At 64.4% G+C, this 52,679-nt stretch carries 62 protein-coding genes, 2 pseudogenes and 1 riboswitch (2 of these 65 cut by a window edge); of the genes and pseudogenes, 32 read left to right on the top strand and 32 right to left on the bottom strand.

Annotated features, from left to right (window positions below):
* Nucleotides 1-105, bottom strand: partial view of a TetR/AcrR family transcriptional regulator gene (locus P6U29_RS16410; RefSeq protein WP_407118533.1) — the 5' portion only. Its footprint begins 489 nt before the window's first position; the window shows 105 of its 594 coding nt (coding positions 1-105); it begins with the start codon at nt 103-105; its stop codon lies off the left edge, out of view.
* Nucleotides 106-241: 136 nt separating this feature from the next.
* Between P6U29_RS16410 and P6U29_RS16405 the strand changes: the two genes are divergently transcribed.
* Complete coding sequence (locus P6U29_RS16405) at nt 242-640, top strand: RidA family protein (RefSeq protein WP_407118532.1); 399 nt, start codon at nt 242-244, stop codon at nt 638-640.
* A gap of 48 nt (nt 641-688) precedes the next feature.
* On the opposite strand, the gene P6U29_RS16400 is transcribed toward P6U29_RS16405, so the two are convergent.
* Together P6U29_RS16400 and purQ are read right to left on the bottom strand one after the other, a co-directional pair.
* Nucleotides 689-1,657: a tripartite tricarboxylate transporter substrate binding protein BugD gene (locus tag P6U29_RS16400; RefSeq protein ID WP_407118531.1), complete on the bottom strand. Its 969-nt coding sequence runs from the start codon at nt 1,655-1,657 to the stop codon at nt 689-691.
* On the bottom strand, nt 1,654-2,355 hold the full coding sequence (gene purQ / locus P6U29_RS16395; RefSeq protein WP_407118530.1) for a phosphoribosylformylglycinamidine synthase subunit PurQ: 702 nt from the start codon (nt 2,353-2,355) through the stop codon (nt 1,654-1,656). Before purQ ends, P6U29_RS16400 begins: the two co-directional genes overlap by 4 nt.
* Nucleotides 2,356-2,520: 165 nt before the next feature.
* On the opposite strand from purQ, the gene P6U29_RS16390 reads away from it, so the two are divergent.
* The gene (locus P6U29_RS16390) at nt 2,521-3,537 is read left to right on the top strand and encodes a magnesium and cobalt transport protein CorA (RefSeq protein WP_407118529.1); all 1,017 of its coding nucleotides are present in this window, start codon (nt 2,521-2,523) and stop codon (nt 3,535-3,537) included.
* A gap of 13 nt (nt 3,538-3,550) precedes the next feature.
* Here P6U29_RS16390 and purS read toward each other — a convergent pair whose 3' ends face one another.
* Both purS and purC read right to left on the bottom strand, forming a co-directional pair.
* Complete coding sequence (gene purS, locus P6U29_RS16385; protein ID WP_014494125.1) at nt 3,551-3,790, bottom strand: phosphoribosylformylglycinamidine synthase subunit PurS; 240 nt, start codon at nt 3,788-3,790, stop codon at nt 3,551-3,553.
* 14 nt (nt 3,791-3,804) lie between these two features.
* Nucleotides 3,805-4,572 (bottom strand): phosphoribosylaminoimidazolesuccinocarboxamide synthase, encoded by a 768-nt coding sequence (purC, locus tag P6U29_RS16380; RefSeq protein ID WP_008974302.1) that lies wholly within the window; start codon nt 4,570-4,572, stop codon nt 3,805-3,807.
* Nucleotides 4,573-4,905: 333 nt separating this feature from the next.
* Here purC and P6U29_RS16375 point away from each other — a divergent pair, with 333 nt between their 5' ends.
* Nucleotides 4,906-5,229, top strand: a complete 324-nt coding sequence (locus P6U29_RS16375; protein WP_024340887.1) for a DUF1476 domain-containing protein — start codon at nt 4,906-4,908, stop codon at nt 5,227-5,229.
* Between the two features lie 5 nt (nt 5,230-5,234).
* Here the strand turns inward: P6U29_RS16375 and P6U29_RS16370 are convergent, their stop codons facing one another.
* Nucleotides 5,235-6,203, bottom strand: coding sequence for a LysR family transcriptional regulator (locus tag P6U29_RS16370; RefSeq protein WP_407118528.1), 969 nt, complete (start codon nt 6,201-6,203; stop codon nt 5,235-5,237).
* A gap of 105 nt (nt 6,204-6,308) precedes the next feature.
* Here P6U29_RS16370 and P6U29_RS16365 point away from each other — a divergent pair, with 105 nt between their 5' ends.
* A complete protein-coding gene (locus P6U29_RS16365) occupies nt 6,309-7,136 on the top strand; it encodes an oxaloacetate decarboxylase (protein WP_407118527.1) in 828 nt (275 codons plus the stop codon).
* Here the strand turns inward: P6U29_RS16365 and cynS are convergent.
* The 4 genes from cynS to P6U29_RS16345 all read right to left on the bottom strand — a co-directional run bounded on the left by cynS (nt 7,123) and on the right by P6U29_RS16345 (nt 10,941).
* Nucleotides 7,123-7,611 carry a cyanase gene (cynS, locus tag P6U29_RS16360; protein WP_407118526.1) on the bottom strand — a complete coding sequence of 163 codons (489 nt, stop codon included), beginning with the start codon at nt 7,609-7,611 and terminating at the stop codon, nt 7,123-7,125. The two genes, P6U29_RS16365 and cynS, sit on opposite strands and share 14 nt — an antisense overlap.
* A 15-nt stretch (nt 7,612-7,626) precedes the next feature.
* Nucleotides 7,627-8,550, bottom strand: a complete 924-nt coding sequence (locus tag P6U29_RS16355; protein WP_407118525.1) for an ABC transporter ATP-binding protein — start codon at nt 8,548-8,550, stop codon at nt 7,627-7,629.
* A gap of 5 nt (nt 8,551-8,555) precedes the next feature.
* Nucleotides 8,556-9,395, bottom strand: coding sequence for a nitrate ABC transporter permease (ntrB, locus tag P6U29_RS16350; RefSeq protein ID WP_407118524.1), 840 nt, complete (start codon nt 9,393-9,395; stop codon nt 8,556-8,558).
* A gap of 166 nt (nt 9,396-9,561) precedes the next feature.
* Nucleotides 9,562-10,941, bottom strand: coding sequence for a CmpA/NrtA family ABC transporter substrate-binding protein (locus P6U29_RS16345; RefSeq protein ID WP_407118523.1), 1,380 nt, complete (start codon nt 10,939-10,941; stop codon nt 9,562-9,564).
* Between the two features lie 160 nt (nt 10,942-11,101).
* Here P6U29_RS16345 and P6U29_RS16340 point away from each other — a divergent pair, with 160 nt between their 5' ends.
* The gene (locus P6U29_RS16340; protein WP_407118522.1) at nt 11,102-13,036 is read left to right on the top strand and encodes a sigma 54-interacting transcriptional regulator; all 1,935 of its coding nucleotides are present in this window, start codon (nt 11,102-11,104) and stop codon (nt 13,034-13,036) included.
* A 90-nt stretch (nt 13,037-13,126) separates the two neighbouring features.
* Here the strand turns inward: P6U29_RS16340 and P6U29_RS16335 are convergent, their stop codons facing one another.
* The 3 genes from P6U29_RS16335 to P6U29_RS16325 are packed head-to-tail and all read right to left on the bottom strand — an operon-like array spanning nt 13,127 to nt 15,769.
* Nucleotides 13,127-14,005, bottom strand: a complete 879-nt coding sequence (locus tag P6U29_RS16335) for a sulfurtransferase (protein WP_407118521.1) — start codon at nt 14,003-14,005, stop codon at nt 13,127-13,129.
* Nucleotides 14,006-14,057: 52 nt separating this feature from the next.
* On the bottom strand, nt 14,058-15,191 hold the full coding sequence (locus P6U29_RS16330; protein WP_407118520.1) for an acyl-CoA dehydrogenase family protein: 1,134 nt from the start codon (nt 15,189-15,191) through the stop codon (nt 14,058-14,060).
* A gap of 35 nt (nt 15,192-15,226) precedes the next feature.
* Nucleotides 15,227-15,769 carry an OsmC family protein gene (locus P6U29_RS16325; protein ID WP_407118519.1) on the bottom strand — a complete coding sequence of 181 codons (543 nt, stop codon included), beginning with the start codon at nt 15,767-15,769 and terminating at the stop codon, nt 15,227-15,229.
* A gap of 247 nt (nt 15,770-16,016) precedes the next feature.
* Here P6U29_RS16325 and P6U29_RS16320 point away from each other — a divergent pair, with 247 nt between their 5' ends.
* On the top strand, nt 16,017-16,664 hold the full coding sequence (locus tag P6U29_RS16320) for a TetR/AcrR family transcriptional regulator (protein WP_407118518.1): 648 nt from the start codon (nt 16,017-16,019) through the stop codon (nt 16,662-16,664).
* Between the two features lie 179 nt (nt 16,665-16,843).
* On the opposite strand, the gene P6U29_RS16315 is transcribed toward P6U29_RS16320, so the two are convergent.
* Nucleotides 16,844-18,043: a TrmJ/YjtD family RNA methyltransferase gene (locus P6U29_RS16315; RefSeq protein ID WP_407118517.1), complete on the bottom strand. Its 1,200-nt coding sequence runs from the start codon at nt 18,041-18,043 to the stop codon at nt 16,844-16,846.
* 327 nt (nt 18,044-18,370) lie between these two features.
* Here P6U29_RS16315 and P6U29_RS16310 point away from each other — a divergent pair, with 327 nt between their 5' ends.
* The gene (locus tag P6U29_RS16310) at nt 18,371-19,585 is read left to right on the top strand and encodes an NADP-dependent isocitrate dehydrogenase (protein WP_407118516.1); all 1,215 of its coding nucleotides are present in this window, start codon (nt 18,371-18,373) and stop codon (nt 19,583-19,585) included.
* A 134-nt stretch (nt 19,586-19,719) separates the two neighbouring features.
* Here the strand turns inward: P6U29_RS16310 and alaS are convergent, their stop codons facing one another.
* Entirely contained in the window at nt 19,720-22,401 is a 2,682-nt protein-coding gene (alaS, locus tag P6U29_RS16305) for an alanine--tRNA ligase (RefSeq protein WP_407118515.1), read from the bottom strand.
* A gap of 219 nt (nt 22,402-22,620) precedes the next feature.
* Nucleotides 22,621-22,711, top strand: a riboswitch (glycine riboswitch).
* A 145-nt stretch (nt 22,712-22,856) separates the two neighbouring features.
* Here alaS and gcvT point away from each other — a divergent pair.
* The 3 genes from gcvT to gcvP are packed head-to-tail and all read left to right on the top strand — an operon-like array spanning nt 22,857 to nt 27,266.
* Nucleotides 22,857-24,002, top strand: a complete 1,146-nt coding sequence (gcvT, locus tag P6U29_RS16300; RefSeq protein WP_407118514.1) for a glycine cleavage system aminomethyltransferase GcvT — start codon at nt 22,857-22,859, stop codon at nt 24,000-24,002.
* A gap of 10 nt (nt 24,003-24,012) precedes the next feature.
* Nucleotides 24,013-24,381 carry a glycine cleavage system protein GcvH gene (gcvH, locus tag P6U29_RS16295; protein ID WP_407118513.1) on the top strand — a complete coding sequence of 123 codons (369 nt, stop codon included), beginning with the start codon at nt 24,013-24,015 and terminating at the stop codon, nt 24,379-24,381.
* Between the two features lie 17 nt (nt 24,382-24,398).
* Nucleotides 24,399-27,266, top strand: coding sequence for an aminomethyl-transferring glycine dehydrogenase (gene gcvP / locus P6U29_RS16290; RefSeq protein ID WP_407118512.1), 2,868 nt, complete (start codon nt 24,399-24,401; stop codon nt 27,264-27,266).
* Nucleotides 27,267-27,439: 173 nt separating this feature from the next.
* Here gcvP and P6U29_RS16285 read toward each other — a convergent pair whose 3' ends face one another.
* The 4 genes from P6U29_RS16285 to recA form a co-directional block, all read right to left on the bottom strand.
* Nucleotides 27,440-27,880: a hypothetical protein gene (locus tag P6U29_RS16285; RefSeq protein ID WP_407118511.1), complete on the bottom strand. Its 441-nt coding sequence runs from the start codon at nt 27,878-27,880 to the stop codon at nt 27,440-27,442.
* Between the two features lie 588 nt (nt 27,881-28,468).
* Nucleotides 28,469-29,467: a hypothetical protein gene (locus P6U29_RS16280; RefSeq protein WP_407118510.1), complete on the bottom strand. Its 999-nt coding sequence runs from the start codon at nt 29,465-29,467 to the stop codon at nt 28,469-28,471.
* Nucleotides 29,468-29,477: 10 nt separating this feature from the next.
* On the bottom strand, nt 29,478-30,461 hold the full coding sequence (locus P6U29_RS16275; protein ID WP_407118509.1) for a hypothetical protein: 984 nt from the start codon (nt 30,459-30,461) through the stop codon (nt 29,478-29,480).
* A 106-nt stretch (nt 30,462-30,567) separates the two neighbouring features.
* Nucleotides 30,568-31,656 (bottom strand): recombinase RecA, encoded by a 1,089-nt coding sequence (gene recA, locus P6U29_RS16270; RefSeq protein ID WP_100231221.1) that lies wholly within the window; start codon nt 31,654-31,656, stop codon nt 30,568-30,570.
* Between the two features lie 203 nt (nt 31,657-31,859).
* Between recA and P6U29_RS16265 the strand changes: the two genes are divergently transcribed.
* Both P6U29_RS16265 and P6U29_RS16260 read left to right on the top strand, forming a co-directional pair.
* Nucleotides 31,860-32,033: a hypothetical protein gene (locus P6U29_RS16265; RefSeq protein WP_407118508.1), complete on the top strand. Its 174-nt coding sequence runs from the start codon at nt 31,860-31,862 to the stop codon at nt 32,031-32,033.
* 266 nt (nt 32,034-32,299) lie between these two features.
* On the top strand, nt 32,300-32,470 hold the full coding sequence (locus P6U29_RS16260; RefSeq protein ID WP_407118507.1) for a hypothetical protein: 171 nt from the start codon (nt 32,300-32,302) through the stop codon (nt 32,468-32,470).
* 662 nt (nt 32,471-33,132) lie between these two features.
* On the opposite strand, the gene P6U29_RS16255 is transcribed toward P6U29_RS16260, so the two are convergent.
* Nucleotides 33,133-33,441 carry a DUF2798 domain-containing protein gene (locus P6U29_RS16255; protein ID WP_407119343.1) on the bottom strand — a complete coding sequence of 103 codons (309 nt, stop codon included), beginning with the start codon at nt 33,439-33,441 and terminating at the stop codon, nt 33,133-33,135.
* Between the two features lie 268 nt (nt 33,442-33,709).
* On the opposite strand from P6U29_RS16255, the gene P6U29_RS16250 reads away from it, so the two are divergent.
* Both P6U29_RS16250 and P6U29_RS16245 read left to right on the top strand, forming a co-directional pair.
* Nucleotides 33,710-33,898, top strand: a complete 189-nt coding sequence (locus tag P6U29_RS16250; RefSeq protein WP_407118506.1) for a hypothetical protein — start codon at nt 33,710-33,712, stop codon at nt 33,896-33,898.
* 174 nt (nt 33,899-34,072) lie between these two features.
* Nucleotides 34,073-34,306 carry a DUF6894 family protein gene (locus tag P6U29_RS16245; RefSeq protein WP_407118505.1) on the top strand — a complete coding sequence of 78 codons (234 nt, stop codon included), beginning with the start codon at nt 34,073-34,075 and terminating at the stop codon, nt 34,304-34,306.
* 25 nt (nt 34,307-34,331) lie between these two features.
* Here P6U29_RS16245 and P6U29_RS16240 read toward each other — a convergent pair whose 3' ends face one another.
* Both P6U29_RS16240 and P6U29_RS16235 read right to left on the bottom strand, forming a co-directional pair.
* Nucleotides 34,332-34,586 (bottom strand): hypothetical protein, encoded by a 255-nt coding sequence (locus tag P6U29_RS16240; RefSeq protein WP_407118504.1) that lies wholly within the window; start codon nt 34,584-34,586, stop codon nt 34,332-34,334.
* Nucleotides 34,587-34,693: 107 nt separating this feature from the next.
* Nucleotides 34,694-34,990 (bottom strand): hypothetical protein, encoded by a 297-nt coding sequence (locus P6U29_RS16235; RefSeq protein ID WP_407118503.1) that lies wholly within the window; start codon nt 34,988-34,990, stop codon nt 34,694-34,696.
* Between the two features lie 382 nt (nt 34,991-35,372).
* Between P6U29_RS16235 and P6U29_RS16230 the strand changes: the two genes are divergently transcribed.
* Nucleotides 35,373-35,837, top strand: coding sequence for a PaaI family thioesterase (locus tag P6U29_RS16230; protein ID WP_407118502.1), 465 nt, complete (start codon nt 35,373-35,375; stop codon nt 35,835-35,837).
* Nucleotides 35,838-35,964: 127 nt separating this feature from the next.
* On the opposite strand, the gene P6U29_RS16225 is transcribed toward P6U29_RS16230, so the two are convergent.
* Nucleotides 35,965-36,258 carry an HdeA family protein gene (locus P6U29_RS16225; RefSeq protein ID WP_176945666.1) on the bottom strand — a complete coding sequence of 98 codons (294 nt, stop codon included), beginning with the start codon at nt 36,256-36,258 and terminating at the stop codon, nt 35,965-35,967.
* A 181-nt stretch (nt 36,259-36,439) separates the two neighbouring features.
* On the opposite strand from P6U29_RS16225, the gene P6U29_RS16220 reads away from it, so the two are divergent.
* Nucleotides 36,440-36,682, top strand: a complete 243-nt coding sequence (locus P6U29_RS16220; protein ID WP_407118501.1) for a PilZ domain-containing protein — start codon at nt 36,440-36,442, stop codon at nt 36,680-36,682.
* Nucleotides 36,683-36,861: 179 nt separating this feature from the next.
* Here P6U29_RS16220 and P6U29_RS16215 read toward each other — a convergent pair whose 3' ends face one another.
* Nucleotides 36,862-37,086: a hypothetical protein gene (locus P6U29_RS16215; protein WP_407118500.1), complete on the bottom strand. Its 225-nt coding sequence runs from the start codon at nt 37,084-37,086 to the stop codon at nt 36,862-36,864.
* Between the two features lie 151 nt (nt 37,087-37,237).
* Between P6U29_RS16215 and P6U29_RS16210 the strand changes: the two genes are divergently transcribed.
* The 4 genes from P6U29_RS16210 to P6U29_RS16195 all read left to right on the top strand — a co-directional run bounded on the left by P6U29_RS16210 (nt 37,238) and on the right by P6U29_RS16195 (nt 39,257).
* Nucleotides 37,238-37,642 carry a hypothetical protein gene (locus P6U29_RS16210; protein ID WP_407118499.1) on the top strand — a complete coding sequence of 135 codons (405 nt, stop codon included), beginning with the start codon at nt 37,238-37,240 and terminating at the stop codon, nt 37,640-37,642.
* Nucleotides 37,643-37,739: 97 nt separating this feature from the next.
* Nucleotides 37,740-38,321 (top strand): bifunctional transcriptional activator/DNA repair enzyme AdaA, encoded by a 582-nt coding sequence (locus P6U29_RS16205; RefSeq protein ID WP_407118498.1) that lies wholly within the window; start codon nt 37,740-37,742, stop codon nt 38,319-38,321.
* Nucleotides 38,322-38,340: 19 nt separating this feature from the next.
* Nucleotides 38,341-38,811 carry a PaaI family thioesterase gene (locus P6U29_RS16200; protein ID WP_407118497.1) on the top strand — a complete coding sequence of 157 codons (471 nt, stop codon included), beginning with the start codon at nt 38,341-38,343 and terminating at the stop codon, nt 38,809-38,811.
* 113 nt (nt 38,812-38,924) lie between these two features.
* Nucleotides 38,925-39,257, top strand: coding sequence for a hypothetical protein (locus P6U29_RS16195; RefSeq protein WP_407118496.1), 333 nt, complete (start codon nt 38,925-38,927; stop codon nt 39,255-39,257).
* Nucleotides 39,258-39,331: 74 nt separating this feature from the next.
* Here the strand turns inward: P6U29_RS16195 and P6U29_RS16190 are convergent.
* From P6U29_RS16190 to P6U29_RS16180, 3 genes and pseudogenes are all read right to left on the bottom strand, one after another.
* Nucleotides 39,332-39,478 (bottom strand): annotated as a pseudogene (locus P6U29_RS16190) (carboxymuconolactone decarboxylase family protein); the annotation flags it as partial.
* Nucleotides 39,479-39,489: 11 nt separating this feature from the next.
* Nucleotides 39,490-39,956: pseudogene (locus P6U29_RS16185) on the bottom strand (DUF6691 family protein).
* Between the two features lie 5 nt (nt 39,957-39,961).
* Nucleotides 39,962-40,390: a YeeE/YedE family protein gene (locus P6U29_RS16180; RefSeq protein WP_407118495.1), complete on the bottom strand. Its 429-nt coding sequence runs from the start codon at nt 40,388-40,390 to the stop codon at nt 39,962-39,964.
* A gap of 191 nt (nt 40,391-40,581) precedes the next feature.
* On the opposite strand from P6U29_RS16180, the gene P6U29_RS16175 reads away from it, so the two are divergent.
* On the top strand, nt 40,582-41,751 hold the full coding sequence (locus P6U29_RS16175) for a GNAT family N-acetyltransferase (RefSeq protein WP_407119342.1): 1,170 nt from the start codon (nt 40,582-40,584) through the stop codon (nt 41,749-41,751).
* Between the two features lie 4 nt (nt 41,752-41,755).
* Here P6U29_RS16175 and P6U29_RS16170 read toward each other — a convergent pair whose 3' ends face one another.
* Nucleotides 41,756-42,421 (bottom strand): DsbA family oxidoreductase, encoded by a 666-nt coding sequence (locus P6U29_RS16170; RefSeq protein ID WP_407118494.1) that lies wholly within the window; start codon nt 42,419-42,421, stop codon nt 41,756-41,758.
* A gap of 168 nt (nt 42,422-42,589) precedes the next feature.
* Here P6U29_RS16170 and P6U29_RS16165 point away from each other — a divergent pair, with 168 nt between their 5' ends.
* Nucleotides 42,590-43,387 carry a thioesterase family protein gene (locus P6U29_RS16165; RefSeq protein ID WP_407118493.1) on the top strand — a complete coding sequence of 266 codons (798 nt, stop codon included), beginning with the start codon at nt 42,590-42,592 and terminating at the stop codon, nt 43,385-43,387.
* Here P6U29_RS16165 and P6U29_RS16160 read toward each other — a convergent pair.
* A complete protein-coding gene (locus P6U29_RS16160) occupies nt 43,375-44,199 on the bottom strand; it encodes a helix-turn-helix domain-containing protein (RefSeq protein WP_407118492.1) in 825 nt (274 codons plus the stop codon). The two genes, P6U29_RS16165 and P6U29_RS16160, sit on opposite strands and share 13 nt — an antisense overlap.
* Before the next feature lie 40 nt (nt 44,200-44,239).
* Nucleotides 44,240-45,061, bottom strand: coding sequence for a helix-turn-helix domain-containing protein (locus P6U29_RS16155; protein WP_407118491.1), 822 nt, complete (start codon nt 45,059-45,061; stop codon nt 44,240-44,242).
* Between the two features lie 100 nt (nt 45,062-45,161).
* Here P6U29_RS16155 and P6U29_RS16150 point away from each other — a divergent pair, with 100 nt between their 5' ends.
* Nucleotides 45,162-45,392, top strand: coding sequence for a hypothetical protein (locus tag P6U29_RS16150; protein WP_407118490.1), 231 nt, complete (start codon nt 45,162-45,164; stop codon nt 45,390-45,392).
* 31 nt (nt 45,393-45,423) lie between these two features.
* Nucleotides 45,424-45,822, top strand: a complete 399-nt coding sequence (locus tag P6U29_RS16145; protein ID WP_407118489.1) for a hypothetical protein — start codon at nt 45,424-45,426, stop codon at nt 45,820-45,822.
* 129 nt (nt 45,823-45,951) lie between these two features.
* Here P6U29_RS16145 and P6U29_RS16140 read toward each other — a convergent pair whose 3' ends face one another.
* On the bottom strand, nt 45,952-46,512 hold the full coding sequence (locus tag P6U29_RS16140; protein ID WP_407118488.1) for an SET domain-containing protein: 561 nt from the start codon (nt 46,510-46,512) through the stop codon (nt 45,952-45,954).
* A 163-nt stretch (nt 46,513-46,675) separates the two neighbouring features.
* Between P6U29_RS16140 and P6U29_RS16135 the strand changes: the two genes are divergently transcribed.
* Entirely contained in the window at nt 46,676-47,281 is a 606-nt protein-coding gene (locus P6U29_RS16135; RefSeq protein ID WP_407118487.1) for a hypothetical protein, read from the top strand.
* Nucleotides 47,282-47,299: 18 nt separating this feature from the next.
* On the opposite strand, the gene P6U29_RS16130 is transcribed toward P6U29_RS16135, so the two are convergent.
* The gene (locus tag P6U29_RS16130) at nt 47,300-48,019 is read right to left on the bottom strand and encodes a TetR/AcrR family transcriptional regulator (protein WP_407118486.1); all 720 of its coding nucleotides are present in this window, start codon (nt 48,017-48,019) and stop codon (nt 47,300-47,302) included.
* A 106-nt stretch (nt 48,020-48,125) separates the two neighbouring features.
* Between P6U29_RS16130 and P6U29_RS16125 the strand changes: the two genes are divergently transcribed.
* The 7 genes from P6U29_RS16125 to P6U29_RS16095 form a co-directional block, all read left to right on the top strand.
* Entirely contained in the window at nt 48,126-49,523 is a 1,398-nt protein-coding gene (locus tag P6U29_RS16125; protein ID WP_407118485.1) for a carotenoid oxygenase family protein, read from the top strand.
* Between the two features lie 39 nt (nt 49,524-49,562).
* A complete protein-coding gene (locus P6U29_RS16120; protein ID WP_407118484.1) occupies nt 49,563-49,847 on the top strand; it encodes a hypothetical protein in 285 nt (94 codons plus the stop codon).
* 76 nt (nt 49,848-49,923) lie between these two features.
* Nucleotides 49,924-50,499, top strand: coding sequence for a hypothetical protein (locus P6U29_RS16115; RefSeq protein ID WP_407118483.1), 576 nt, complete (start codon nt 49,924-49,926; stop codon nt 50,497-50,499).
* A 12-nt stretch (nt 50,500-50,511) separates the two neighbouring features.
* The gene (locus tag P6U29_RS16110) at nt 50,512-51,066 is read left to right on the top strand and encodes an inner membrane-spanning protein YciB (RefSeq protein ID WP_407118482.1); all 555 of its coding nucleotides are present in this window, start codon (nt 50,512-50,514) and stop codon (nt 51,064-51,066) included.
* 104 nt (nt 51,067-51,170) lie between these two features.
* On the top strand, nt 51,171-51,467 hold the full coding sequence (locus P6U29_RS16105; RefSeq protein ID WP_407118481.1) for a hypothetical protein: 297 nt from the start codon (nt 51,171-51,173) through the stop codon (nt 51,465-51,467).
* Nucleotides 51,468-51,481: 14 nt separating this feature from the next.
* On the top strand, nt 51,482-52,402 hold the full coding sequence (locus P6U29_RS16100; RefSeq protein ID WP_407118480.1) for an SH3 domain-containing protein: 921 nt from the start codon (nt 51,482-51,484) through the stop codon (nt 52,400-52,402).
* A protein-coding gene (locus P6U29_RS16095) for a DUF3616 domain-containing protein (protein WP_407118479.1) crosses the window boundary here: on the top strand, nt 52,341-52,679 show its 5' end (the start). 858 nt of this gene lie beyond the right edge of the window; only the first 339 of its 1,197 coding nucleotides appear in the window; it begins with the start codon at nt 52,341-52,343; its stop codon lies off the right edge, out of view. Before P6U29_RS16100 ends, P6U29_RS16095 begins: the two co-directional genes overlap by 62 nt.

The following is a 52,679-nucleotide window of genomic DNA, read 5'->3' as shown; positions in this document are numbered from 1 at the left end:
CATCGACGCGTCTACATAGCCCTGCGTGGCAAATGCCTTCCGCGCAGCGCGGATGAGCTTGGCCCGATTTTCCGCCATGGCCGCGGCGCGCTTCCCCTTTGCCATGCCTGATCCTCTTGACATACGCCTCGTATGTGAAGTAACTCTCACATACGAACCGTATCTGAAATTGGCTTGAAGCGCCATCCGTGGAACGCCCCACGTTCCGCCCACCCCATCGATCGATCGAAAGGCTCCTGCCATGCCCCAGCGAGAGGCAATCTTCCCCGCAAACCGCCACGCGCTCTATGAAGTGCATCGCTATTCCGCGGCGATCCGCTCCAGTGACTTGCTGTTCGTGTCGGGACAGGTCGGTAGCCGGGAGGATGGCTCACCCGAGCCAGTGTTCGAGGACCAGGTCCGGCGTGCGTTCGCCAATTTGCGCGCGGTGCTCGCAGCCGCCGGATGCACGTTGGACGATGTTATCGACGTCACCACATTCCACACCGATCCGGCGAGCCAGATCGAGACGGTGATGGCCGTTCGCGCTGAGGAGATCGGCGGGGCGCCCTATCCGAACTGGACGGCCGTTGGCGTGAACTGGCTTGCCGGCTTCGACTTCGAGATCAAGGTCATCGCCCGCATTCCTGTGCTCCAGTAAGCCTTATGGGCGGCCATACGCCGGCCGCCACCAGGCTATTTGGGCAGGCTACTTGTTGGCGTCGTCTGCCAGCATCTTCCGGTACTTTTCGACGTCGCGAGTCACGAGCTTTTGCAGCACTTCGGGCGTGTGCTCGTCGTCATCGGGTGCAACGGTCGACAGATCGGCAAAGCGCTTCTTCACCGCGTCGGTTTCCACAGCCGTGCGCGCCGCGGCGTTCAGCTTGGCGATCACGGCCGGCGGCGTGCCCTTGGGCGCGAACAGGCCGTTCCAGCCCTGCGCCTCGAATTCGGGCAGGCCTGCGTCAGCAGAGGTCGGCAGCTCCGGCAACGTGGCGAGGCGAACGGTCGAGCCGACCACGAGGCCCTTCACCAGCTTCTCGTTGATCGCCTGCGAGACGGCCGCATCGCAGACGCCATCGATCTGGCTGCCGACGGCATCGGTGAGTGCAGGCGCGGCGCCGCGATAGCCGACCAGCGTCGCGTCGATCCCGGCGGCGGTGACGAAGCTCTTGCAGATCAGATAGTTCGACGAGCCGACGCCGGCATGGCCGAGATTGATCTTACCCGGATTGGTCCTGGCGTAGGCGATGAACTCCTTCAAATCCTTCGCCGGAAAATCCTTGCGCAGCGCGATGATGCCGAAGGTCTTCGCCACCATGGCGATCGGGACGAAGGATTCCGGCGTGAACGGCAGCTTTGGATAAATGGTGTAGGTCGCGGCATTGGTGCCGGCATTGCCGATCGCGATGGTGTAACCGTCGGGCTCCGCGCGGGAGGCACGTGCCAGCGCGGTCGAGCCGCCGGCGCCGGCGACGTTCTCGATCACGATGGTCTGGCCGAGCGCAATGCCCATCTGCTCGGCGACCGCGCGCGCGATCACGTCCGAGGTGCCGCCGGCCGCGAACGGCACGATCATGGTGATCGGGCGCTTGGGATAGTCCTGGGCGGATGCGACCGTCGTGAACGCAACGACCGCGACGGCGGCCGACAGCCGCCTCAGCACGAACGAGATCACGCGGCTTTTTCCAGATGCTGGACGAGGCCGGCGAACAGGCCGCGGCCGTCGGTGCAGCCCATGATATCTTCGACGTGGTTTTCCGGATGCGGCATCATGCCGAGCACGTTACCCTCGTCGTTGACGATGCCGGCGATCGAATGCGCCGCGCCGTTGATGTTGTTGAAATCGTCGACTTCGCCGGCGGCGGAGCAATAGCGATAGAGCACTCGCCCCTCGCCTTCGAGCCGCTTGATGGTCTCCTCGTCCGCCTCGTAATTGCCCTCGCCATGCGCGACCGGCACGCGGATCACCTGTCCGGCATTGTAGCCGCGGGTGAACGGTGTGTCGGACCGCTCGACGCGCAGATGCACGTCGCGGCAGATGAATTTCAGTCGCGCATTTCGCATCAACACACCAGGCAGCAGGCCGGATTCGCAGAGGATCTGGAAACCATTGCAGACGCCGAGCACGAGTCCGCCCTTGGCCGCATAGTCGCGCACTGCATCCATCACCGGCGCCCGCGCGGCGATCGCGCCGCAGCGCAGATAGTCGCCGTAGGAGAAACCGCCGGGCACGACCACGAGATCCGTGCCCGCAGGCAATGAGGTCTCGGCGTGCCAGACCATCGCCGGCTCGCTGCCGGAGATCAGCCTCAATGCGCGCGCCATGTCGCGCTCGCGGTTGATTCCGGGAAAGACGAGGATGGCGGCTTTCATGGCAGGGTTCCGATGATGGTGGGAATCGGGCTGGCCAAAGGGCCAATTCGTGAAGAGACATAACCATTTGACGGGATTTTTACCAGTGCTAGCGTTGCGGAACGCCCTTGTACACAGGCCATAGCCAGTCGGATTTGGCCGCCCGAATTGCCCGGGATAGAAGCCATGAACATCCCGTCGCTGCCCGCATCCCGTTCCGAACCGGTATCCACCGAGGGCGTCGTCGCCGCCGGCGCCTATGTCGACGGCCGCCGCGTCGCCAACATCGCCATCAGCGAGGCCTCGAGCTGGCGGGCCAAGCCCGGCCACGTGGTCTGGATCGGCCTGCACGAGCCCGACATGGCGCTGCTCGGCGCGGTACAGAAGCAGTTCGACCTGCATGAGCTCGCCATCGAGGACGCCAACCACGCCCATCAGCGGCCGAAGATCGAGCAATATGGCGAGGCCCTGTTCATCGTCGCGCGCACGGCGCAATTGATCGAGGGCCGCATCGCCTTCGGCGAGACCCACATCTTCGTCGGCGACGGCTATCTGGTCTCGGTGCGCCACGGCGCTTCGGCGTCCTACGCCCCGGTGCGCGAACGCTGCGAGAGCTGCCCGCGCGCGCTCGCGCGCGGCGAGGACTACATCCTCTACGCCATCCTCGATTTCATCGTCGACAATTACTCGCCCGTGCTGGAAAGCATTCACGAAGAGATCGAGGAGATCGAGGACGACGTGCTCGCGCATGCGATCACCCAGACGCAGATCGAGCGGCTCTACATGCTGCGGCGGGACCTGTTGCGGCTCCGTAACGCAATCGGCCCGCTGGTGGAGGTCTGCCGCCGGCTGGAGCATGACGATCTGTCGATGGTGCGCGCGACGATGCAGCCCCTGTTCCGCGACGTCACCGACCACGTCCGCAACATCCAGGAGCGCATCGATTCCATGCGCGAGGTGCTGGCTTTCGCCTTCGAGGCGAGCCTGCTGGTCGGCCAGGCCCATGAGACCGCGGTGTCCAAGAAGCTCGCCTCCTGGCTCGCAATCATCGCGATCCCGACCGCGCTCGCCGGCATTTACGGCATGAACTTCAAGCACATGCCGGAGCTGGAATGGGAGTACGGCTATTACATGCTGCTCGGCGTGATGCTGACCGCGTGCGCCGCGCTGTACTGGCGTTTCCGACGTGCCGGGTGGCTGTGACGCGCCGCGCGAATTAGACGATCTCGACCCGGTAATTCTCGATCACGGTGTTCGCGAGCAGCTTGTCAGCGGCTTCCTTCAGCGCGGCTTCCGCCTTGGCCTTGTCGGCGCCGGCGAGCTCGATGTCGAACACCTTGCCCTGGCGGACGCTGGCGACGCCGTCGACGCCGAGCGACTTGAGCGCGCCTTCGATGGCCTTTCCTTGCGGATCGAGGATGCCCGTCTTCAGGGTAACGGTAACACGTGCCTTCACGTCAAAATCCTCTCTCAGCTCTTCACCAGCACCGGGCCGGAGCCCGCCGGACGCTCGTTCTCCATGAGGATGCCGAGGCGTTTTGCAACTTCGGTATAGGCCTCGAGCAGGCCGCCGAGATCCCTGCGGAAGCGGTCCTTGTCGAGCTTCTCGTTCGACTTGATGTCCCACAGACGGCAGCTATCCGGCGAGATCTCGTCGGCGACGATGATCCGCATCATCTCGTTCTCGAACAGGCGTCCGCACTCCATCTTGAAGTCGACGAGGCGGATGCCGATGCCGAGGAAGAGGCCGGTGAGGAAATCGTTGACGCGGATGGCGAGCGCCATGATGTCGTCGATCTCCTGCGGCGTCGCCCAGCCGAAGGCAGTGATGTGCTCTTCCGACACCATGGGGTCGTTGAGCTGGTCGTTCTTGTAGTAGAATTCGATGATCGAGCGCGGCAGCTGCGTGCCCTCCTCGATGCCGAGGCGCTGCGACAGCGAGCCGGCGGCAACGTTCCGCACCACCACCTCCAGCGGCACGATCTCGACCTCGCGAATCAACTGCTCGCGCATGTTGAGACGGCGGATGAAATGGGTCGGCACCCCGATGTCGTTAAGGTGCTGAAACAGGTACTCCGAGATCCGGTTGTTGAGGACACCCTTGCCCTCGATCACCTGATGCTTTTTTGCATTGAACGCGGTGGCGTCGTCCTTGAAGTGCTGGATCAGGGTACCGGGCTCCGGGCCTTCGTAAAGAACCTTTGCCTTGCCTTCATAAATGCGACGCCGACGGCTCATGGGGATGTACCGTGTTTTGTTGAAATCCATGAATTTGGTGTGCTCCGGTTGACTAGGATTACGACCCACAGCGGAGCTGCCGTGAACGGCTGGGAACCCATTCATAATCCAAGGAGACTTCCATGGAAACAGAACGGGAACCAAACCTTTAGGCAACCTATCCGATTGGCTGTCCCAGCACAATCGATCCGGCCGTCCGGCACCAACTTATACCGTCTTGCCTGCGGCTTAACGGCCCGTTGTTTTGCCGATTCTTGCTATCTATCTAGGCATGCAGCCGGGTCGCCGCAACGGAAGGCTCCCGCGCCATTCAGCAGGAGATTTGGAACAGGCATGAGCGAGTTCGACAAGCGCCAGGAAGGTTTCGAGAAGAAATTCGCCCTCGACGAGGAGCAGAAGTTCAAGGCAGAGGCCCGCCGCAACCGGCTGCTCGGTCTGTGGGCAGCCGAAAAGCTCGGCATCACCGGTGACGCCGCCACCGCCTATGCCAAGGAGGTGGTCGCGGCCGATTTCGAGGAGGCCGGCGATGCCGACGTCCTGCGCAAGATCACGGCCGATTTCGCCGCCAAGAATGTCGCCGTCACCGAGCAGGCGATTCGCGCCAAGATGAGCGAGCTGCTCGCGGTAGCAGCCGCCGAGGTGAAGGCGGGGAAATAATCGATTCAGCCGACACGCCGGCGCGCAATGTCCTTGCGCGCCGGCGATTTCTTTCTGGGCCTGGTCGAGACATCCAGCCCGGCATAGGTGCGGCGGATGGTTTCGAGCAGGCGCTCTGCGGCAGCGCTCAGAAAGCCGCCGCGACGTGTGACGAGGACGATGTCCTGGTCCGCGGCAAGGTCGCCCACGGCAATCGTCGCAATCGAGGCCGCACGCAGCTCCTCCGCCAAATGGCTTCGCGCCAATAGTGCAAGACCAAAGCCCGCCTCCACCAGCCGCTTCTGCGCGGTCAGGCTGTCCACGGCCGTCCATTCCACGTCGCCGAGCCCTTGCGTGAGAAACAGCGCGAACACGTGAGCCGCTGCGACCTCGCGACGCCCTCGCGTCTCCGGGAATGCGATCCAGCGTTCGCCGCGAAGCTCGGCGAGGCGTTTCACGCGGCGTCCGGCCAGGGGATGATCGGGCGCACAGACGACCTGCAACGCCTCACGCAACACCAACTCGCAGTCGAGGTCGCCGGAGCGGTCGGTGTTGTAGCGCAGGCCGATCGTGGCCTCGCCGCGCCGGATGAGATCGCTGACCTCGGCGCTGGTCGCAGTCCGCAAGCTCAGCATGACGGACGGGTTCTCCCTGGCAAACCGCTTCATGATGGTCGAGAGGCGGCCGTCGGCAAGCGTGCCGGTCACGGCCAGCGAAACCGGCCCCGAATTCTGCTTGGTCAGTGCGCGGACCGCCTGTTCGGCGTCCTGCGCGGCGGCAACCGCGCGCTCGGCATAGGGGATCAGCACGCGCCCGGCATCGCTGAGCCGGGTGCGGCCTGCCACCCGCTCGAACAGCGGCACGCCGAGCTCCTGCTCCAAGAGGGCGATACGGCGCGAAATCGCCGGCTGCGAGCGGTGCAGGAATTTTGCGGCATTCGAGATCCCGCCCCTGCGATGAATGGTCAGAAAGGTGTTGAGGGCGTCGCTGTCCATCCCGACCTCATGCAAAAAACTGATGATACCGGAAAGAAATAACAAATTTGGCGGATGGCGAGAATGCGCCTAAGGCTGCCTGGACCGACAGCACGGAGGTGAACCATGACGAGCCAATTGGACAAGGCGACCGCATTTCGCGCGCTACACGAGCGGCCCGGAGCTTTCATCATTCCCAATCCATGGGATGCCGGCACGGCCAAGCTGCTCGCGGCGATGGGCTTCGAGGCCTTGGCGACCACGAGCCTCGGGGTGGCCAACATGCTCGGCAGCAGCGGCGTCAGTCTCGACGTCATCCTCGCCAACGCGCGCGCGATCGTCGAAGCCACCGACCTGCCTGTCAGCGTGGACCTCGAGAATTGCGGCGCAGACGAGCCGATGCGCGCCGCCGAAGCGATACGGCGTGCCGCCGAGGCCGGCGCTGTCGGGGGCTCGATCGAGGATTTCAGCGGCGACCGCGATCGCCCGATCTACGACTTTTCCCATGCCGTCGAGCGCGTCCAGGCCGCCGTGGAAGTGGCGCGCGCGCTGCCAGTTCCGTTCACGCTGACGGCGCGGGCCGAGAACTTCCTGCATGGCCGCAGGGACATCGACGACACGATCCGCCGCCTGCAGGCGTTCGAGGCCGCGGGCGCCGACGTCCTGTATGCGCCCGGCCTTTACGATCTCGCCACGATCCGGACGGTCGTCTCCTCGCTCGGCAGGCCCTTCAACCACGTGATGGGCTTTGCCGATCCGACGCTGACGCTCGAGCAATTGTCCGCCGCCGGCGTCAAGCGCATCAGCGTCGGCGGCGCCATGTCGCGCTACGCGCTCGCCGCATTCCTGAACTGCGCGCGCGAGATGAAGGACAAGGGATCCTTCACCTATGTTCGCGAGATGGCACCGATCAAGGAGCTGCGCGACGCGTTCGCGTCGGTCAGCCCTCCTTGAAGCCGTACTCCGGCACGTTGCCGCTGGCACCGTAATATTTGTACGGCAGGAACTTGCCGCTCATGGTGATCTTGACGCGGTCGCCCTTCGGATTGGCGACACGTTCGAGCGCCATATCGAAATCGATCGCCGACATGATGCCGTCGCCGAACTCTTCCTCGATCAGCGCCTTCCAGGCCGGGCCGTTCACCATCACCATCTCGTAGAAGCGGTAGATCAGGGGATCGGTCGGCGGCATCGGCGTGCCAGTGCCGCGCATCGGCACCTCGTTGAGCATGGCCGTCTCGGCCTTCGAGAGGCCGAACAGCTCGCCGGCGTTCGCCGCCTGCGGCTTCGTCAATTTCATCTGGCCCATGATCGCGCCGACGATCAGCACTTCGGAATAGCCGCCGATCTTCTCGCAGATGTATTTCCAGCTCCAGCCCTTCTCGCGCTTGATGTCGAGCAGTTTTTCGGTGAGGTCTTCGCGCTTCATGTCAGGGTCTCCTTGCTAGGCGCTCAATCCGGGATTTGTCCCCGGCATCCAGGTCTGTCGTGACTCCTCGCCGGTTGACGCGATCGTCAGCCCGGGCTTGCCGATCTGCACCGTCGGCACATTGCGCGGATCGTGATCCGGCGTCTCGGCGGCAAAGGACTTGCTGCGCGTCACCAGAAAATCGATGATGTGGTTGCGCAAGGCATAGTAGAGCGGATGGCGGTGCAGGTCGGTGCGGCCGCGATCTCGTGGCAGCGGGTTCTCGACGACCTCGGCCAGCACCGCGCCGGGACCGTTGGTCATCAGGAAAATCTTGTCGGCGAGGTAGATCGCCTCGTCGACGTCATGGGTGATCATGAACGCGGTCTGCCCGGTCTCGAGGCAAATGCGCCGCACCTCGTCCTGCAGCGTACCGCGCGTCAGCGCATCCAGCGCCGAGAACGGCTCGTCCATCAGCATCATCTTCGGCGTGATCGACAGCGCGCGCGCGATGCCGACGCGCTGCTTCATTCCGCCCGAGAGCTCCGACGGATGCTTGTGCTCGGAGCCGGTGAGCCCGACGAGATCGATGAAGGTCTGCGCATGCGCCCTCACCTTGGCGCGATCCCAGCTCCGCCATTTCGAGCTCACGGCATAGGCGACATTGCCGAGCACGGTGCGCCAGGGCAGAAGCGCATGGCTCTGGAAGATCACCGCGCGGTCGAGGCTGGTGCCCGAGATCGCCTGCCCGTCGACGATGACGGCGCCTTCGCTCGGCGCGTCGAGCCCGGCGAGGATGTTGAGCACCGTAGTCTTGCCGCAGCCGGAATGGCCGATCACGCAACAAAACTCGCCGCGCGCCATCGACAGCCACAAGTTCTCGAACACTGTCGTCATCGCTCCACCAGCGCCGGAATAGCGCCTCGCGATGCCTTCGATGGAGATGAATTTGTCGGTCACAACCTTTACTCCGGAAACGTGACCATGCGCGTGAAGCGCGCCAGGATCTGGTCGAGCAGCATGCCGACGATCCCGATCAGCAGGATCGCGATGATGACGTTGGTGATCGAGAGGTTATTCCACTCGTTCCAGACGAAATAGCCGATGCCGGTGCCGCCGACGAGCATCTCGGCCGCGACGATCACGAGCCAGGCGATGCCGATCGAGATGCGCATGCCCGTCAGGATCGTCGGCGCCGCTGCGGGGAGGATCACGGTGAAGGCGCGCCTGATCGTGCCGACCTCCAGCGTCCGTGCCACGTTGACCCACTCCTTGCGCACGCTGGCAACGCCGAACACCGTGTTGAGCAGCATCGGCCAGATTGAGCAGATGAAGATGACGAAGATCGCCGAGATCGAGGAGTCCTTGATGGTGTAGAGCGCCAGCGGCATCCAGGCCAGCGGCGAGATCGGCTTCAGCACCTGGATGAAGGGATCGAGCGCCTTGCTGAGCAGCGGCGACATGCCGATCAGGAAGCCGAGCGGGATCGCGACGATCACCGCCAGCAGATAGCCGGTGCCGACGCGCCCAATGGAATAGGCAAGCTGGATGCCGAGGCCCTTGTCGTTCGGCCCGTTGTCATAGAACGGCCGCTTCAAATGCTCCCAGAGCTTGGCGCCGACGTCGAGCGGCCCGGGCATTGCCGATTTGCCCTGCGTCGCCGTCAGACCCATCAGCTTGGCGTATTCGGGGCTCATCGTTGTCGTTGTGCCGGTCGAGCGCGTGGCGAGATGCCATACACCGAGGAATGCGGCGAGCAGCGCGATGGAGACGAGGCCGGCGCGGAGGCGGAGGGAGGATGTCATCGCGTACCCTCTCGTGTCCCGGGCGCGGCGCAGTGCGCCCGGCGATGCGGAGCATCGTCCGGTGCGATGCGATGCAGAACCGGGACCCATGCGGCTCGACTGGGTCCCGGCTCAGCGAAGCAGCACTTCGTGCTGCATCGCGTCCGGGACATGGAAACGGAGATCCTCACGCCCCCCTCCTGATCTTGAAGCTCGCCAAATAATCCTCGGGCTTTGCCGGATCGAAATTCTTTCCCATCACCGCGAACGATTTGTAGCTGCTCGCCGGCGGCGTGAGCCCCATCTCCGTCATCAGCTTCTTCGTATCGGTGGCGAGATACACCTGCTCGGCAACCGTCTTGTAGTCGACATCGCCCTTGATCTGGCCCCAGCGCTTCATCTGCGTCAGCATCCACACAGCGAAGGACTGCCAGGGGAACGGATCGAAATCGACGCGCTTGGGATCGGTCTTCACGCCGCCGAGACCATCGGCATAAGTGCCGGTCAGGACCTGCTCCAGCACCGTGACCGGCGCGTTGATGTAGTTGGCGGGCGCGATGGCTTCGGCGATCTGCTTGCGGTTCTCCGCCTTCGAGGCATAGGCGGTGGCATCGACGATTGCCCGCGTCAGCGCGGCAAAGCTGTTCGGCGCCGTGGTGATGAACTCGCGGCTGGCGGCGAAGCTGCAGCAGGGATGGCCGTCCCAGATCTCCTTGGAGAGCAGATGCATGAAGCCGACGCCGTCATAGATCGCGCGCTGGCAGACATTGTCGGGCGCAAGGAAGCCGTCGATGTTGTCGGCGCGGAGGTTGGCGACCATCTCCGGCGGCGGCACCGAACGCAGCTGCACGTCGGTATCGGGGTCGAGGCCGGCTTCCGCGAGATAATAGCGCAGCAGATAGTTGTGCATGGAATAGTCGAAGGGGATCGCGAACTTCAGGCCTTTCCAGTCCTTCGGATCACGCTTGTCCTTGTGCTTGGTCGCCAGCACGATGCCCTGCCCGTTGATGTTCTCGATTGCAGGGACGGCGAACGGAATGGCATTGGCACCGAGGCCAAGCGAGATCGCGATCGGCATCGGCGCCAGCATGTGCGCGGCGTCGTATTCCTTGTTGATGGTCTTGTCGCGGATCACCGCCCAGCCGGCAGTCTTCACCACTTCGACATTGAGGCCGTGCTTGGAATAGAAGCCCAGCGGCGCCGCCATGATGATGGGCGTCGCGCAGGTGATCGGGATGAAGCCGACCTTGAGGTCCTTTTTCTCGGGCGTGCCGGCTTGCGCAAAGACTTCTGTCGCGGTCTTGAGCGGAAAGAATTGCGACAGCGCGGCGAGCGCGGTGGATGCACCGACCGACTTCAGGAACGCGCGTCGTGCCACATCCTGTGGGAACATCGCGCGCATTACCGCGGAGGCGACGACGCCCTCGTAGCGCTTCTCCTCGCTCTCGAACAGCTCGCAACGCAGCGCTGTCGCCTGCTCGTGCTCTTCCGCAGAACGATGCTGGCCGCAGGCACAGCCGGCTCGAAGCTTGCGATCGGGATCAAACGGATTGTCGAACGTGGACATCGGCCCTCCTGCGCGTCATTGCGAGGAGCAATTACGCAAGGAGCGTGCCACCGCCTCCCGAGCCGGCAGAGCCTTGATCACGCAGCACTTTCGCCCGCGCTTGGCCACTACGAAAACTCGTGATAAACGAATTTTCGTAGTTCAATGACGAGATTTCGTAATGGCAACGACGCCAATGCCCGCCCACGATGACGTGGCCTCCGCCATCGACCCGCGCATCGCAGCGTTCGAATCCTCCATCGAGGCGACGCTTCTGGTCGATCCCTATGGCGACCAGATCGTCGACGCCAATCCCGCCGCCTGCGCTCTGCTCGGCTACGACCGCGCGCTGTTGCGGCAGACCAGGGCCAGCACGCTCCACGCCGGCGAGCTGGCCACCCTCACCGTCTTCACCCAGGCCGTGCTGCACAAGGGCGCCTACTGGACCACGGCCCTTACCCCCCGCCATGCGACGGGGCAAAGTCTCCAGCTCGAATATGCCGGCTGCCTGCTGCCGCATGACGGCCGCACGCTGCTACTGCTCACGCTGACCGATCTCGAAGCGCGCCGCCGGCGCAATGTCGACGCGGCCGCCGAAGATCACATGCGCGGCGGCATTGCGACCTGGCAGCGGGTCGAGCGCGTGTTCCAGGACATCGAGCGCGAGAACCAGCTGATCCTGCGCGCCGCCGGCGAAGGCATCTATGGCGTCAATGCCGAAGGCAAGACCACCTTCGTTAATCCCGCGGCCGAACGCATGCTGGGCTGGACCGCCGAAGAGTTGGTCGGCAAGGAGATCCACCCGATCGTTCACCACACCCATCACGACGGCCGGCACTATCACAACCACGACTGCCCGATCTATGCGGCGTTCCGCGACGGCGCCGTGCACCAGGTCGACGGCGAGGTGTTTTGGCGCAAGGACGGTTCGCCGGCCTGGGTCGAATACACCTCCACTCCGATCCGCGACCGCGGCGTCGTGGTCGGCGCCGTCGTGGTGTTCCGCGACGTCAGCCAGCGCCGCGAAGCCGACGAGAAGCTGCACGCCGCGCTCGCCGAAGTCGACCGTCTGCGCGAGCGGCTGGAGCTGGAGAACGCCTATCTCCAGGAAGAAATCCGCATCGAGACCAATCCGCGCGGCATCATCGGCCAAAGCGAAGCCATCCAGAAGACGCTGCGCCAGGTCAAGCTGGTAGCGCCGACGACGGCGGCGGTGATGATCACCGGCGAATCCGGCACCGGCAAGGAGCTGATCGCGCGCGCCATCCACGAGGACTCCACCCGCAGCGACCGGCCGCTGATCCGCGTCAACTGCGCCGCGATCCCGCGCGAGTTGTTCGAGAGCGAGTTCTTCGGCCATGTCCGCGGCGCCTTCACCGGCGCAACCCGCGACCGCATCGGCCGCTTCGAGCTCGCCGACGGCGGCACGCTGTTCCTCGACGAGGTCGGCGAGATTCCGCTCGAACTGCAAGGCAAGCTGCTGCGCGTGTTGCAGGAGGGCCATTTCGAACGCGTCGGCGAGGCGCGCACCCGCGCCGTCGACGTCCGCGTCATTGCCGCGACCAATCGCGACCTCAAGCAGGAGGTGCAGCGCGGCCGTTTCCGCGAAGACCTCTATTTCCGCCTCAACGTATTCCCGATCGAGACGGTGCCCCTGCGCGAACGGCGCGAGGACATTCCCTTGCTCGCCCAGCATTTTCTGACACGCGAAAGCAAGGCTCTGAAATCGAATTTGCGTCTCTCCGAGGGTGATGCGCGGCGACTGACCCGTTACGATTGGCCTGGCAATGTCCGCGAATTGCAGAACGTGATCGAGCGCGCCGCGATCCTGTCGCAGAACGGCCGTCTACGCATCGACCTGCCCGACACCTCCGGCGCGCAAGCGCCTAGCGGCGCCGCCCGCCAGAAGGCCGACGCCCGCCCCGCCGTCTTGACATCATCCGAAATGCGCGACCACGAGCGCGCCAACATTCTCGCCGCGCTCGAGGCCTGCGCCGGAAAAGTCTTCGGCCCCGGCGGCGCGGCCGAGATGCTCGACATCAAGCCGACAACCCTGGCCTCGCGGATCAAGGCGCTGGGAATCGCGCCGCGTTCGGGGGCGATAGCGAAACGCTAGATCAGGATGTGCTTGGTTGAATCGATGCGAGCCGAGGGGTCACCTCTCCCGTAGGGAGAGGTGACCGAGTTCTGCGGCCACGGCGCACGCTCACGCCGCCTTTGTCGTGACACCCGATGCCATCGGCAGACCCTGCTCGATCGGCAGCGACGGATCGCGCGACCATTCGTTCCAGGAGCCGAAATACATCCGCACGTCCTTCACGCCGGCGTTCTTCAGCGCCAGGAACGTGTTCGACGCCCGCGCACCTTTGAAGCAGTAGAGATAGACCGGCGTGGTCTGCGAGATGCCGACGGTGGCGCATTCCGCCAGAATCTCGTCCCTGGACTTGAAGCGCGGGCCTTCGGCCGTCGGCTTCATCATGCGATACCATTCCAGCCACACCGCGCCGGGGATGCGGCCTTTGCGCGGGCAGAAGTCCTTGCCATAGGGCGACGAGCTGTCGCCGATCCACTCGTCGACATCGCGCACGTCGAGGATCGCGATGCCGGGCTTGCCGACGGCGGCGAGCATGGTTTTGGCATCGATCAGGATCTCGCCCGCTTCCGGCACGATCGGGAACGAGGCCTTGGTCGGGGTCGGAACGTCGATGGTCACCGGCAAGCCCGCGGCTGCCCAGGCGTCGAAGCCGCCGTGCAGCACCTTCACCTTGGGATAGCCGAGCATGGTGAGCAGATAATAGCCGCGGCAGGACTGGCCGAAACCGGAATTCATCGACTGCTCGTAGACCACGGCCGTTTCCTTGCCGGAGAGACCGGCGGCGCCGAAAGCATCGGCGAATTTGGTCTTCAGCTCGCTGATGCCGTCCGGCGTCGAGGTTGCAAGATAGGTGAAGATGTCGTGCACGTTCACCGCATTGGGCAGGTGCCCGGCGCCGTAGGCGTCGGGATTGCGGGTGTCGATCACGACACACGGCTCTAGCTTCAAGAGATCGGCAAGTTCGCTGGCAGAGATCAGAACGTCCGTCATTGGCAGCCTCTCCGTTGAGGTTGGGTGGTCTTCCGGGGTGGACTCGCAAAACTCAGCTGTCGGCGAGCATCTTGCGCAGTTGCTTGGTGGCAGGCGTGACGATCGCGACGAAATAGGCCTCGCGCAGGCGCCGCTGCGCGCGGTGACTCCTGAGGTAGCCGCGCGCGCCACAATGCAGCATCGCCGCATGCGCCGCCGCGACGCCGGCTTCGCCGGCGCGCAAGCGGAGCGCGATCACCTTGCGCCAATAGGTCTCCTCCTCGTTGTAGGGATCGCGGGCCAGCGCCATGGTCTCGGCCTCGAGCTCAGCGGCGAGATCGCGGAAATGCACCGGCTGCTGCGGCAGATAGCGGTTGATGTGGCCGAGGGGACTGTCGACCTCGTCCATGATGCTGATGCAATCCTTGATCAGGCCGAGCGCCATGCCGGCCTGGAGCAGGATGAAGCCGGCACGGATCTTCTTGACGAAGGGCTCGGCGGGATCGGCGAGGATCAGCTCGTCGGGGACAAAGGCGTCGCGGAACTGCACGCCATAGGTCCCGGTGCCGTCCATCGCGAGGAACGGCTTGCATGGCGTCAGCGTGACCGCAGGATCGGCGCAATCGGCCAGGAACATGACCGTCCCAGGCTCGCCACTTGCGATGCCCTGCTCGCCCTCACGCTCGAAAATGGTGCCGAAGTAATGGTCGGGGCCGAGATTGGAGACCCAGGGCAGCGCGCCGCGCACGATGTAGCCGCCCTCGACCCTGCGCCCCTTCAGCTTCAGTTTCTCGATGCCGAAGAAGCTCTTCATGGGATTGGAGAGCCCGGTGCCGCCAAGCACGCGGCCGGTCGAGAAGGCATCGCCGAAGCGTTTTGCGAGCTTGATATTGGTGGAATTCGCCGCGTACCAGACCAGCGTGTTCTGGCACCAGGCCATGAACGCCGTCGCCCCGCAGACCTCGCCGATCGCCGACATCGCCTGGATCGCGCAGCGCAGATCGGCAGGCCCTTCGTGAGGCACGTGGCTGCCCCACGCCCCTGCCGCACCGAACTTGCGCAGCACCTCGGCCGGATAGACTGAGCCGTCGTCGACGCCGGCCGCGAGCGGCGCGAGCTGCTCGCGCGCGATCCGCGCCACCTCGCCCGCAATGGACGGTGCGGGCTGATCCAGAACTTCGGCCCGCGATAAAGCCATTGAACCCATGATCGTCTCCCGCACCTTGTCCTGATTGCCGTCTGCTAGATGCCGACCTCGAGATTGACCGGGCGGGTGAAGGTGTTGGCGACCGGCGACCATTTCTTCACATGGGCGACCAGTGCGTTGATCTCGTCCGGCGAGACGCCCTCGCATTCCATGTCGACCTTGACGCGGACATCGGTGAATCCAACCGGCTTGTCGGAGGTGTCGCCCGTGCCCCAGACCGCGGTGATGTTGAGATCACCTTCGAGCTCCAGCTCGAGCTTGTTGACGATCCAGCCGCGGTGCACGGCATTGGCGTGCAGGCCGACCGCAAGGCACGAGCCGAGCGCGGCGAGCGAGGCTTCCGACGGATTGGGCGCGGTGTCGTCGCCCAGGAGGCCCGGCGGCTCGTCGACGATGTAGGGCGGCAGGTTGCGGATGTAGTTGGCGTGGCGGAATTTGCCTTCCGCGACCGTCTTGCACTTCAAGGTCTTGATAACCTTCGGATTTGCCTTGCCATTGGCAATCAGTTGCTCGAGCCCATTCTTGTCGATGGGCGCGAGGCAACCCGTCAGCACTGTCTTTTGAACGATGGCAGTCATCAATCTTCTCCCTGGCAGAAGTGGAAATGGGCAGGATACCGAACGGTCTGTTTCCTTGCATGGAGCGTGCCAGACGAGGCCGAAAACGAAACGCGAAGCATTGGAGCCGCTTAAGTGTCCCTGCCTGCGGATTGATCAGCCGCCGCTTGCCCAAGGGCGGTGCAGATGCGTGCGCGCATGCGAATCTTTTCAGCGCGAAACAGATGCGGCTTGCTGACGCGGCGCGGCTGCGGGTAAGTTCGTCAGCATGGCAAAGACGTCATCGAAGAAGACTTCGCCCCGCTCCGCCGCTCGCGAAGATGAATCCGCGCGCGGGCGCCTCTTGAGCGCCGCGACGCACCTGTTCTGCAAGAACGGCATCAACGCCACCGGCATTGATGCAATCATCGAAGAGGCCGGCACCGCGAAGACGACGCTCTATAAGTTGTTCGGCTCCAAGACCAATCTCGTCAACGCCGTGCTGGAGAGCGAAGGCAAGCAGTGGCGCGAATGGTTCATCGGCGCCATGGAGCAAGGCGGCGGTGATGCGCAGGCGAAACTCACGCGCATCTTCCCCGCACTGAAGAGCTGGTTCGCCGAGGAGCGCTTCTACGGCTGCCCCTTCATCAACGCCGTCGGCGAGCACGACAAGGACGCAAAACAGTTCCGAAACATCGCGCTGAAGCACAAGAAGATCGTGCTCGCCCACATCGAGAAGCTCGCCGGCGAGCTCGGCTCCGCCGAGCCTGCAGTGCTGGCCCACCAGCTCGGCCTCATCATCGACGGCGCCATCGTCGCAGCGATGATCTCACGCGACCCGGGCGTGGCCGATACGGCCGCGCTCACGGCGGGTCCCCTGCTCACGCAATCGAAGGCGAAGAAGAAGCGTGCAGCGGAGCAGCTCGAGGCGGTGTGAGTACAGTCATCGCGTAGCCCGCATGAGCGCAGCGACATGCGGGACCTTTCCCCGGATATCGCTTCGCTCATCCGGGCTACGAAGATTTCGTAGGGTGGGCAAAGGCGCATAGCGCCGTGCCCACCATTCCTGCGTTGATCGATGCGGTGGGCACGCTCCGCTTTGCCCACCCTACGAGACTAGGTCGTCTCCGCCATCATCCCCTGCAACCGCACCAGCTCCACCTCCAGATCGCGCTCCACATCCGCCGCGCGAATGTCGAGCACACGATAATCCCGCGCTTCCAGCCACGCGCGCCGCGACGCGCGGTCGGCGCCGATTGCCTCGCCCTCGCCCGGGTTCACCAGCTCGATCGCGATCCGGTGCGGGAACGAGACGAAGTCCGGGATGTGGCGCCCCACCGGGGTCTGGCGCTTGAACTGGCCGGCGAAGCGGCGGTCGCGGGTGAGCGCCTGCCAGAGCAGCCGCTCGGCGTCGGTCGGGTTGCGGCGGAGCAGGCGGGCGAGGCCGCGCACCGTCGAGGCGCTGTCGGACACGCCGCCGCCCTGCCCGTGCTCGGCCAGGAGCGCACGCAGGCGCGTCGCCTGCTCGCCGTCGAGCACGCCACCCTTGGCCGGGCCCTTACGCCCTTCGGCGATCGCCATGATCACGCCGTGCAGGGTGTGCATGTCCTGCTTGGTCGGCTCCATCCGGCTGAAGATGTTGCGCAGGTTCACCAGCATGGTGTCGCGCTTCTCGGCCGGGCGCAGGAATTCGACCTTGTCGAGCTCGCGCACGAGATTGTCGAAGAAGGCCTGCATCTGGTGCTGTGAGGCGCGCTCGGATCTTTCAGGCATGGCGTGCGGCAGCGCGCCTGCGGTCGCCAACTTGAACCATTCATAGCCGACCAGCAGCACGGCCTGGGCGAGATTGAGCGAGGCAAAGCCCGGATTGACCGGAAAGGTGATGATGCGGTTGGAGAGCCCGACCTCCTCATTGGTCAGGCCCCAGCGCTCGCGGCCGAACAGGATGCCGCACCTGCCGCCGGTCGCGACGTGCCCGGCGATCTCGCTGGCTGCGGCCTCCGGCCCGACCACCGGCTTGGCCTGGTCGTGGGGGCGAGCCGTGGTGGCGAATAGCAGGTCGAGGTCGGCGACCGCCTGCTCCACCGTGTCGAACAATTCGACCTTTTCCAGAATGTGGTCGGCGCCGGCCGCGGCGCGCTGTGCCGCGATGTTGGGCCAGCCGTCCCTGGGATTGACGATGCGAAGCCGGCTCAGCGCAAAATTGCCCATGGCGCGCGCGGCCATGCCGATGTTCTCGCCGAGCTGCGGCTCGACCAGGATGACGATGGGACCGTCGAGGGAAAGGCCCGCCTTGCTCTTGTCAGTCCCCGACATCTCGTTTCGCTTTCACACTGTCTCTCAAGGCCTTGGCAAGGCCGTCTGAGGAATTGATTCAAGCGGCCCCCAGGATCGGGCCGCCCTCGCGGTCTGTCGTTTGCCTGTCCTGACAAAATTCTCAAGGGAAATAACGGGTTGGATTCGACTTTTGACTCTCGCTGGGAGCGTGAGCCCGGACCCGGCTGCGGGCTCCCCATCTGGGGAAGCTGGATGAGCTAAAACTGCATAATCCCTTGGCTTTCGCCCGCCGCGCGGCGGTGCTAAGAGGCGGCGGATATTCCCGTGGCGCACCATCAGCGCCGTTCCCAAGAGGCTTCCCCGATCATGGCAAAAATCAAGGTATCCAATCCCGTCGTCGAGCTCGATGGCGACGAGATGACCCGGATCATCTGGCAGTACATCAAGGACAAGCTGATCAACCCGTTCCTGGATGTCGAGCTGCTCTATTTCGACCTGGGCATGGAGTACCGCGACCACACCAACGATCAGGTCACCATCGACGCCGCCGAGGCGATCAAGAAGGTCGGCGTCGGCGTCAAGTGCGCCACCATCACCCCCGATGAAGCCCGGGTGAAGGAGTTCAACCTCAAGCAGATGTGGAAGTCGCCGAACGGCACCATCCGCAACATCCTCGGCGGCGTGATCTTCCGCGAGCCGATCATCTGCAAGAACGTGCCGCGCCTGGTTCCCGGCTGGACCAAGCCGATCATCATCGGCCGCCACGCCTATGGCGACCAGTACCGCGCCACTGACATCAAGTTCCCGGGCAAGGGCACGCTCTCGCTGAAGTTCGTCGGCGAGGACGGCACTGTGATCGAGAAGGAAGTGTTCAAGGCCCCCGGCGCCGGCGTCGCCATGGAGATGTACAATCTCGACGACTCCATCATCGATTTCGCCCGCGCCTCCTTCAACTACGGCCTGCTCCGTAATTATCCGGTGTACCTGTCGACCAAGAACACGATCCTCAAGGTCTATGACGGCCGCTTCAAGGACATCTTCCAGGACATCTTCGACCGCGAGTTCAAGAAGGAATTCGACGCCAAGGGCCTGACCTACGAGCACCGCCTGATCGACGACATGGTGGCTTCGGCGCTGAAATGGTCCGGCGGCTATGTCTGGGCTTGTAAGAACTACGACGGCGACGTGCAGTCCGACACGGTGGCGCAAGGTTACGGCTCGCTCGGCCTGATGACCTCGGTGCTGCTCACCCCCGACGGCAAGACCGTCGAGGCCGAAGCCGCCCACGGCACGGTCACCCGCCATTACCGCGAGCACCAGAAGGGCAAGGAGACCTCGACCAACTCGATCGCCTCGATCTTCGCCTGGACGCGTGGCCTCGCCCACCGCGCCAAGCTCGACAACAATGCCGAGCTCGCGAAGTTCGCGGCCACGCTGGAGAAGGTCTGCGTCGACACCGTCGAGGCCGGTTACATGACCAAGGACCTCGCGCTCTTGGTCGGCGCCGACCAGCGCTGGCTCTCCACCACCGGCTTCCTCGACAAGGTCGCGGAGAACCTGACCAAGGCGCTGGCGGCGTAAGCCGTCCGCGATTGCGCCCGGTTAGGGCAGACATCAAAAGGGCCGCGCCCAAGCGCGGCCCTTTTCTTTTGTCGCGCTACGCGCGGAGATGCGACCATGTCGATCGCATTGGGGCGAACGGTGCTAGAGGCGCCTTACGCGCTCGCCATCGCTTTCTCGATCGCGCTCAATGCCTCGGACGCCTTGGCGCCGTCAGGGCCGCCGGCCTGGGCCATGTCGGGCCGGCCGCCGCCGCCCTTGCCGCCGAGCGCTTCGGAGGCGATGCGAACGAGGTTCACGGCGTTGAAGCGCGCGGTGAGATCCTGCGTGACGCCGACCACGACGCCGGCCTTGCCGTCCTCGGTGACGCCGACGATGGCGACGACGCCGGAGCCGATCTGCTTCTTGCCGTCGTCGGCCAGGCTCTTGAGATCCTTCATCTCAATGCCCTCTACCGCGCGCGCCATCAGCTTGACGTCGCCGACCTCGCGCACGCCCGCGGCGGCGCCATTGCTGCCGGCAGCAGCGCCACCGCCCATCGCCAGCTTCTTGCGGGCGTCGGAGAGCTCGCGCTCGAGCTTCTTGCGCTCCTCCATCAGCGCGGCGATGCGCGCCGGCACGTCGTCGAGGGAGGTGCGTAGCTCGTTCGCCGCGGTCTTCGCCAGCGCCATGGTCTCGTTGGCATGCCTGCGCGCGTAATTGCCGGTCAGCGCCTCGATGCGCCGCACGCCGGAGGCGACCGCGCTTTCGCTCGTCAGCGTGATCAGGCCGATATCGCCGGTGCGCCTCACATGGGTGCCGCCACAGAGCTCGACCGACCAGCCGAGCGCGTTGGCGCCGCGCTCGCGCGCGGTCTTGCCCATCGAGACGACGCGGACCTCGTCACCATACTTTTCGCCGAACAGCGCGCGCGCCCCCGCTTCCCGCGCCTCATCGACGCCCATCACGCGGGTGGTGACCTCGTCGTTCTCCAGCACCACATCGTTGGCGATGTCCTCGACGCGAGCGAGCTCCTCGGCCGTGATCGGCTTCGGATGCACGAAGTCGAAGCGCAGCCGGTCGGGTGCGACCAGCGAGCCGCGCTGGGCGATGTGGTCGCCGAGCACCTGGCGCAGCGCCTCGTGGATCAGATGCGTCGCCGAGTGATGCGCGCGGATCGAGGAGCGGCGCGAATGATCGACTTCGAGCTGCAGGGCAGCGCCGAGCTTCAGCTCCCCACTCTCCACCGTGCCGATGTGAACGAAGAGATCGCCGAGCTTCTTCTGCGTGTCGGTGACGCGGAATTTGAGTCCGCCCTCGCCCGTGAGCACGCCGGTGTCGCCGACCTGGCCGCCGGACTCCGCATAGAACGGCGTCTGGTTGAGCACGATCGAACCCGTCTCGCCGGCCTTGAGGCTGGCGACTTCCCGGCCGTCCTTGACCAGCGCGGACACCACGCCCTCGGCGCTCTCGGTCTCGTAGCCGAGGAATTCAGTTGCACCAAGCTTCTCGCGCAGCGGGAACCAGATCGCCTCGCTTGCCGCCTCGCCCGAGCCTTTCCAGGACTCGCGCGCCTTGGCCTTCTGGCGCTCCATCGCATCCGAGAAGGCCGCCTGGTCGACGCCGATGCCGCGCGACTTCAGCGCGTCCTGCGTCAGGTCGAGCGGGAAGCCATAGGTGTCATACAGCGTGAAGGCGACGTCGCCATCGAACATGTCGCCCTTCTTCAGACCTGCGCTCTTCTCGTCAAGAATGGCCAAGCCACGCGAAAGAGTTTTCCGGAAGCGGGTCTCTTCCAGCCGCAGCGTTTCCTCGATCAGCTTTTCCGCGCGCATCAGCTCAGGGTAAGCCTGGCCCATCTCGCGCACGAGCGCCCAGACCAGGCGGTGCATCAAGGGCTCTTTCGCACCCAGCAGCTGCGCATGGCGCATCGCGCGGCGCATGATCCGGCGCAGCACGTAGCCGCGGCCCTCGTTCGAAGGCAAGACGCCGTCGGAGACGAGGAAGGCCGAGGAGCGCAGGTGATCGGCGATGACGCGGAACGAGGCCGCATTCTGCTCGTTCGGCCCGCTGCCGAGTGCGGACGCCGTGGCATCGACCAGGTTGCGGAACAGATCGGTCTCGAACACGCTCTCGACGCCCTGCAGGATGCAAGCCATGCGCTCCAGGCCCATGCCGGTGTCGATCGAGGGACGCGGCAAGCCCACGCGCTCCTCCTTCGTCACCTGCTCGTACTGCATGAACACGAGATTCCAGAATTCGAGGAAGCGGTCGCCGTCCTCTTCCGGCGAGCCCGGAGGCCCGCCCCAGATGTGCTCGCCGCGGTCGATGAAGATCTCCGAGCACGGGCCGCACGGACCGGTGTCGCCCATCGCCCAGAAATTGTCCGAAGTCGGGATGCGGATGATGCGGTCGTCGGAGAAGCCCGCGATCTTCTTCCAAAGGCCCGCCGCCTCGTCGTCGGTGTGGTAGACCGTGACGAGCAGCTTGTCCTTCTTCAGCCCGAACTCGGATGTGATCAGCTTCCAGGCGAGCTCGATCACGCGCTCCTTGAAATAGTCGCCGAACGAGAAATTGCCGAGCATCTCAAAGAAGGTGAGATGACGCGCGGTGTAGCCGACATTGTCGAGGTCGTTGTGCTTGCCGCCGGCGCGCACGCATTTCTGCGAGGTGGTGGCGCGCTGATACGGACGCTTCTCGACGCCCGTGAAGACGTTCTTGAACTGCACCATGCCGGCATTGGTGAACATCAACGTCGGGTCGTTGCGCGGCACGAGTGGCGAGGACGGCACGATCTCGTGGCCGTTCTCGGCAAAGAAGTTCAGAAAGGTCGACCTGATCTCGTTGACGCCGCTCATGTTCATCCAATCGGGTGTGCTTGGGCCCGCTGCCGCCGTCCAAACCGGAAATTAGGCTGATATCTGCGGGCCAAAGCGCTTTTAGACAAGGCCAGCTTCGCTGTCCAGAAACTGTGCAAGGAGATCAGAGGGTTGCCGCAGCCGCGCAATCCCGTTGAAAGGCGCGAGTGTCGCGTTGACAGGCTTGGCCGCCCTGTGGTCTCTACCTATCTGTATCGTACGGCCACGTCGGGAGAGACCGGCTTTAGGCAGCCGGCGCCGAAGGAGCAACCGCCCCGGAAACTCTCAGGCAAAAGGACCGCGTGGCTTTGACAGCATCTGGAAAGAGGCGCCGACGGGCTTAAGACCCGGACTGCGTCCGCCGACGGGATAATACTCTCAGGCACAGCGACAGATGGGGCTTCGACTGGTGTCCATCGGGGAATCCTCCCCGGGAACCGCCGAGGGCCCCTTAGATGCTAGCGCACAACCAAGACTCCCTGAAACGTACGCCTCTCTACGACCTCCACGTGTCCCTGGGCGGCAAGATGGTGCCGTTCGCGGGCTATGACATGCCCGTGCAGTACCCCGCGGGCGTCCTGAAGGAGCACCTCCATACCCGAGCCTCTGCCGGTCTGTTCGACGTCTCCCATATGGGCCAGATCGCGCTGCGGCCGAAATCCGGGAGGATCGAGGACGCTGCCCGCGCGCTGGAACGGCTGGTGCCGCAGGATATCATGGCGATCGCGCCGGGGCGGCAGCGCTACGCCCAGTTCACCAATGCGGACGGCGGCATTCTCGACGATCTCATGGTCGCCAATTTCGGCGATCACCTGTTCCTGGTCGTCAACGCCGCCTGCAAGGACGCCGACGAGGCCCATCTGCGCGCGAATCTGTCCGACGACTGCGTCATCGATTCGCTGGAAGGCCGCGCGCTGATCGCGCTGCAGGGCCCGAAGGCGGAAGCGGTGCTGGCGAAATTATGCGTAGAGGCCCCGGCCATGAAGTTCATGGACGCCGGCCCGCATGACGTCGCCGGCATCAAGTGCTTCGTCTCGCGTTCCGGCTACACAGGCGAGGACGGCTTTGAGATCTCGGTTCCCGCCGCCGACGCCGAACGCCTCGCCAAGACGCTGCTGGAAAATCCTGACGTGCTGCCGATCGGTCTAGGCGCCCGCGACAGCCTGCGGCTGGAAGCCGGGCTCTGCCTGTACGGCCACGACATCGACACCACGACCACGCCGGTCGAAGCCGCGCTGGAATGGTCGGTGCAGAAGAGCCGCCGCACGGGTGGCGCCCGCGCCGGCGGTTTCCCCGGCGCGGAAAAGATTCTCGCGCACTTCGATGGCGGCGCATCCCGCCGCCGCGTCGGCCTGCGTGCTGAGGGCCGCGCCCCGGTGCGCGAAGGCGCGCTGCTGTTTGCGGACGATACGGGTGGCGAGCCGATCGGAAAAGTCACCTCGGGCGGGTTCGGCCCGAGCCTGAGCGCGCCGGTGGCGATGGGCTATGTGCCCACGAATTTGAGCGCGCTCGGCACAAAGCTCTTCGCCGAAGTGCGCGGCCAGCGACTGCCGCTTGCGGTCGCCGCCATGCCCTTCGTGAAAAACACTTACAAGCGCTGAGGACTCCACAATGACCATGACACTGTACACTTCCGACCATGAATGGCTCGCCATCGACGGCGACACCGCCACGGTCGGCATTACCGACTACGCGCAGCAGCAGCTCGGCGATGTCGTGTTCGTCGAATTGCCCAAAGTCGGCCGCAGCTTGAAGAAGGCGGAAGCCGCCGCCGTCGTGGAATCGGTGAAGGCCGCCTCCGACGTCTATGCCCCGATCTCTGGCGAAGTGCTCGCGAGCAACGATGCCTTGGCCGCCGAGCCGGCGCTGGTCAATTCGGATGCGCAGGGCGCGGCCTGGTTCTTCAAGATCAAGATTGCCGACAAGAGCGAGCTCGGCGGCCTCATGGATGAAACCGCCTACAAGGCGCATACGGCTTAACGGCGATGGAGCAAGGGATGACCGCGCACCGTAAATCCAGCGGCGACACCGCCGCCAGTTTCGTTCGCCGCCACATCGGCCCGTCGGCGCGCGATGTCACCGCAATGTTAGAGGCCGTCGGCGCCAAGAGTGTGGACGCGCTGATGGCAGAGACGCTGCCGGCCTCGATCCGGCAGGCCGCTCCGCTCGATCTCGGCAAGCCGCTCAGCGAAACCGAGGCGATCGCGCATATGGCCGAGCTCGCGCGAGAGAACCAGGTCTTCACCTCGCTGATTGGCCAGGGCTATTCGGGCACCGTCCTGCCCGCGGTGATCCAGCGCAACATCCTGGAGAACCCGGCGTGGTACACGGCCTATACGCCCTACCAGCCCGAGATCAGCCAGGGCCGGCTGGAGGCGCTGTTCAACTTCCAGACCATGATCTGCGACCTCACCGGGCTCGATGTCGCCAATGCGTCGCTGCTTGATGAGGCCACGGCGGCGGCCGAAGCCATGGCGCTCGCCGAGCGGCACTCGCAGGTCAAGGCGAAAGCCTTCTTCGTCGACAAGGACGTGCATCCGCAGACGCTGGCGGTGATGCGCACCCGCGCCGAGCCGCTGGGCTGGAACCTGATCATCGGCGATCCCCTCACCGATCTCGACAAGAGCGACGTGCTCGGTGCGCTGCTGCAATATCCGGGTTCTTCCGGCGCGGTGCGCGACCTCAGGCCTGCGATCGCGGCGCTGAAGGCCAAGGGCGCGCTCGCGATCGTCGCCGCCGACCTGCTGGCGCTGACGCTGCTTGCTTCGCCCGGCGAGTTAGGTGCCGACATTGCGATCGGCTCGGCACAGCGCTTCGGCGTGCCGATGGGCTATGGCGGCCCGCACGCGGCCTATATGGCGGTGCGCGATGCGCTGAAGCGCTCGCTGCCCGGCCGCATCGTCGGCCTCTCCGTGGACTCACGCGGCGCGCCTGCCTATCGTCTCGCGCTGCAGACCCGCGAGCAGCACATCCGCCGCGAGAAGGCGACCTCCAACATCTGCACCGCGCAGGTGCTGCTCGCCGTGATCGCCTCGATGTATGCGGTCTATCACGGCCCCGAAGGCCTCACGCAGATCGCGCGCAACGTGCATCGTCGCACCGCCGTGCTCGCCAGCGGTCTGCGCAAGCTCGGCTTTGCACCGCAGGCCGACAGCTTCTTCGATACGATCAGCGTCGATGCCGCCGCCAAGCGCCCCGAGATCCTCGCGCGCGCGGCGGCCGAAAAGGTCAATCTCGGCATCGGTGATACGGCACTGCGTATCGCACTGGACGAGACCACAACGCCGGCGACGGTCGAAGCGGTCTGGCGCGCGTTTGGCGGCACTCTTGCCTATGCCGAGATCGATGCGGAGACGCGCGAGGCGCTGCCGGAGGCGCTGAAGCGCAGCACCGCTTTCCTCACTCATCCCGTCTTCCATGCGCATCGCTCGGAGACCGAGATGCTGCGCTACATGCGCAAGCTCAGCGATCGCGACCTCGCGCTCGACCGTGCCATGATCCCGCTGGGATCCTGCACCATGAAGCTGAACGCGACCACCGAAATGATGCCGCTGACCTGGCCGGAATTCGGCTCGCTGCATCCCTTTGCTCCGCGCGAGCAGGCTAGGGGTTACCACGCGCTGTTCGCGCGGCTGGAAAAATGGCTGTGCGACATCACCGGCTATGATGCGATCTCGCTGCAGCCGAATTCGGGTGCGCAGGGCGAATATGCCGGGCTGCTCGCGATCCGCGGCTATCATGCCGCACGCGGAGAGAGCCATCGCAAGATCTGTCTGATCCCCTCCTCCGCCCACGGCACCAACCCGGCCTCGGCCGCGATGGTCGGCATGGAGGTGGTGGTGGTCGCCTGCGAGAAGAACGGCGACGTCGACGTCAATGATCTCCGCGCCAAGGCGGAGAAGCATTCCAACGACCTCGCCGCGGTCATGATCACCTATCCCTCGACGCATGGCGTGTTCGAGGAACACATCCGCGAGATCTGCGACATCGTGCACAGCCATGGCGGCCAGGTCTATCTCGACGGCGCCAACCTCAACGCGCAGGTCGGCCTTAGCAGGCCCGGCGATTACGGCGCCGACGTCAGCCATCTCAACCTGCACAAGACCTTCTGCATCCCGCATGGCGGCGGCGGCCCCGGCATGGGCCCGATCGGCGTCAAGGCGCATCTCGCCCCGTTCCTGCCGGGCCATCCGGCGACGCACGCGGACGCTCCGGTCGGCCCGATCTCGGCCGCGCCGTTCGGCTCGGCCTCGATCCTCACCATCTCCTACATCTACATCCTGATGATGGGCGGTGAAGGCCTGAAGCGCGCCACCGAGATCGCGATCCTCAACGCCAATTACATCGCAGCGCGCCTCGATCCGCACTTCCCGGTGCTCTACAAGAACGCGAAGGGCCGCGTCGCGCATGAATGCATCGTCGATCCGCGTCCGCTGAAGACGACATCCGGCGTCACGGTCGACGACATCGCAAAACGCCTCATCGATTACGGCTTCCACGCCCCGACCATGAGCTTCCCGGTGCCGGGCACGCTGATGATCGAGCCGACCGAATCGGAATCGAAGGCGGAGCTGGATCGCTTCTGCGATGCCATGATCGCGATCCGCAAGGAAATCGCCGAGGTCGAATCCGGCCGCTTTGAGATCGCGGCCTCGCCGCTGCGTCACGCCCCGCACACGGTGCACGACATCGCAGATGACGACTGGAAGCGCGCCTACACCCGCAGTGAGGGCTGCTTCCCCGACGGCGTCTCGCGCACCGACAAGTACTGGTCTCCGGTCGGCCGTGTCGACAACGTCTACGGCGACCGCAATTTGGTGTGCTCGTGCCCGCCGGTGAGCGATTACGCGCAAGCTGCGGAGTAATGTCGCGACGGAGGTCTCGTAGGGTGGGTTAGCGGGCGGCTGCGCGAAGCGCGGTCCGCTCGCGTAACCCACCACTTCTATTTCCGCGGAGATGAACCGTGGTGGATTACGCCGTGCGAACTGCGCTTTGCGCAGTCGCAGGGCTAATCCACCCTACAAACCTGAAGACGTACCTAAGGTTCAACCAGCAATCGGCTTTCGCGATCCCATCGCCAGAGCCGTTCGTTGGTGAGTTCAGTACCGCCCCACCAACGTTTGATCGGGTTGTGGCGCCACATGTCGTCTTCGCGGGCGAGAAGTGAACGCCCGAGTTCAGTCAGCGTGACCTTCCACTCGCTCCTGCCGAAGTAACGATCCTCGTTGTCGAACGCCGGATCGCCCAACAAGACCGGCGGCACCGAATGTTCTCCAAGATCGAGCAGGGCATCGCCCGCGTCGTTTTTGTCGAACACATTGCGAAGCCATCTCGCGTGTTCGACGAGCCTCGGGTCGGTGTGCCCGTCGTTCACGAAGTCCAGCAAATCCATTTCGCTGGCACCGAGTCCCGTGATGCTGTCCGGAAGCTCTTCCAGCATTGCAATGAGTGCCGATCGAAGTCTCGGCAGGATCATCATCCGTCATCAGCAGATCGAAACAGGGTTGTGGCGTGTCAGCCCGATAGGCTCGCCAAGCGCGGCTTGCCGTCACCAAATGGTTCTCGGTCACCTTGAAGGCCGACAGTTTCCATTTTGCGACAGACTCCGGAGCATAGTTCGCAACGGTGTCGTCCGTATGCACCAGGCTCAGCTTCGTCGTGATCTCCCTGTAGGGACGAAGCAGGTCGAGCAGCCAGACGAGCACGAGTTGATCGTTCGGCCACGGGTCGGCCCACACTTCGATCGAGTCGAACTTCTCGCAGAGCTGAAAGAAACCAATGTCCGACGAGCCGAAGCCCATCAGCCAATTTCGCTCCACGCCGTCGAGCCAATGATCGCCTCTTCTGGAATGCTTCGCGGAACGTGGCTCCAGCCCCATCGCGAGTTCCTCCTCGGACGGCAATTGGCCCCGAACGAAGCGCGGAGAAAAGCTGAGGGCGATATTCGCCAAGTTAGAGCCGCCGAGCACGGCGGCCGCTCCATAGTTCGTTCCCAGAATCAGGTGTGACAAGATCGTCTCTCAAAATTGATGCGCAATACGGGAGCACACTGAGCGATACGCATGCGTCAGTCAGGCGCAATCAAGAACCGGCTTTCGCGATCCCACCGCCAGAGCCGCTCGCTGGTGAGAAGCGTTCCACCCCACCAGCGCGTGATCGGATTATAGCGGCAGAAATCCTCTTCTCCTGCCAACACCGCCCTCCCGAGATCAGTGAGCGACAAGCGGGACTGCTTGTATCGTGCATGACGCAGAGCATCCTCATGCATGTCGAGCGAGAATGGCCCCTCCTCCAGTCCTGATACAGCCGGCACCGGACATCGCGCGAGCCCATCAAGCAGCGTCCCGACTTCCCAGTAGTCGAAAACGCGCCGCTCGTTGCGTTTCTGATGACCCGGGAACACGTCGACAGGCTGCACTTCGCCCGGCGCGATCAATTCCAGGATCCGCGTTTCCGTTGCTCCAACACCGGTTGTGATGCCCGGAAGCTCTTCGAGCAGGTCAACGACATGTCGCTCAAGCTGCGGCAGCAGGCTCAAGTCGGCCTTGAGCAGATCGAACCAGGCCTGCGGCGTCGCCGCGCGATAGGCCCGCCATGCGCGGCCAACCAGCTCGAGGCAGTCTTGCGTGGGCTTAATGGCCGGCGGCTTTATCTTCGCAAGGCGCTCTGGCCCCACATCCCCGACGGCAATGCCTACATGGCGTAACGCGAGCTTGGAGACAGCCGCTCTTTCACTGCGACAATGGTCGAGTAGCCACAGCAGAACCAATTGCGCATTCGGCTCTGGTCCCGGCCACAATTCGACCGATTCGCATCCCAAGAGCAGCTCGATTACTCCAAGCCCCTTCACGCCCCATTCTTCGAGCCGCCAGGATGGTGTGTCGTCCAGCCAATGAAGGCCGTGCGGCTGCGTTGTACGCGGCGCAAAGAACGCCTCAAGCTCGGCATCGGACGGCAGCGGCCCCCACACGAGCCGGCGCTCGATTGCGATCACGAGGTCGGCAAGGCCGGCGCGTTGTATCGCGCCGGCGGCGGACGAGTCTGTTGTCACAATGAGCCGCGTCATGCCGGTGGCCTCAAGTCTTCGTCAAAACAGGGCCGTAGCGCCACAGCCGATCGTTGGTCAGATGCGTGCCGCCCCACCAACGGTCGATCGGGTTATGGCGGCTGAAGTCTTCCTTGCCCGCCATAACTGCTTTGCCGAATTCCGTCAGCGACAACCGGCTCCGTGAATACGCCACCTGGCGTGCAGGCAGATTCTGCTGAGGGATCGTGCGAAGCTCATCGTCAAGTCCGGCCACCGCGGGCCTTGGACCGAGCGCGAGCCCCTGGAGCAGCCACCCAAGCTCCCATTCGTTAAAGACCGGCGTGCGGCGGAGCGAGCGGAGATGGAAGAGTGCGCTCGTTCCCTCATAACCGCGTGCGATGAGCTCCAGGAAGCGGATCTCCGTTGCACCGAGTCCCGTCGAAGCTGAGGGGAGCTCCGCCAACAGATCGATCAAGGCCGGCCTTAGCATCAGCAGAGCACTCAGGTCCCGATGAACGAGCTCGGCGCACCTCTCGGGCGTCGGCGCAGCGTAGGCCTGCCAAGCCATGCTTGCCGTTTCGAGTTCATCTGTGGTCACGCGAAGGGCGGGAATATGGGGAAGCGATTTGGCAATAGACGTCGGCTCCTCGGTGATGAGATCGAAAGCAATCAGACGTAACTTCGCCTTGCTCGCAATCTCTGGATGGGAGCAGAGATAATCGAGGAGCCAGATCAGCTGGAGCTGATCATTAGGATTCCGATCAAACCACAATTCGACGACGTCGTAGGCCTGACAGAACGCGACCAGAGAGAGATGTCTTCGCTCTTTGGCGGCCTGGGACCAGCGTCCAACGTAGTCAAACCAATGCCAGCCTGGCTTTACTGTCCCCGAGCGGGCACCGACATAAGCTGCAAGTTCGTCGAGAGGCAGAGGCCCGTCAACAAGACGGAATGTGAATGGGATGACGACTTCGGCGAGACCCGAGCGTATGAGATCGAAGCCTGATAAACTCGTCAGAATCACAGGCTTCATCGCACCACCTGATCACCACACCGCCAAAACGAAACGGGCACCGAAGACGTCGGCAACTCAACGTCCTCAGCGCCCGCTCCTCGCGAAACTCTTTGCGCGGTAAGGCTTACTCCTCCGCCGGCTCCTCGCCGTCGGCGTCGCGCTCCGGCGTGCCGGCCAGGATCTGCTCGGCGATCAGGCCGGAGTTCTGGCGGATCGCGGTCTCGATCTTGGCGGTGATGTCAGGGTTGCCCTTCAAAAACGCCTTGGCGTTCTCGCGGCCCTGGCCGAGGCGTTGGCTGTCATAGGAGAACCAGGCACCGGACTTCTCCACGATGCCGGCCTTCACGCCGAGATCGAGGATCTCGCCCATCTTGGAGACGCCTTCGCCGTACATGATGTCGAACTCGACCTGCTTGAACGGCGGCGCCAGCTTGTTCTTGACCACCTTGACGCGGGTGGTGTTGCCGACCACCTCGTCGCGCTCCTTGATCGCGCCGATGCGGCGGATGTCGAGACGGACGGAGGCGTAGAATTTCAGCGCATTGCCGCCGGTCGTGGTTTCCGGCGAGCCATACATCACGCCGATCTTCATGCGGATCTGGTTGATGAAGATCACCATGGTGTTGGACTTGTTGATGGAGGCCGTCAGCTTGCGCAGCGCCTGGCTCATCAGGCGGGCCTGCAGGCCCGGCAGCGCATCGCCCATCTCGCCCTCGAGCTCGGCCTTCGGCACCAGCGCCGCGACCGAATCGACCACCAGAACGTCGACGGCGCCCGAGCGCACCAAGGTGTCGCAGATCTCCAGCGCCTGCTCACCGGTGTCGGGCTGCGAGATCAGGAGCTCGTCGATGTTGACGCCCAGCTTGCGGGCATAGACCGGATCGAGCGCGTGCTCGGCGTCGATGAAGGCGCAGATGCCGCCCTTCTTCTGAGCTTCCGCCACCGTATGCAGCGCCAGCGTGGTCTTGCCCGAGGATTCCGGCCCGTAGATCTCGACGATGCGCCCTTTGGGCAGGCCGCCGATACCGAGCGCGATATCGAGCCCGAGCGAGCCGGAGGACACCGCCTCGATGTCCATGGACCGGTCGTTCTTGCCGAGCTTCATCACAGAGCCCTTACCGAACTGGCGCTCGATCTGAGAGAGCGCGGCGGCCAGAGCTTTACTCTTGTCCATGGAAGATCCTTCGACGATACGCAGGGCAGTTGCGGACATTGGGTCGTGCTCCTTATGGCGAGGATTCGCTAGGGGGACAAACGATTGAGAGGCAGCTCGGCGATAAAAGCAATGTACCCTATTTGTTCTAGGTTCGCAATATGTTCTTTGCGAATTGTGGTGCCTGTAATTGCCCCCAATATCCTAAGTTGTTTTGCGTCCCTTAGTCTGTGGTATAATCGTTCCATTCGGGGAACGCTGCCATGGACTACCGCGCGTACATCCTTGACGATGGCGGGCGCATCATCGGCGTGCACGAGCTGGATTGCGCCGACGACGAAGAGGCCAAACAGAAAGCAGCCCAATTACTGGATGGAAATGACCTTGAAGTCTGGCACCGAGAACGCCGCGTGGCCCGATTGAAGCACCATAATTGAAGCACCATAATTGAAGCACCATACAAGGCAGTAAGGCCGCCTCAAGAGGCGGCCCCTCAATGCGATCGACGGCGATGGCCGGCATTCTAGCGTGCTGGGTTAATTTCTGGTTGGCCCACTTTGCTCTGGGTGCACAACTGAACAGACGTCACAACCCGCATCAAGGACGCGCGCGCCGTCATATTTCCGTAATCCTGCGGCACCGAACCTTTTCACGGTCTCCGGCCTTCTGGGGGATGGGGCCGCAACTCTGGGGACCGTAACTCATGACGGACGACAACAGGCACCACGATACGATCAGGCGCAATCCGCTGCTGGAGGCAGCGCGCGAGGAGATGGTGAAGTTCGAGCGCAGGGAAAACCAATTCCGCAAGAAGGACCGCGAAGAGCGCGCCGCCGAGCTCCATCTTCCGCTGAATGAGATCAAGGTCCACTAGGCTCCGCCAGGACCGGCTTCCGGAGCGAGCTGGGCCTCGCCCCGCGATGCGGCAGTAGACGGCCGGTCCAAGGGGCGGGTCGCCTGATCTCGATCCGGCATCGCGGGTCGGGCTGCATGGCCGCAAAGGCGGGCGCGCGGACGGTTAAGGTATCTAAATACTACCCGTAAGCTATTGGTCGATCAATGAAATTGCAAAGCAGCCTACTGTGCATGGGGTTGTTTTCCAATTTTCTGAAAGTCGCGGTGCGCCCAGCGCCCTCCATCGGAGGGCACCCCCCGCCGTTCCCCAGCGCACGTAGCCGTCTACAGCACCGCCAGCAGCACCAGGCCAATCACCAGCACGACGAAGCCAGCCGCCGTCGCGGCGGCGAATGACCGCTCTACGTTATCCATGATGCCACCCCGTTTTCGGCGCGCCACGTTTCCCCCATGGCTGCGCTGAACGGGTAAGATCTTGCCGACGCGTGTGTCCGCAGTGGTGCGAACGGATGTCGAAATTGGGACCGGTGCGGGGCCTGTCTGCGGCCTTTCGATCGCGACCTTCACGGCGGACGATCCGGCCAGCCGCCAGACCAGGACAGATCCGAACGCGCCGCCTGTCAGGCTGCCGTAAGCTGAGCCGGCTAGGTTCGCCCGGCTATGGTGTTGCAGCCCAGCACCTCAGCCTCCAATAACTCTCTGCCCCGCTTGGCTCTCCCCAGGCGGGGCCTTTTCATGCCTGCTGGCGGCGCGCGGGTCGCGCTCCTCCTGGGTCAGGCGCAGCGAGAAGGCGCGGATCGCGGGCGCTGCCAACAGCACGACCGGCAGCATCGCGGCCCATGCGATCAGCCACGATACCATCCAGTGCCGAACGAAGATCATCGGGCTGCCTGCAGGAAAGCTGGCGATCCCTGCCGCGACCAGCGAGGTCAGTCCGGACTGGATGATGCCGAACACGAAATGAGAGTAGCGGCGGGGAATGCCGAGCATGAGGCGTCCACGGTTGCTTGCCGTCATCAGGCAAGCAAGGCACATGCCGTCACCTCGAGGGGCTCTGGAATCCCACCCTGCAGGCACGCCCTGCTCGGCACCCGGATGCGCTTGGACGGAGTCGAGGAACTCTGTTCATGGTCGGAGAACCACGGAGTACCAGCGCCAATCACGCAATTCGCGGCTTGCGGCGGATTTTGCTTGTCTCTGGAATATTGTGACGCCCAACATGTTTGCAGGCATGGAAGGTGAATCGTGGGAGGTGACCATGAATCACAGGGGCGTCGAGTTCACCGTGGCCAAGACGGCGATTCCCGGAGTCTGGCAGTGGCAATTCCGCATCGGCGACGAGGTCAAGACCGGCAAGACCGAGACGAAGATTGACCTGCTGGCGATCCGGCGCGTGCAGCTGCGCATCGATCGGGAGCTGAAGGCGATCGAGCGAAAGACGGCCTGAACCGGCCGGGTGAGATCGGTAGCTGCGTGGGGCCCTCACGCGCCGCAGCGCGCCACGGGGTTTTCTGAGGTTTGTCCGTAGCCGCCCGGAATTGATCTGACGGTGGTTTGGGATTGCACTATGCGCGCCCAGGGCCTTGGGGGCGAGGCACCATGTGCGCGATCGGTGCCAGCCATGCCGCTCTATTTCTTCCGAATCCGCAACGGCCGTTATTCCGGCTGCGCCGAGCAGGCGACGGAATTTGCCGATCGCAATGCGGCCTGGAAAGAGATGACGAGTGTCTGCGCCGACATGAGCGCCGGCATTGCCCGCAAGCTCCAGGAAAATTCCGAATGGCACTTGGAGCTGCTGGACGAGGCCAAGGAGCCGGTGTTCCGGATCCGCATCGTTGCCGAAACCTTCGACTAGCAAGGCCTTTCGGATCAGGCCCGCGTCAGTCCGCGCTGGGCAGCCGCCGCATGGTGAACTCGATGTCGCCGCCCGGCAGTTCGCGCCAGGTCTCGACCGCGCTCATATAGCCGGCCTTAGGGTAGCGGGCGAAGAAGGCCTGCGCTCTTTCCCGCGCCGCCGCGCGCGGCAGCGTGAAGGTCTCGCGCAGATAGCCGTCGCCGGCCGCCTGGCCCGGCTTGCCGGCCATCTTGCGCCGGCGCGCCATCCGATCGGCGAGATCCCGCGGTCGATCGGCCATGTCATGCCCTCCTCTACGCGCTACGCTCAGCCAAATGTAGGGCGCGGGCCGGATCAAGAGGAGTCCTGTCCGGAAGGCGTGTGTCGCCGCCCGAACGGGGCGCGCGGTCAGTTGGCCGCCGTGCCGCTCTTGGTCTTCTTCGGCGCGCTGGTTGCGGCCGACGCCTTCGGTGCCGCCGGCTGCTTCGACGGATCGGAGCGCATGCCGCCCCAGGGATCGTTGGACGCCTTGGAATCCGGAATCTTCTTCAGCGTTTCCTTGTAGGCCTTTTCACGCTCGGCTTCGGCAGCCTTCTCCTCGGGGGTCTTGCCCGGCCCTTCCTGCAGCAAATTGAGATTGGGCATTTGCGCGTAGGCAGGTCCCGCCAGCACGGCCAGCACCGCGGCCAAACGGAAAAGCTTCATCGTCTACTCCTTGATCATCCATGAGGCGCGATCGTCCCGCGCCGTGTCATCCTTGTCGCAGCCCGGTCGCGATCCGGAGCCGCTCAGGGCCGCGTGGGCACGCTAGAGACGATCCGATCTGCACGATTTGGGCGCATGCAGCCAGTCGTCCCAGATCGGACCGCATTTGGTGCACCCGCTCAGCGCGAGACCGAGCGCGGCCATGCAAAAGACGAGGACACACCGACGCAACATCATCCACCCGTACCCAAGCGAGGCATCATACCGGGCCAAGTCAGGCATTTTCAAGCCGAGGGGACCGGCGCGAGACCGGGTGACTTTGCCGCGCCGATGCGCGCACAATGAGGCGAAACATCCGGCAACACAGGAGAACGCGACAGCAATGCAAATGCAGCCAGAAGCCGAGTTCGGCCTCGCCGACGCCCGACGCATCCTCGGCGAGGTTTTTGCGCCCTGGGTCCAGGATCTCAACCTCGCGGTCGAGCGCATCGAGCATGCGCAGCCGGCAGACGTACCGGACTGGCAGCCGGGGGCGCTGCTGCGCATGCCGTTTTCGGAGCGACTGTGCCGGAACGGCGGCGTGGTCTGTGGCCAGGCCCTGATGGCGCTCGCCGACACCGCCATGGTGATCGCGATCCTCGCCGCCAATCGCGGCTACCGCCCCATGACCACGGTCGACCAGACCACGCATTTCATGCGCGCAGTCTCCTCGTCCGACGTGCTGGCGGACGCGCGCGTGGTGCGGCTCGGGCGCACCATGAGCTTTGGCCGCGTTACGCTGCTCTCCGCCGCCGACAGCAAGCCGGTCGCGATGGTGTCGAGCGCGTTCGCGATGCTGCCGGGTTGAACGCGCTGAAAACGCTGAAAAGAAGAGAGCCGCGCCAAGCGCAGAGCGCAGCGCGGCTCTCGATAGCACCATGTCAGGACAGGAAACGCAATCGCGATCGCGCTTCGCGTTGCCCACGCATGCGATGTTACTTGCCGAGCACCTCGTCGGCCGCGGTGACGATGCTGACGTTCGGATTCTTTCCGCAATAGGCGCCGAACTTCTTGGCATTCTCGATGAACACATCGGTGTCGATGATCGCGTTGTCCTCGTCGCCCTTGTACCAGCCGTCCATCCAGGTCAGCACGACTTGGATGTTGTCTTCGCCGCTCTCGAGGAACTGCTTGCAGCTCATGGTCGAGAGGTCCCACTTGACCGCGTGAGCGGGCATCGATGACAGCGAGAGCGCTGCGGCGAACAAAATCGAAAGCATGGTCTTCATCAATATCTCCATCGGCGCGTGGCGCCACAAAAGAAAGGCTCGTAGGGAAGTTCGTTGGAGCGGCTCTCCGCTCCAACGTCGTAAACAAAGTCTGAATCGCTGTGCAGGTAGCGCCAGTATTGAGTTTAGTTCGACGTAATTTCTATGCACTAATTCATAATCATCAGCAGGACTGACACGGATGATCGAGAAGCGCGCATCACAACGTCACCGTGTTTTCAAAGGTGGAACGATCATCTTTGAAAACAACGGCATCCCTTGCACGGTGCGAAACATGTCGGCAGACGGCGCGGCGATCGACCTCGACGCCCCCGTCATGTTGCCGCAATCGTTCACGCTCTCGATCGCGCGCGACGATTTCGTGCGGCATTGTCGCACAGTTTGGCGAAGCGACAAGCGCGTCGGCCTCGCTTTCGTGCAATAGCACTCGCGATGTGAACGAGCGTTCGCATCACATGCACGACACGATCATGATTGCCCGATACGACGACGGCGACGCCAGAGCGACGGCGCCTCGCCCCGTGCGGCCAGACGACTTTCCGGAGTCGCGGTCGAGCACGAAGACAAGGCCCTGCTTGGTCGGCCGGATCAGTCCACCTCACTTCATTTCGGCTTCTTGGCAGGTTCGCTCGGGCGGGCACCGCCCCAAGGGTCGTACTTGTCCTTGGGCTCGGGAATGCGCTCGAGCGCGGCCTTGTAGGCTTTTTCGTCGACCTTGGGCGTGGTGTCCGCCGGCTTGGCTCCGTCACTGGGCTGGCGCCGGCCCTGCGCCTGCGCCGAAGCAGCCGTCAGTGCCAAGACCGCGGCCGCGATGACCAAAATCCTCATTGGTGCAATCCCCCTCATGCGGGGTACAAACTAGCCGGCAATCGCGGAATAGCAATGCCGCGGGTTCCAAGGCTTCAGCAAATCTTGATCGGCAGGGACTTCGCCGGATCACATTCGTGCCTATCTGTTGGCCCGCAGGGGACCTCCACGGATGTTGCGGATTGTTGTTCATGCTGCGCTGCTCGCCGGCGCGCTTGCGCTCGGTGGCTGCGGCTTTGCCGACAGCCGCGCGCCAGTGCCGGAGTTCATGCGCATGAAAGAGGCCGAGCAGCCGCCGCCCGAAGCGCCTCCCGACGTCAAGCGCGTGGTGCGCGAGCAGATCGACGTCGTCTTTCTCGCAACGTCCTATCCGCGCGAGGTGCATGTCGCGCCGCCCCATCGTGAGGTGCGAGGACCGGGCTGGACGGCGTGCGTCCGCGCGCAGCTCACCTCGGCGACCGGCACGCCGCTCGGCCCGCAGACCTACATCGTGACGATTAACAGCGGGAAGGTCGTGGACCGCCGGCGCGCGGAAGCCGACGACATCTGCGGGACGGAGACGTACGAGCCGATCTAGGCGCGGCCTCGGTGATGGACGTCCGCTCCGGTCGTTTTCGGACACGGTCATCGCGTCGGACTCGCGCTGTAAAAATGGGGACGCTATAGCAGGCGTCATGCTCGATTTTGACGCCCACTACGATGGCCTCCGCCGCCGCGACGCAACATTGGACGGCGTGATATTCGTCGCGGTGAAAACAACGGGCATCTATTGCCGCCCCGTCTGCCCGGCGCGCACACCACTTGCTCGCAATGTGACGTTCTATCGTAGCGCGGCCGCGGCCGAGCACGCCGGCTTCCGTCCTTGCCTGAGATGCCGCCCGGAGACAGCGCCGTTCTGTCCCGCATGGAAAGGATCGAGAACGACAGTCGAACGCGCGCTAGCCCTCATCGAGAAGGGGGAACTCGATCGCGGCGGCGTGGAGCGGCTGGCTGAACGGGTGGGAGTCGGTGCGCGCCACCTGACGCGCCTATTCGCCCGATATCTTGATGCGTCCCCACTGCAAGTGGCGCTGTCGATCCGCGTGCAGCGCGCCAAGCGGCTGCTCGCTGCAACCGATCTTCCGATGGCCGCCGTCGCGGAACGCTCCGGCTTTTCGAGCACGCGGCGCATGAGCGCCGCATTCACGCGACTCTACGGCCGCCCGCCGTCGGGCGTCCGGAGAAAGACCGAAGCTTCGCGACTCCAACCCAGGTGAATGCGATGAGGAGATTCAGATGACCGCGAAGAGCTACGGGACGGTCGGCGCCGAACGACAGAAAGCAATGAGCGGGCTCGAGTTCGTCCAAGGTCTCGTAACAGGAAACCTGCCCCTCAACACCATCGCGCAAACCCTCGGCTACGATGTCGTGGAGGCGGAGCATGGCCGCGTCGTCGTCGCGCTCGTGCCGACTGGCGCTCACCTCAACCCGGCAGGGACGGTGCATGGCGGTCTCACGGCAACCTTGCTAGACAGTTGTATGGGACTGGCGATCCAGTCGACGCTGGAGAAAGGGATCAGTCAAACCACGCTCGAATTCAAGATTTCTCTGCTGCGGCCGATCACGCCGGACACCGGTCCAATCACGGCCGAGGGCAAGGTCCTGAATTGCGGCCGCCGCATTGGAACGGCCGACGGACGCGTGACGGATGCCAAGGGCCGATTGCTGGCCCACGGCACGACGACATGCCTCATCTTCCCGGCCTGACCGGAACAAGCCACAACAAAGCGCCGGTTCCGGGAAAAACCTGTAAATTGGCCGGAACGATCGCCGTCTCCCTTTCTTGTTACCGCCGAGGGCAGTTTCGGACGGAGGAGACGATGAGGACAATCACGATTGCGCTGCTGGCGGGCGTCGGCGCGCTGGCCGCAGCGGGCGGCGCAAGGGCCGCGGACATCTACACGACGAGCGAATACACCAATCCCGATCTCGTCCAGCAGGTGCGGCTGGTCTGTGACGATGCCGGCAATTGCTATCGCACTCGCCGCGGCGCGCGCGTGATCGTGCGCGACTCCTACGCGACGATGCCGCGCGACCGTTATTACTACGAGCGCCGCACCTACCGCGATTGGGACGAGGGTCCGCGCGCCGGTGTCGGCATTCGCGCGCCGGGCGTTAGCGTCGGAGTCGGTGTCGGCGACGATCGCTGGTAGTCGCTCCAAGACGAATGATGAACAGGACCGGGCGAATCCGCCCGGTCCTGTTCACGTGCGCGGTCTGACCAACGTCAGGCGGTCACCGCGTGCTGCTGGAACTGTTCGTAGGCCGCGATCGCGTCGGCGGCATACATCAGCGACGGCCCGCCGCCCATATAGACGGCCATGCCGAGCGTCTCCTCGATCTCTTGGCGCGTCGCACCGAGCTTGACGAGCGAGTTCTTGTCCTTCAGGTTTCGAGCGGATCGGCCGGCGTGACAAAGCGAGACACTGGCGGCAGGTGAGCAATGAAGCGGGCCAGCACCATGCCGGCGCACATCGCCGCAACGAAGATGACCGCAGAGACCGACCCGAATCCGAGCGCGGTCAGCGCCGGTCCCGGACAGAAGCCCACAATCCCCAGCCGACGCCGAAGATCGCGGGACCTGCGACGATCCTGGGATCGATATCTCGCCGTGTCGGCAGATAAAATCGATCGGCGAAGAACGGGCGCGCGAGCTTCAGGACGCGGCTGAAGCCGATGAAGGTCACGGCCACCGCACCCGCCATCACGAAGGCGAGGCTCGCATCCCATGTCCCTGCCGGAATGCCGCCGATGTCCAGGAAGTTCAGCACCTTGGCCGGGTTCGACATGCCGGAGACGATGAGGCCGATGCCGAAGATCGGCCCGATCGCGAATTGAACGAGGATTGCCATGGCCATCAACTCCAGTGCCGCATCACGAAAACGGCCACCATGCCGGCGGCCATGAAAGTGATGGTCGCGACCAGAGAGCGCACCGACAGCCGCGACAAGCCGCAAACGCCGTGGGCCGAGGTGCAGCCGCTGCCCCACACCGAACCGAAACCCGTGAGCAATCCGCCGACGATCAGGACGGCCGGCCCTGCCGCGATCGTCCGCGCGGGCAGGTCTCCGGTGACGAGCCGCACCAGCACGGGCGCGACGACGAGACCGGCGACGAAGGCGAAGCGCCCGGCGAATTCGCGATCCTCGTAGGGCGGAAACAGTCGCGCCGCGATGCCGCTGACCCCGGCAATCCGCCCCGTGGCCCACATCAGCAGAACGGCGGCGATGCCGATCATCGCGCCGCCCAGAAGTGAGGCCAGCGGTGTGAAAGGTGTGGCGATCATCTCTTGATCCTCCGGTCGAGAAGCGATCCTGCGCATCAATCGTCCAACCGGCGGTCTGCCAGCCGGATGCTCAACGAGACATTAATATTACCACTCGAATTGAAGCAGCGTCCCAACGGTATTTTCCATTCTTTGCGCTAAGCATGACCACGCAGCACGGGCTTGGCCCGCGTGCTTGGGGACAACGGGACGTGGTCGACACCGCGCAGCAGGGGACGATCCATCGGGCATCGGTATGGCATGCCGGAGCCGCGCCCGCGCGCGTTCCGCTTGGCGCGGTCGACAACGGCCAATGGCGCGCGCTGGCGCAGCGGGCGATCGAACCAAACGGATATTACCTGCCCGCCTGGGAGCTCGCCGTCAGTGCAACCGCGCGCGGCCGCACGAACGCCTTGGCGCTGCCAGCACTTGACGCCTCTTCGACGCGGCTGATCGGGCTGATGCCAGTCTTCTCGCTCTGGCGCGCCTGGAAGATCCCCCTCCCCGCGCTCGTGAGCGCGCATCCCTATGGCACGTTGTGCAGCCCACTGCTCGACCGCGACGCTCCGCTCGAGGCCGCCGCGGGTCTGTTGCAGCAGGCACGCGAGACCGGCGCGCATGCGCTCGTGGTGACCGACATCGCGCTCGACGGCGCGGCGATGGCATCGCTCGAACAGGTCCTGAGACGCAACGGTCTGAAGCCGAGGCTTCTCAACTCCTATATCCGCGCCAGCCTCGATGCGACGCAGGATGGCGAAACGCTGTTGCGCGACGCGCTTGGCGCCAAGAAGCTCAAGGAGCTACGGCGCCAGCGCCATCGGCTCGAAGAGCACGGCCCCGTCGTGTTCGAGGTTGCGCGCAGCACCAACGAGATCAGCCCGGCGCTCGAAACATTCCTGCAGCTCGAAGCCAGCGGCTGGAAGGGCAAGCGCGGCACCGCGCTGGTTCAGCATGCGGGCGATGCGGCCTTCATTCGCCGTGCCGTGCCGGCACTGGCGGAGACCGCGCAGTGCGAGATCGTCACGCTTCGCGCCGGGACGACGCCGGTGGCCGCCGGCATCGTGCTGCGCCACCAGGACCGCGCCTTCTTCTTCAAGCTCGGCATCGACGAGCGCTTCGCCAAATATTCGCCGGGCGTGCAGCTCACGCTCGACCTGACGCGCCATCTCTGCGCCGATCCGGCCATCGCCAGCGCGGATTCCACGGCAAGCGCCGACCATCCCATGATCAACCCGATCTGGCGCGAACGCTTCGCGATCGGCGACGTGCTGATCCCGCTGCGACGGAATGATCCGCTGGTGGCGCTGATCCACGCTGCGCTCGCGGCGCACAGCACTGCCTACGCAGCGGCGCGCCGTGCCGTTCGCCTACTTCGTAGATAGATGCCTACTCCGCCGCCTCGGCGTTGATCTCCGCCGAGACCTGGCGGATGGCGCGGGCGAGCAGGTTCGGATCCTGCGCGCCGGAGACGGCGTATTTCTGCGCGAAGACGTAGGTCGGCACGCCGGAGATGCCCTTCTCGGCGGCTTCCTGCGCGTCCGCCGAAACGCGCGCGACGTCCTCGTCGGTGGCGAGGCGCTTGCGTACGTCCTCGGCATCGAGGCCGATGTCGGCGGCCGCCTGCACCAGCACGTTCACATCGGTGAGATCGCCGCCGTCGCGGAAATAGAGCTCCATCAGGCGCTGCTTCATCTCGGGCGCCTTTCCGATCGCTTCCGCCCACAGGATCAGGCGATGGCAGTCGGTCGTGTTGGGCTGGCGCGCCACCAGCTCGGGCTTGTAGACGAGGCCCTCCTCGCCCGCAGCGGCAACGACGCGTCCGGCAATGCCCTTATAGGCTTCGACCGAGCCGAACTTCTTCGTGAGATACTCCTCGCGGCTGATGCCTTCGCGCGGCACCCAGGGATTGAGGAAGAAGGGACGGAAATTGAGCTTGACCGGAACGTCGGGCACCAGAGCCAGCGCACTCTCGATGCGGTGCTTACCGATATAGCACCAGGGGCACACCACGTCGGAGACGACGTCGATCTGGAGCGGTTTCAGCGTGCTCATGTCAGGCGCCTCCTTCGGCCACTTCGAGGGTTCGCCGGAAGATAAGCCGAACCGGGGGCGGCGCAAGGCACCCGTCCTGCATGGCTCACCACTTCACCTCTGCGGTTATTGTGACCGGTCCCGCCCGCCCCGATACTTGTGGCCACGAACCAGCCCAAGGGGAGACCGATGACCGCCATTTTCAAGCCGGAAGGCGATCTATTCCGGGCCACCGAGCATGCCGGCGGTCCGTGGTCGCCGGACATGTTGCAGGGCAGCGCCACCACAGCCCTGATGACCCGCGATGTCGCGCGCCTCGCCGCCTCCGGCTTCGCGGTGCGGCGCCTGACCTTCGATCTGTGGCGGCCGGCGGGCCTGCACGCTTTCAGGACCACCACGGAATTGCTACGCGACGGCCGCAAGGCCAAGACCATGCAGGTGCGGCTGATGGACGGCGAGACCGAGATCGGCCGCTGCACGGCGCTGTTGACAGCGCCGAGTGGCGAGTCGCCCGCTGATCCCTTCGCCCGACCCGCGGCGCCCGACAAGGCGCCCGAGGCGGGTGCTCCGCCGCCGGCCTTCGCGCAGAAATGGAGCCGCTATTTTCAGAACGTGTCGGTGCGGCTGATCGAGGGCGCGCTGGAGAAGCCGGGGCCGGCGGCGGCCTGGATGCGGCTCGATGCGTCGCTGGTCGAGGGCGAGACGAACACGCCGCTCATCCAGGCCGTACAGGCCGCGGACTTTTCCAGCGGCGTCGCGCAGATCGTGGACATGCGCAGCTGGACCTTCATCAATCCCGAGATCAGCCTGTATTTCTTCCGGCCGCCGGAGGGCGAATGGATATTGATCCGTGCCGCGACGCGCGTCGGCGCCCATGGCGCGGGCCTCACCACGGCGACACTGAGCGATCGCAACGGTCCGTTCGCGGAGGTGATGCAGGCCATGAGCTTCGAACGGCGCGACGCCGAGCAGGCTCAGGCGTCCTGAGTCGCGAGCGTGACCAGGGCGGCCTCGGATGCGGCATCAACAGGCATGAACATCTCGACGCGCAGCTCCTGCAGCGTCACGTCCTGGGGCGTGCCGAGCGTCAGCACCGCACCAATCAGGCCGATGCCGACATCGCCCTTGCGCAGGCGCACCTCGCAGAGCGGACCCGGCACGGCGTTGTCCTCGGTCGCCGGCGCAGGCAGCTCCGGCAAGCGCATCAATTCGCGCCAGGTCGATTGCAAGGCCTCGTCGAGCGGTGCAGCCATCGCCTCGTGCCGCGCCCGCGCCAGCAGCGCGGCCGCAACGGTCGGCCAGTTCTCGACGAACGGCTTGAGCTCGTTCGGCGCGAGGAACATGCGCATGTGATTGAGCGGCCGCTGCAAGCGCTCGACGCCGAGCAGCATGGTCATAAGGCGCAAGGCCGCGCGATTGGCCTGCATCACGTTCCAGCGCCGGTCGGTGACGATCGCGGGGAACGGTTCGTGACGGCTGAGCAGAAGATCGATGGCACGCCGCGCCTCGGCAAGCTCCGGCGCGGCCAAATCGCGCTCGCCATATTGCCGCGCAAAACCGCCGGCCTCGAGCAGCGCATTGCGGTCACGCAGCGACAGATCAAGGGCGGATGCGAGTTGCAGCAGGATGTCCCGGCTGGCCGCGGCCTTGCCGGTCTCGACATAGCTCAGATGCTTGACCGAGATGCCGGCCTCGAACGCCAACTCGGCCTGGCTCAGCGCACGGCGCACGCGCCAGGCGCGCAGGAGATCGCCGACGGGATTGGCCGGCCGCAATCGCCGGAAGGAACGTGTGTCCATCGGCCGATTATGCGAGCGCCGCGGCGCGCTGTAAACGCCGCTATCGCAGCCCGGCCGCCATCTGCTTCAGCCGCTCGGCGGTGCGCTCGTCCGCTGGGAAGAAGGTCTCCAGCGCGAGCTCCGACAACGTGATGTCCACGGGCGTGCCGAACACCATGGTGGTGGAGAAGAAACTAAGGATCTCCCCGCCATGCCGCAGCTTGAAGGGGATCGCGACATTGTCGCTCGATAGCGGCGTAGATCGGGCCGGAATGGGATAGCTCTTGAGATCGTTGTAGAGCTTGATCAACTCGGGATCGGCCGTCGCCTCGCATTGGCGGTGCAGCCGTTCCAAAAGGTGTCCGCACCATTCGGCGAGATTGGCCGTGCGCGGCGCCAGCGCCTCGGGATGAAAGGCGAGCCGCAGCACGTTGAACGGCTGGCCGAGCAGACGCTGCGGGATGCCCTCGAGCAGCGGCGCCACCATGCGGTTGGCCGAGACCAGGTTCCAGTGCCTGTCCACCGCAAGTGCGGGATTGGGCTCATGCGCTTTCAACACGAGGTCGATCGCCTGACGGGCTGATTTCAAGGCGGGATCCTCCAGTGGGCGCTGCGGGAACGCCGGCGCGTAGCCGGCGGCGACCAGCAGCACGTTGCGTTCGCGCAAAGGCACCTCGAGACGCTCGGCGAGTCTGAGCACCATGTCGCGCGAGGGCGCGGCGCGGCCGGTCTCGACGAAGCTCAGGTGCCGCGCCGAGATCTCGGCTTCGCCCGCGAGATCGAGCTGGCTCATGCGGCGGCGCTGCCGCCATTCGCGCAAATGATCGCCGATATGAATCGGCTGGCTGCGTTCGGTCCGTGCTGTGGATGCATGTGCGTTCATGACCGAAACCTAACATGCGGATTTCGGCCCTTCCATTACCCACGAGGTAATCGAAATGAGGTGCCGGCGCGCGCATCCTGGGTCGCAACAGGAGAGATCCATGATTGCGCTGCTGCTCTACCGGACCATCGCAGACCACCTCGTCCCCTGGGCCATGAGCTTCGCCACGCGGATGCTGGCCCGCAGCCTCAACATGCCCGAGCCCTTGGTTCACTCGACCGGCGACTATGTGGTCGCACAGGTCGTCGCCTTCGAGCACGGCGTCGCAAAGGGCCTCTGCCCGTTCCGCCTCGCCCGCCTGCTCCGCGCCTGGTGGCGCGGACTGCATTGAATTCCACCCAGCCCAAGCAAGGAGACCTACGATGATCGATGCATCCACCTTCCTGCGCCGCGCGCTTCTCGCCGATACCATCTTCAGCGGCGTCGCCGCCCTCGGCTTCACTTTCGGTGCAGGCACGTTCGCGGCGATGTTCAACCTGCCCGAAGTGCTGCTGCGCGAGACAGGCCTGTTCCTGATCGCCTACACCGCCCTGGTGGGCTGGCTCGCCTCGCGGGCCACGGTGGCGAAGCCGCTCGTCCTGCTGGTCGTGATCGGCAACGCGGCCTGGACGGTCGGCAGTATCGCGCTGCTGTTCTCGGGCGCGGTGTCGCCCAACCTCGCCGGTGAGCTCATGGTCGTAGCCCAGGCGGTCGCGACCGGCGTGTTCGCGGAGCTGCAATATGTGGGATTACGGAAGAGTGCGGGTGTGGTCGCGGCGTGAGGCTCGCTCGTCCCCTCACCACGCGCCGTCGTCGCCCGGCCGACCCAGTATTCCAGAGGCCGTCGTTGTATGCGGAGGTGCTGCGGCGTACTGGATGCCCCGGTCAAGCCGGGGCATGACGGCGGGAAGCTACGCCCGCGCGCGGCCGTTGGTCTTGCCGACAGTGTGGCCGTTGAGCTTCTTCTTTTTGGCCGCTTTTGCCGGCGCTTTTTTTCCCGCTTTGCGCTCGCCACGCGCCTTCACCTTGGCGCGTTCGGCCCGCGCCTCGGCGCGCAGCTTCTTGCGCTTCCTCTCGCAGGACTCGCACTTGCAGCCGATCGGCTTCAGATAGGCCTTGAAATAGTCGGTGCCGTAATCGTAGTTGATCTCGTCGCCCGGCTCAATGTTCTTGATGGCCCGGATATAGACCTTGCGCTCGCGCGGCCGGACATCGGACTCGGCGTTCGGCCGGCACGAATGATTGATGTAGCGGGCGAGGTTCTTGCGCACGGAGCCGTCGATGGTCCAGCGGCCGTTGAGCTCGAACAGATACTTGTTCTCGATCTCGTCCTGCTCGGGAATCCGCGAGTCCAGGATCGGTCCGAAATAGCGGATGATCCGGGTGCCCTTTTTGATCGGCTTGGTGGCGAAGAGGCCGAGCCCGGTCTTGGAGCGGCCGACGCGATAAGGTTTGTTGGACGTGGCTGGCATGATCAAGGGAATGAGAACGCGAACAAGGCCGGATCGGCTTAAAGCGAAGCCGCTCTTCTAGAACGATTCCGCGCCGCTGTCAGGTATATCCCGTCATTGTTTGAACCTTGCCCACAATCAAGACGTCTGATGGTACGGAGTTCCCACTGCCTCGAAGCCGCATATGAACCGCATTACCGGCACCGGCTTGGCTATCTTGATGACTTGCATCGGCCCAAACAGCGCCGACGCCCAGCCCATAGGCAGCACCTACACCTCGACGGCACCGAAAGATTGCCGCCAGATCGGCAAGCCCAGCGCGCTCGACGGCAGCACCACGCGGCTGTGTCCGGGCAAGGACGGCCTGATGGTGCTGATTGCCGAGGACGATCTTCGCGAGACCGTGTCGGTCGGCCGCAATCGTAAGCAAGCCGCCGAGGAACCGGCGGCCGAGGTCTGGTTCGCGCCGTTCAATTCGTCGGAGACCACCGTCGAATGGCGCGCTGCCGGCGCAAAGCCGTTTGCGATGATCCAGCGCTGGCACATCGCCGACAACGGCGATCCTGACAGACAGGGGCGGCCGAACACCAAGGCCATGCTCGTGGTGACCCGGCTGCCGCCAGGTCCGGTCTGTCATGTCGCCTATCTCGATGCCTTCGCCAATCCCAACGCCAACGAGCTTGCGCGCAAGGCCGCGGACGATTTCGCCCGCGACTTCACGTGCGGCAAGGACGAGGTGAAGATCATCGGCTCGCGCGGCCGCGCCGTCGAGCTCGCGACCATGCGCTAGCCTTCGGTTCAACAGCCGCTACACGGGAAGTTTTGAGGTCACCGGCGCCGTCAGCATCGCCTCGAGCAGACGCTCCGCCGTCGTACCCTCGGGTAGCCGCTCGAGGATGTCCTCGAGCCGGCCGTCGAGCAGCAGCATGGTGAAGCCATGCACCATCGACCAGGCCCGCGCGATCGCGGCGCCCTGCTCTAGCGTCAGCGTATCGCCGCTGATCCGCTCCTGCCGCATGGTGGCGATGGCATTCGCAAGCCCGGCGAAAGAGGCTTCTGCGGCCTCGTGCAGCGACGGCCTGGAATAATCGAGCCGCTCGGTCCGGAACATGATGCCGTACATGCCGGGATGGGCCTGGGCATAGGCGACATAGGCTTTCGGCCGCGCCAATGCGCGTTCGAGCGGCGAGGTCGCGGCCTCGCAGGACGAGGCCATCGCTTCGTTGAACTGGCGGAAGCCGACAGCCGCAAGCTCGCTGAGCAGACCGGTGAGATCGCCGAAATGGTGCGTCGGCGCGGCATGCGAGACGCCCGCTTCGCGCGCCACCGCGCGCAAGGTCAGGCCGGCAAGCCCGTCGCGCTCCAGCACCCGTTCGGCGGCCTGGAGCAGCGCTTCGCGCAGAGCGCCGTGATGATACGGCGTCTCGGTCGTCGCGCGGCGTGCCGGACGCGATGCCGCAGTCGATGTCGTTCTTCTGGGGGCACGCGAGCTTCGCGCCGCTTCGCCCTTGGTATCGGTCTTGCCCATTTGCAAGCTATATGACGCAATATTGACAGTGTAAAGATTTTGCTTGACGAAAGCTGCGATCAGCTCTATCCGATCTTTACGATGTAAAGATGAGGGAGGATACGCCGTGCAGCACGACGCCATGGCCGAGCGCCGCAACAATATCGCGCCGATCCCGTTCGAGGCCGACGCACCCTTCCTGAAGATCGTCGGCGAATTGCCGCGCGAGTTGAACGGCACGCTCTATCGCAACGGCCCCAATCCGAAGTTCGATTCGCCTGGCGCGCACTGGTTCGTCGGCGACGGCATGCTGCACGCCTTTCATCTCGAGAACGGCCGCGCCAGCTACCGCAACCGCTGGGTCCGCACGCCGAAATGGCTCGCCGAGCACGACGCCGGCCGCGCGCTGTTCGGCGGCTTCGGCCGCAAGCTGCCGGATGCACCGGCCAACCTGACCGACGGCGGCGTCGCCAACACCAACATCATCTTCCATGCCGGCAAGCTGCTGGCGCTAGAAGAAGCCCATCTGCCGACCGAGATCGAGCCAGGCACGCTGGCGACGCGCGGCTATTACAATTACCAGGGCCGCCTCGCCGGCAGCTTCACCGCGCATCCGAAGATCGATCCCGTGACGGGCGAGCTCGTGTTCTTCGGCTACAATGCCGCAGGTCCGTTGACCCCTGCCCTCTCCTACGGATCGATCGACGCCACAGGCAAGGCGACGCGCTTCGAGCGGTTCGACGCCCCCTATGCCAGCATGGTGCACGACTTCATCGTCACCGCGAACCATGTGCTGTTTCCCATCCTGCCCATCACCGGCAGCATGGAGCGCGCGATGAGCGGACGCCCGCCCTATGCCTGGGAGCCGGACAAAGGCGCCTATGTCGGGGTGATGAAGCGCAGCGGCACGGCGAAGGACATCGTCTGGTTTCGTGCCGAGGCCTGCTACGTCTTCCACGTCATGAATGCGTGGGAGGACGGCGACCGCATCGTCGCTGACGTCATGCAGTTCGAGGAAGCGCCGCTGTTTCCGCATCCCGACGGCCGGCCGACGGATCCGGAAAAATCGCGCGCTCGCCACTGTCGTTGGACCTTCGATCTCTCAGGCAATACCGACCGTTTCCAGCAAACATATCTCGACGATCTCACCGGCGAATTCCCGCGCATCGACGATCGCCGCGCCGGGCTGAAGAGCCGCCACGGCTGGTACGCCTGCGCCAATCCGAAGCTGCCGATGTTCGGCGCGCTCTCAGGCATCGTCCATGTCGACGGCAACGGCAGGCGGCTCGGCCATTATCTGCTGCCGGTCGGCGACACCATCTCCGAGCCTGTTTTCGTCGAGCGGTCGAAAGATGCGGTCGAGGGCGACGGCTGGCTGCTCGCGGTGGTCTGGCGCGCGCGGGAGAACCGCAGCGATCTCGCCGTGTTCAATGCCACCGACATCGAGGCCGGCCCAGCCGCATTGGTGCAGCTCGGCCACCGCGTGCCCGACGGCTTCCACGGCAATTGGGTGGGAGCGGCGTAGCTCTCGTCATTCCGGGCTCGCGCTGAGGCGCGCCCCCGAATGTCGAAAGAGGAGTTTTCCGTACACATGCCCTCGATCTCCGCAGACTGCCTTTCCGTCCTCGCCTTCACCGGCGCTGCACTCGCTTTTCAGATGATCCGGTTGCAGCGGAGCCGCCATACCGTCTTCAACGGCGGCATCCTGCTCTGCCTCGGCCTGCTGGCCGCCGCCGCGCTGCCGCTCTTGTCGCGCCTGCCCTGGGCAGAATTGGCCGACGAAGCATCCGACCAAGTCGTTGCAGCACTCCATCTTTTGGAGGTCGCCTACGTTATTTTGACGCTGTAAAGATTTTGCTTGACCCGGTTTCGCCTCTGAACTATTGATCTTTACATCGTAAAGATTGGCCTGATCGAGGCGGCTCATGACGATTTTCCTGATCCTCGCGCCCTATGGCGCTTTCACCTTCCTGATGCTGGTGACCTCGGCCATGACCAGCGTGTTCGCGGCCAGCGCGATCTGTCTTGCTACCATCGCGATCGATGTGGTGCGCGGCCGCTCGGTCAAGATCCTCGCGGTAGGCTCGGCCGTCATGTTCGCGGCAATCGGCCTCTCCCTCGCGCTGTTCGACCCCGCAATCGATACGCTCCGCATCAAGCTGTTGGTCGATATCGGCATGTTCCTGATCTCGCTCGGCTCGATGCTAGTCCGCCATCCCTTCACGCTGCAATATGCGCTTGAGTCGGTGCCGGCCGAGACCGCGGCAATGCCGGGCTTTCTCCGCGCCAATTACATCATCACCGCCGCTTGGACAGCAGCAGCGCTGTTGATGGCGACCGCCAATCTCGTGCTGCTCTACGTCCCCGGCCTGCCGCTTTGGTCGAGCCTTGCGGTCGCCTTCGCCGCCCGCAACAGTGCGATCTACTTCACAAAGTGGTATCCCGAGTATCGCCAGATCAAGTACGGTACGCCCGCCCGCGCTCTTCCCGACGCCCGCTGAACAGGATCGACGATGAAGGACGTATTCGCCCGCCTCGCCTCCGACTTCCTCTCCGCTATCGTCTTCCTGGCCGTCTACCTCATCACCGACAACGTCATCCTGGCGACGTCGGTGGCGATCGCCGGAGCGATCGCGCAGGTGATCTACGCCCGCGTCAAGGGGCAGCCGCTCAACTACATGACCTATGCGAGCCTCGCGCTGGTCGTCGTGCTGGGCACGGTCACGCTGCTGACCAATGATCCGCGCTTCATGCTGGCAAAACCCTCGATCGCGCATTTCGCGATCGGCCTCATCATGCTCAAGCGCGGCTGGATGTTGCGCTACATGCCGCTGATCGTCGCCGAAACCGTTCCGGAATATGTCACGGCTGCAGGCTATGCCTGGGCGGGGCTGATGTTCGTGATCGGCGCCGGCATGATCTTGGTCGCCTCCACGGGCGATCTGAAGCTGTGGGCGTTCTACATCACCGTGGTTGCCGGCGGCACCAAGATCCTGGCCTTCGCCGTGCAGTATGTGGTGCTGCGCCTTATCGTCACCAGCCGCCGGCGCGCCGCCGCCCGCGCCTAAATGCCCTATCGCAGGGTTAGGCAGGGACTGCGAGTTGGGCTATAGGCTCGCTCCGGACGGCCGCGGATCGTCGCGGACCGCCGAAATTTGTTCGGGAGACGGGAATGGCCGTAGACGGCAACTGGAATCTGACCATGACGACGCCGATGGGCGAGCGCCAGGCGACGCTGAGCCTGACGGCTGCGGACGGCACGCTCACGGGCACGCAGGGCGCGGAAGGTAATACCGCCGAGATCTTCGACGGCACCGTCTCTGGCAACAACGTCTCCTGGAAGGTCTCGATTACCAACCCGATGCCGCTCACGCTCGAATTCACCGGCACGGTCTCCGGCGACAGCATCAGCGGCGAGATGGGCGTCGGTCCGATGGGCAGCTTCCCGTTCACTGGCGCGCGGGCGTAACGCACGCCGCGCCGATGCGTACGCTTCGTCTCATCGCGGCGACAATCCTGTATGTTGCGACACAAGCGGCGCGCGCCGATGACAGCGAACCAGCGTGGCGCGCAAGCGCGCTCGCCCTGGTGCCGACGGGCTATGTTGCCGGCACCGCTTATCGAACCGAAGGTTCGACCGGCTATCTCGCGGTCTACCCCGCGACATCCAACGATCCGAAGACACCGGAAAGCGCCTTTGCGGCGCGCCAGGCTCTGGTCGTCACGCTGACGGCGGATGGGACGCGGGCAACGTCAGCCGAGCTGAAGCCGCGCACCGAGCCGGATCCTGACAACGACGACAACGATTTCGCCAGGCTGCACGCCGAGCTGGCCGCCAAACGCTCGACGCTGCCTGATGGCACCGAGCCGTGCGATCTCGGCGCCTGGTCCATCGACAAGGACCCCAGCGGCCTCAACGTGCGTGCCGAGCCGTCGGTCAAGGCGCGCGTGCTCGGCACCTTGCCGCCGCCCTACCGGCTCAAACTTGGTGGCGCTGAGAACACGCCCGAGGGCGGCTGGCTGACTGAATTCCGCATCATCGGCTTTAGGGACGGCTGGTTCCTGATCGAAGGCGCTAGGCCGCCCGGCAAGGACTATGAGGACGAGAAGCGATATCCGCGCAGCGCGCCAAAGCCCTATGCCGGACGCGGCTGGGTTGCGTCCAATAAAGTCGGCGCGAATTACGCCAATGGCTACACGCGCGCGGGCGGTCTGTTTCAGGCGCCTTTCATCGACGCCAAATGGACGCCCGCCCAGCGCGAGCTCGGCGGTCCGATTGACGGCGACGGCGGGCCGAAGCGCCTGCTCGCCTGCAGCGGCCATTGGGGCCTAGTCGAGAGCCATGACGGCGTCCGCGGCTGGTGGCGCGCGTTGTGCTCCAACCAAGTCACGAATTGCAGCTGACCCAAGCGAGCGCTCCGCGACATTCTCTCCCTTGCCTTTTATGCAATTCAGGATTGTATCCGGGGATGACGCCCGGGAGGCAAAAATGTCTGATAGCATCGCGCGTTTAACTCACCGATCAGTGTCCGCGGCGTTTGTCTGCACTCTCTTGGTAGCAACCATGCCGGCCGCGCGCGGCGAGCATTTGCCGCCGAAGGTTGCTCCGGAGGCAACGACCTGGAAGCCCGCCTCGATCTTTGAAAAAGACAGCAACGACGAGCTCAAGAAAAAGCCGCGC

The organism is Bradyrhizobium sp. LMG 9283 (assembly GCF_045571415.1).
In the GTDB taxonomy this organism is placed as follows: Bacteria; Pseudomonadota; Alphaproteobacteria; order Rhizobiales; family Xanthobacteraceae; genus Bradyrhizobium.
The sequence above is the reverse complement of the archived record's forward strand: the minus strand, read 5'-3'. Positions and strand labels throughout refer to the sequence as shown.

What these genes read in the sequence shown, in the direction of transcription:
- purQ (WP_407118530.1), bottom strand. Translation starts at nt 2,355, where the DNA reads ATGAAAGCCGCCATCCTCGTCTTTCCCGGAATCAACCGCGAGCGCGAC.
- P6U29_RS16135 (WP_407118487.1), top strand. Translation starts at nt 46,676, where the DNA reads ATGAACCGCATTACCGGCACCGGCTTGGCTATCTTGATGACTTGCATC.
- P6U29_RS16235 (WP_407118503.1), bottom strand. Translation starts at nt 34,990, where the DNA reads ATGAAGCTTTTCCGTTTGGCCGCGGTGCTGGCCGTGCTGGCGGGACCT.
- P6U29_RS16140 (WP_407118488.1), bottom strand. Translation starts at nt 46,512, where the DNA reads ATGCCAGCCACGTCCAACAAACCTTATCGCGTCGGCCGCTCCAAGACC.
- P6U29_RS16375 (WP_024340887.1), top strand. Translation starts at nt 4,906, where the DNA reads ATGAGCGAGTTCGACAAGCGCCAGGAAGGTTTCGAGAAGAAATTCGCC.
- P6U29_RS16150 (WP_407118490.1), top strand. Translation starts at nt 45,162, where the DNA reads ATGATTGCGCTGCTGCTCTACCGGACCATCGCAGACCACCTCGTCCCC.
- P6U29_RS16230 (WP_407118502.1), top strand. Translation starts at nt 35,373, where the DNA reads ATGCAAATGCAGCCAGAAGCCGAGTTCGGCCTCGCCGACGCCCGACGC.
- gcvH (WP_407118513.1), top strand. Translation starts at nt 24,013, where the DNA reads ATGACCATGACACTGTACACTTCCGACCATGAATGGCTCGCCATCGAC.
- P6U29_RS16345 (WP_407118523.1), bottom strand. Translation starts at nt 10,941, where the DNA reads ATGTCCACGTTCGACAATCCGTTTGATCCCGATCGCAAGCTTCGAGCC.
- P6U29_RS16260 (WP_407118507.1), top strand. Translation starts at nt 32,300, where the DNA reads ATGACGGACGACAACAGGCACCACGATACGATCAGGCGCAATCCGCTG.
- P6U29_RS16170 (WP_407118494.1), bottom strand. Translation starts at nt 42,421, where the DNA reads ATGAGCACGCTGAAACCGCTCCAGATCGACGTCGTCTCCGACGTGGTG.
- P6U29_RS16160 (WP_407118492.1), bottom strand. Translation starts at nt 44,199, where the DNA reads ATGGACACACGTTCCTTCCGGCGATTGCGGCCGGCCAATCCCGTCGGC.
- P6U29_RS16275 (WP_407118509.1), bottom strand. Translation starts at nt 30,461, where the DNA reads ATGAAGCCTGTGATTCTGACGAGTTTATCAGGCTTCGATCTCATACGC.
- P6U29_RS16285 (WP_407118511.1), bottom strand. Translation starts at nt 27,880, where the DNA reads ATGATGATCCTGCCGAGACTTCGATCGGCACTCATTGCAATGCTGGAA.
- P6U29_RS16265 (WP_407118508.1), top strand. Translation starts at nt 31,860, where the DNA reads ATGGACTACCGCGCGTACATCCTTGACGATGGCGGGCGCATCATCGGC.
- P6U29_RS16280 (WP_407118510.1), bottom strand. Translation starts at nt 29,467, where the DNA reads ATGACGCGGCTCATTGTGACAACAGACTCGTCCGCCGCCGGCGCGATA.
- P6U29_RS16330 (WP_407118520.1), bottom strand. Translation starts at nt 15,191, where the DNA reads ATGGGTTCAATGGCTTTATCGCGGGCCGAAGTTCTGGATCAGCCCGCA.
- P6U29_RS16130 (WP_407118486.1), bottom strand. Translation starts at nt 48,019, where the DNA reads ATGGGCAAGACCGATACCAAGGGCGAAGCGGCGCGAAGCTCGCGTGCC.
- P6U29_RS16115 (WP_407118483.1), top strand. Translation starts at nt 49,924, where the DNA reads ATGACGATTTTCCTGATCCTCGCGCCCTATGGCGCTTTCACCTTCCTG.
- P6U29_RS16200 (WP_407118497.1), top strand. Translation starts at nt 38,341, where the DNA reads ATGACCGCGAAGAGCTACGGGACGGTCGGCGCCGAACGACAGAAAGCA.
- P6U29_RS16195 (WP_407118496.1), top strand. Translation starts at nt 38,925, where the DNA reads ATGAGGACAATCACGATTGCGCTGCTGGCGGGCGTCGGCGCGCTGGCC.
- P6U29_RS16340 (WP_407118522.1), top strand. Translation starts at nt 11,102, where the DNA reads ATGGCAACGACGCCAATGCCCGCCCACGATGACGTGGCCTCCGCCATC.
- recA (WP_100231221.1), bottom strand. Translation starts at nt 31,656, where the DNA reads ATGTCCGCAACTGCCCTGCGTATCGTCGAAGGATCTTCCATGGACAAG.
- P6U29_RS16390 (WP_407118529.1), top strand. Translation starts at nt 2,521, where the DNA reads ATGAACATCCCGTCGCTGCCCGCATCCCGTTCCGAACCGGTATCCACC.
- P6U29_RS16205 (WP_407118498.1), top strand. Translation starts at nt 37,740, where the DNA reads ATGCTCGATTTTGACGCCCACTACGATGGCCTCCGCCGCCGCGACGCA.
- P6U29_RS16145 (WP_407118489.1), top strand. Translation starts at nt 45,424, where the DNA reads ATGATCGATGCATCCACCTTCCTGCGCCGCGCGCTTCTCGCCGATACC.
- P6U29_RS16210 (WP_407118499.1), top strand. Translation starts at nt 37,238, where the DNA reads ATGTTGCGGATTGTTGTTCATGCTGCGCTGCTCGCCGGCGCGCTTGCG.
- cynS (WP_407118526.1), bottom strand. Translation starts at nt 7,611, where the DNA reads ATGAAGCGCGAAGACCTCACCGAAAAACTGCTCGACATCAAGCGCGAG.
- P6U29_RS16120 (WP_407118484.1), top strand. Translation starts at nt 49,563, where the DNA reads ATGTCGAAAGAGGAGTTTTCCGTACACATGCCCTCGATCTCCGCAGAC.
- gcvT (WP_407118514.1), top strand. Translation starts at nt 22,857, where the DNA reads ATGCTAGCGCACAACCAAGACTCCCTGAAACGTACGCCTCTCTACGAC.
- gcvP (WP_407118512.1), top strand. Translation starts at nt 24,399, where the DNA reads ATGACCGCGCACCGTAAATCCAGCGGCGACACCGCCGCCAGTTTCGTT.
- P6U29_RS16215 (WP_407118500.1), bottom strand. Translation starts at nt 37,086, where the DNA reads ATGAGGATTTTGGTCATCGCGGCCGCGGTCTTGGCACTGACGGCTGCT.
- ntrB (WP_407118524.1), bottom strand. Translation starts at nt 9,395, where the DNA reads ATGACATCCTCCCTCCGCCTCCGCGCCGGCCTCGTCTCCATCGCGCTG.
- P6U29_RS16250 (WP_407118506.1), top strand. Translation starts at nt 33,710, where the DNA reads ATGAATCACAGGGGCGTCGAGTTCACCGTGGCCAAGACGGCGATTCCC.
- P6U29_RS16315 (WP_407118517.1), bottom strand. Translation starts at nt 18,043, where the DNA reads ATGTCGGGGACTGACAAGAGCAAGGCGGGCCTTTCCCTCGACGGTCCC.
- P6U29_RS16155 (WP_407118491.1), bottom strand. Translation starts at nt 45,061, where the DNA reads ATGAACGCACATGCATCCACAGCACGGACCGAACGCAGCCAGCCGATT.
- P6U29_RS16105 (WP_407118481.1), top strand. Translation starts at nt 51,171, where the DNA reads ATGGCCGTAGACGGCAACTGGAATCTGACCATGACGACGCCGATGGGC.
- P6U29_RS16310 (WP_407118516.1), top strand. Translation starts at nt 18,371, where the DNA reads ATGGCAAAAATCAAGGTATCCAATCCCGTCGTCGAGCTCGATGGCGAC.
- P6U29_RS16255 (WP_407119343.1), bottom strand. Translation starts at nt 33,441, where the DNA reads ATGCTCGGCATTCCCCGCCGCTACTCTCATTTCGTGTTCGGCATCATC.
- P6U29_RS16225 (WP_176945666.1), bottom strand. Translation starts at nt 36,258, where the DNA reads ATGAAGACCATGCTTTCGATTTTGTTCGCCGCAGCGCTCTCGCTGTCA.
- P6U29_RS16365 (WP_407118527.1), top strand. Translation starts at nt 6,309, where the DNA reads ATGACGAGCCAATTGGACAAGGCGACCGCATTTCGCGCGCTACACGAG.
- P6U29_RS16405 (WP_407118532.1), top strand. Translation starts at nt 242, where the DNA reads ATGCCCCAGCGAGAGGCAATCTTCCCCGCAAACCGCCACGCGCTCTAT.
- P6U29_RS16245 (WP_407118505.1), top strand. Translation starts at nt 34,073, where the DNA reads ATGCCGCTCTATTTCTTCCGAATCCGCAACGGCCGTTATTCCGGCTGC.
- alaS (WP_407118515.1), bottom strand. Translation starts at nt 22,401, where the DNA reads ATGAGCGGCGTCAACGAGATCAGGTCGACCTTTCTGAACTTCTTTGCC.
- purC (WP_008974302.1), bottom strand. Translation starts at nt 4,572, where the DNA reads ATGAGCCGTCGGCGTCGCATTTATGAAGGCAAGGCAAAGGTTCTTTAC.
- P6U29_RS16240 (WP_407118504.1), bottom strand. Translation starts at nt 34,586, where the DNA reads ATGGCCGATCGACCGCGGGATCTCGCCGATCGGATGGCGCGCCGGCGC.
- P6U29_RS16370 (WP_407118528.1), bottom strand. Translation starts at nt 6,203, where the DNA reads ATGGACAGCGACGCCCTCAACACCTTTCTGACCATTCATCGCAGGGGC.
- P6U29_RS16100 (WP_407118480.1), top strand. Translation starts at nt 51,482, where the DNA reads ATGCGTACGCTTCGTCTCATCGCGGCGACAATCCTGTATGTTGCGACA.
- P6U29_RS16180 (WP_407118495.1), bottom strand. Translation starts at nt 40,390, where the DNA reads ATGATCGCCACACCTTTCACACCGCTGGCCTCACTTCTGGGCGGCGCG.
- P6U29_RS16220 (WP_407118501.1), top strand. Translation starts at nt 36,440, where the DNA reads ATGATCGAGAAGCGCGCATCACAACGTCACCGTGTTTTCAAAGGTGGA.
- P6U29_RS16165 (WP_407118493.1), top strand. Translation starts at nt 42,590, where the DNA reads ATGACCGCCATTTTCAAGCCGGAAGGCGATCTATTCCGGGCCACCGAG.
- P6U29_RS16320 (WP_407118518.1), top strand. Translation starts at nt 16,017, where the DNA reads ATGGCAAAGACGTCATCGAAGAAGACTTCGCCCCGCTCCGCCGCTCGC.
- P6U29_RS16325 (WP_407118519.1), bottom strand. Translation starts at nt 15,769, where the DNA reads ATGACTGCCATCGTTCAAAAGACAGTGCTGACGGGTTGCCTCGCGCCC.
- P6U29_RS16110 (WP_407118482.1), top strand. Translation starts at nt 50,512, where the DNA reads ATGAAGGACGTATTCGCCCGCCTCGCCTCCGACTTCCTCTCCGCTATC.
- P6U29_RS16335 (WP_407118521.1), bottom strand. Translation starts at nt 14,005, where the DNA reads ATGACGGACGTTCTGATCTCTGCCAGCGAACTTGCCGATCTCTTGAAG.